Here is a 57,671-nt window from a genome sequence, read left to right as displayed (position 1 = left end):
CACCGTTATCCATCACATACGCTTCCACTTTATTGATGAGCCATTCTGGTAGAAATTGATTAAACTCTGTGTAAAGGATTACTAACATAGAAAACACTAATCCAAATCTACCAGATGTAATAGATGCGAATAAAATTTCTTTCGCTTTTAACTGATAAACTGTCTTACTACCTTCTTCCGCAGGCACCTCTTCAGCCACAACGCTTCTTTCTTTATGCAATAAAGCAATTAGTTCCTTCGCTTCATCTTCTTTAATACCAGCTAACATCACTTCTGGCTCACTACCGCCGCCTGCAACTTCTATATTTAATTTTGTAAGTCCAAGTATTTGATAAATGATGTTAGAAGATGTACTAACATTTTGCACACGTTCTTTATTTAAGTAGCTTTCTTTCTTTACAAATACACCATGCTTTATATGTAAAATATTATTCTCAATCCAGTACACTTTGAAATACCATTTCACAGCGGAGAAAATAGCCATCACGAATAAAAGAAACAACAAAACAAAATAAAATAAATACCAAGGCTCATTTTCATCAGAGCGAAATATTACAAGAAGGATAAAAGGAAATAAACCCGAAATTCGAATGCCCAATAATATCGTGATCGGATGCTGCCTCTTATACATCCTTATCACTCACTTTCGCAAGTTCTCCAATTTGTCTTTTCAGCTGTTCTGCTTCTTCTTTCGTTAAACCTGGAATACTATGAGAAGTTGCTGCTGTTGAAATGTGTAATTCTGCTAAATTATACTTTCTCATAATCGGCCCTTGCTCAATCGTTACGTGCTGCACACGGATCATCGGAATAAGTACACGTTTTACAACGAACATTCCCTTTTGAATCTCAATCTCTTCTTCATTTAATCTGTAACTATAATAGCGTTGACGTAAATTTGGAAATACAAAATAATCAAGCGGGATAAATGTAATAGCGCCTGTTACTAACAATCCGAACAGCCAACCCCACCAGTTAAAGTTAATCATAAAAAAGAAATACGCAAATACGACTGCTAGTATAACTGCCGCCCCAATTAAAGCGTGAATTCGCCACACTTTCAGCATATTAGAATGAATCTCCCTTTCTAACGGCTGCATCTCATCACTCCAATTATATGAATGTATTACTTATATATTAGTTGGTATATACATTTTTGTAAAATTATAGTTTTTTACATCGTATCAAGCATTTCTTTAAAATTCCCTTCATTAATCGAATACACTTGAAACTGGATGTAATCTATCTCATTCGTATCTGGTTTAGCAAATGGCAAAATGTTAAATCTCGCCGCCGATCTTCCTAGCATATCTACAATCATAAGAGAAACGTCAATATATTCGAAATCTACACGGAATACTACTGCTTCTTTTGTAAACTCATAATCTTTAATCGCATCATACGACTTATTCGCACTTATGAGCGTCACTTTTAATAATTGATTTAATTTTTCTGGTTTAAAATTAATCATATATACAGCTCCTTTTTTTAACAAAAAACTACGAAAATAGTGTAATCTTTTCCTTTCACGGCTTCACACATCAATTATATAAAAAATAAAGCTAGTTTTTTATAAATTTTTTGATATAATTACATACGGGAAAAGGGAAGAATTTTGTCTTCCCTTGTGTTTTTTATTTGCATCTAGTACTTTTGCTAGATGCCTTTTTTTATACTAAAAAAGCATCCTCAAAGTATGTGAGGATACCTTTTCAACAATTGTACTTACATAATCCAGCTTCATTTTCTAGTTTATATTATTTCTGAGTATACTCTAAAGTTCGTTTTCATTCATTCATTCTCTATAAGCAATTGCATTTGGCAACTGTAAGAATCCGTACTAAAAAACTCATCTAATAATTCCACTTCAATGCAATTTTTAATTGTTACATTATTTTTCTCTATATAATCTTTTAATTTCTCCATACTTTCTTCTTTATTATTCTTTTTATAGGCCAGCGTTAAATAGTTACCTTCTGGTAAGATATCTATATTTTGCTCTTTCTGTGTGTAATCATATTTACATAACACAGAAAAAGCATACTTTGGTTCAAATCTATATTTTGAATGAACCGTATATGCTATACCAATCTCCATCGTTGTTTCTAAATTTCTCTCCTGAATAATTTTATCTACCTCTGAATAATAAAGGAATTCTTTAAAATTACCCACTTCTTTGCATGGAGCAGTGACGATATAACGTTTCTCAAAATACTGTATTGTTATTTGATTATGTACTAGTACCTTTTTAGCGACTTGTACACTATTATCTAGTTTATCAATCGTATGAATGACTGCTTGCATCTCTTTTATCTTTTGCTCAGTTTCTTCTCTTTTTAATGCTAAAAATTTTAATAATTCATCCATATTCTTTTCCGTGAAAATTTTTTGCAGTTCTTTCGTACTCGTTCCTAAAGCTCTACAAACTTTAATTATATCAATATAAACAAATTGATCTACCGAATAGTATCTATAACCCGTTTTTGCATCAATATATACTGGGATAAGAATGCCTGTTTGATGATAATATCTTAAAGCTTTTATTGTAATGCCTTTCATATTAGCAACTTCACCAATAGAAAATAAATTTTCCAATTTATATTGCCCCCTTATTCTTGACTCTCCTCTAAAGGGAGACGTTATTATTTTATCGTTAAAGTTAGTGGAAGGATAATAAAAGATGGGTCGTGTAAAATATGGAAACCTTAAAAGAAAAGATTATAAATAAGTGAGTTTAAAAATCAACTTGGCAGTCTTAGAAAAGTTACTAGGTGCCATTACAATCATCGAATTTATTTAAAAAAGAGATTAAAATAGATGATACACTTTTTCTAGCTAACTAATTCAATGAAAGAAGGATATAATATGAAAATTGATAGACCAAAAATTTCGCCAAAGTTATCTTTAAAGAATTTTCACGATATTTTTTATGAAGAAGATTCAACATTAGAAATGTGTGAAATCATCGATTCCACTTTTGAAAATGAATCTTTAGATAGAGTGCGTTTATATAATGCAGTGATAAAAAATTGTAAGTTTACCAATACAGACTTTAGCAGTATTGATATTACAGATGTTTGTTTTGAGAACTGCGATTTATCAAATGTTAATTTAAGCAACTCTTCTGTTCACAGAGTCGAATTTAAAAACAGTAAATTAATTGGCGTTAATTTTACAGAATCTAGCTTAGGAAATGTTACATTTGAAAATTCAATTTTGAATTTAGCTTCACTTGGAAATTCTAAACTAGAAAAGATCATATTTAATGCAACTTCATTAAATAATGCAGATTTTTTTGACTGTAAACTAAAAAAAGTTGAATTCAATTCATGTAGCCTTGACGAAGCAAATTTTGATCAAACATCACTGAAGGGAATAGATATTAGTTCTTCTAATTTTGATACACTTACCGTTTCAGTGAACAATCTAAGAGGATGTAAAGTATCATCATATCAAGCTATTCAGTTTGCAACATTATTGGGATTAATAATTAAAGATTAGTCATAAAGAACGATTTAAAATGGAAAAAGGTATCCTCGTACTTGAAGGATACCTTTTTATTATCTCTATTTTTGACAGATTACTGTTTTGTATCATATTCTTTTCATCAATCTAGTGCACTTCAACAATTGTACCATCTTCGAATACTTTGAATACACCAGTAAATCCTGATCCAGCTGCACCTTCTATTTTATATGTCGTACGCACTCTTATTTGATAATATTTCTTTCCATTTTCTACTTGCGTATTCTCTAGCGTGTAATCATATTCTTCTTTATATTCATTTTTAATATATTCTTTAGCTTTCTCAAAAGTAAATGCATCTTGATTCTTTCCTGTCTCTACCTTTTGATTCTTCTCTGTCTCTGTTTTTTGGTTCTTTTCTGTTGCTACCTTTTGATTCTTTTCTGCCTCTACTTTTTGGTTCTTTTCTGTTGCTACCTTTTGATTCTTTTCTGCCTCTACTTTTTGACTCGTTCCTGCATCTGTTTTTTGTGCCTTCGCTGCTGCTGTTTCACTCTTTGCAGTTTTTTCCTCTTCACCAATTTTAGTAACTAATCCTACAGCTTTTTTATTATATTCTTCAAAGTTCTTGTTACCTTTCGTTTCGGAAACTAGCTTATCTAATATCTCTTTCGCTTCTGCATAATTTTTCTTACTTATGAACTCTTCACTTTTCGTCAGTTGCTCGCTATATTTCTTTTTTTGTTCTAAGATGGCTAGTAATGCTGTTCGTTCTTCCTTCGCTTGTTTTATCAGCGTATTACTTCCATTCTTCACGCTCTCTACTTTTTCAAATGACTTGATTGACTCTTCTACCTTTGTTTCCTCTTTTAACTTCACTGCTTCAATCATTGCTTTCGTTTGTTCTACAAGTACTTTTACATCTGAATCATCTTTTTTCTCATCTAGCGCTCGTTCAAATGACGATAAGGCTGTTTTATATTCTTTATTCGTTAGTGCAGTCTTTCCCTCATCCATTGCTTTTTCAAAGTTCCCATTACTACATCCAGCCAACATTAAAAATGTAAGTCCAATTACCGTTAATAACTTTCTCATTTTCTCTCCCCCTATATACTCCTAAAACAATAACATCATATGTATAAAAGTCTGTGTAGTACTTAGACTAACAGTAAAATATGTACTACATTGTGTGCGGGAAAGGAAGTACATTTCATTTACTATCATTACTTAAAACTCCTAAATAGTTGGTAGTCTTCTTCTTTTAAGACCGAAAGGAATTTTAATAATGCGGATAAAGCTCCCACTCAAAATCTTTACTACACACTCTCATACACATAGAAAAATCATTTTTAGTTTATAGTTTGTTATTTCTTCAACTTTAAATATTCTCAGTTGATTGGAAATACGAACTACAACTCGTAATCTATCGAAAACATAAGAAAACAAAACGTAACAAAAGTTACGTTTTGTAACTTATCTGTAACGCAAATGTAACATAACGTTTTTAAACATACAATAGTTTTTTTTACATTATTTTCCCTACCTACCGTTGGACTATCCCCCTTCAAACATGTAAGGAAAGAAACTTCTTTCCTTACGCGTTAAAATTAATTACATAGATAGCCCTTTTTTCAACAAAACACTATGAAAACGTGAGGACATTTATCTTCCCTTGTATTTTTATTTGCATCTAGTACTTTTGCTAGATGCTTTTTTTATGCCAAATAAAATAAAAAAGGTATCCTCAAATACTTGAAGGATACCTTTTCACTTTTATTATCTCTGCTGTTTTCTACCTAATACGAGTAATCCAAAACTCATCATTACAAGAAATGCTCCCATATATGGTTCCACAGGCATTTTCTGTCCTGTCTTCGGGAATTCTTTTTCAGGTTTTTCTGGATTTGGTGTTCCAGGCTTCTCTGGATCTGTTGTTTCCGGTTTTTCTGGACCTGGTGGTTCTTCTTCTATTGTTCTACCCCGCTATTTGCCGGCCAGTAAAACTCCCACCTCAAAATTCAGCTAGAACAAAGGGGTTAGGCGGGAGGTCAACTGTCCATAAATGCCCGATTGGTGAGGGCTAATAATCAGTGGGGAATGAACAAAATCCCCACTGATTAAAGTTTCACCTTATACCCACAACACGGACAAGTGTATTTCATGTTCCCACTCCATTACTAACTTGTTTTTTCTCCCATATATCCCGACCCACAAAGAATGTAACAGCACAAATCATAGTTATCCCCATGAAAAAATATTGGAATCTTCATATGTATTTGGAATCCCTACCGTTATGAAAACAATACTAAAAGCTAAGAGTAAATATAATAATACAGATATAATATAGCTCAATTTAAATCGTAAAATGATACCTCTAAACAATATCTCACCAAGAAGACATCCACCTAAAATAATAGGTACTCCGAAATACAATGTAAGGACTCCCATTTGCGAAATAGATTGAATTATCTTTCCAAGTATGTTCGGCGAAATCATCTCATTATTTTTTCCCATCCTATCATATAAATCAAGTGCCGTTGCTGAAATAAAGAAACTTAATATAGAAAATGAATACGGAATTAAAAATTTGCTCACTCTCATTCACCTCACTTTTTTCCTTTCATATATATTATTCACTATTTTCTATCATTTTCACATAAAAAAATAACCCTCTATGATAAATCATAGAGGGAAGAATTTCTATATAAAAACCTACACCTTATCCTGAAGTGAATCCCAAAACAGAACACATATCAAAACATCTAAACCATCTGCTCCCTATATTCAGTTTAGATGTTTTATCCCGCTATTTGCGGGCAGTAAGACCCCCACCTCAAAATTTAGCGAAAGCAAAGAAGTTAGGTGAGGAATCAACTGCCCGTAAACGCCCGATTAGTTCAACTAATAATCAGTGGGGATGAAGAACCCCCCACTGATTAAAGTTTCACTTTATTAGAAAGTAGTACCTTCTTTTTTGTAATATTCTTTTGAAATCTCTTCATAAAACGCTGCCGATGTCGAATAGAAGTAAGGTGCTAACCATAAGAAACCGATTCCGATAGTAAGAATACTTAAAATGAACCAGCCAAGGAAACCTAAGCATAGTAAAAAGTAATCCATTTTATGTCCGTTCATCATACGGCGACTTTCAGTAATTGCTTGATTCGCTGTATATTCTGGATGATCATTCAAAATAAAATACGTCATAGAATAAGAAAATGATTTAATAATACCCGGAATAATAAGAAGTAATGTCCATAGAATTACGTATACATACATTAGTAAATATGTTAAAAATGCTTTCATAAACTTACTTCCATCGCTAAACCATCTAAATACATGACCAATACTAGCATTAGTTCCACGAATTACATTTAAAACTAGGTAATAAGCACCCGTTGTTAACGGACCGATAATAAGCATTGCAATAATAGTTACTGTAAGCGAATCACTTGCTTCTTCCCAACCCCAAAACATTGAGAAAATACCTGTGGTTAGAAATTCCACAGCTCCAATAAGAATTCCAATTAATAAGGTTGCTCCTACTGCTAATCCCCATTTTCCTTTTAATGCATCAAGTGCTTCTCTTTTCAACTGACTTATCATACATAGCCTCCTAATATTATTTCTACATTAGCATACCATTTATATCAAATATTTCACGAATTTCCCTGAAATAGAAGTATACTTCCTTTTCCCTGATACATATTCATTTATGTGCGCTGTAGTACTCATATATGGATTGGACTAAAGAAAACTTAGTTCAATTGTAAACTACTCATTTCTCTATAAAAAAGCCTGCCTATCATACTAGGCAAGCCTTTTTAAACTAATCCTCACTTATTCTCTTCTTATACCAATCCTGCATTCTCTCTGCATCTTCTACTCTCGTATGCTCTAATTTATAATTCGATGATGCACTAGAAAACTTATACGTACATAAGTCTACGCGGCGCTGGAAATATGATTGTGTCTTCTCCATTGATTGGACGTGTCTTCTTCTTACAAGTCCTGTATATTTTCCAATACTACGATACACAATTGTAATTTGTTCTCCGTTTACACCGTAACCATTTGTTTTAAATGTTGCGTATCCAAGTGTAAAGATGAGGATCGCGAGCGGTAATAATGCCCACATGATGTAATACTTTTCAAAGTATATGCTGATTCCCGTCAGCGGGATTGCTAGCATGGCGAAGAAGATGAAACTATCAATGAGATAGCGCCGCAATGCTGCTTTTGGTAATGAAATAATATTTGTATTCAGTTCATATGGTACTTGTAAATGCGTGAGTAACTGTTGCACGCGATCTTTTCGAATGATAGGATGTAGCGTAACTTTTTCTTCTTTTCCTTCACTTTGAATGACTTCTACTTGCACAGCACAATAACCGAATGGTTGGCGTAATATACCTTCTTTTATCGTAATACCTTGAATGCGGTGTAACTTTAATACGAGTTCTTTTTTCTCAAGTAATCCTTGCGAAATACGGACTTCATCATTTTTTCGATTGACTGTGAAATCCCCATGTTTTAACGCATATCCAATTGTAGATATAATCCAAGAAACGACAAGTAAAATAGCTACCATGTAAATCCAGCCATATATATCATGATCCATAACATAAGACTCTACGCTATTTTTGATCCATTTCGGAATATACTCGTCCACTTGGTTATAAACGAAAAATATTAAAGAGAATAATAATCCAAATTGACCAGATGTAACAGACGCTATTAAAATCTCTTTCCACGTTAACTTGTACTCTGTCGTTTGTTTTTCCTCTGTAATAATTTCTTTTTGTACTACTTCTTCTGATGTTTCTTCTACTTTTACTACCGAGGTTGGCTCATTTAACATTGTAATAAGCTTTGTTGCCTCTTCTACCGTAATACCAGCTAAACTAACTTCCGGCTCATTTCCTCCGCCAGCTGTTTCAATTTTAATTTTCTTTAGTCCTAACACTTGGTACAGCATGCCTGAACTTGTATTAATCGTTTGAACACGTTCTTTATTTAAGTAGCTCTCCTTCTTCACAAAGAGCCCTTCTTTAATATGTAATACGTTATTTTCGACCCAATATACTTTGTAGTACCAGCCTACGATAGCTGAAACAATCGTGATTACCGCAAAACCGATAGGAACTAAATACCAAAATGGAAACTTTCCTTTTAAACTAAAAAGAAAAATAATAAATGGTATAAAATCTGTTATTTTTAATTCTAATAACATCGTGATTGGATGCTGCCTCTTATACATCCTCATCACTCACTTTCGCTAATTCTGCGATTTTCGTTTTCAACATTTCTGCCTCATACATCGTTAAACCTGGGATACTATGAGAAGTCGCCGCTGTTGAAATGTGTAATTCTGCTAATCCGTATTTCCTCATAATTGGCCCTTGTTCAATCGTAACGTGCTGCACACGAATCATCGGTACTAATACACGTTTTACGACGAAAAGACCGTGCTGAATTTCAAGTTCTTCTTCATTTAGTTGGTAGCTATAGTAACGTTGACGCAATTTCGGGAATGTAAGGTAATCAAACGGCGTATATACAATTGTTAATCCGATGAGCACATAAAAAATCCAAGCCCACCAATTAAACTTAATCATAAAGAAAAGATATGCCAAAATGACGATAATACTAATTCCTAACTCAATTAAGGAACGCGTTTTCCACACCTTGACCATGTCAGGGTGAATTTCATTTTTCAATGGATCCATGTAACCACTCCAAATCTAGTAATCTAATATATGAATACTCTCAATCTATATTTTACATAACTTTACAGAAAGTTGAAATTTAATTATCTTTCTTCTCTGGAATAAAATATCCGAACCAAAGTAACCAAATGAAACCGATTAACTTCAGCCAACTTCCATCCGCCTGAAAAGCCTCTATCATACCTGGAATTTTATACACTCCAATGAATCCAAGAAAACCGAGCCACCAGTTTTTTTGCATTTTCACTTTTATTCCTCCTTTATGACGTTTTTCACATTTCGAATCCAAATTTCTTTATACTTTAACTGGAATCCCATGAGCATGTAGTTGCTCATATTATCGATAACGAGCGCTAACGTATGAGCATTCTCTTCTGTTGCATGTTGTGACACCATACCAAGTTCTACACCTTGCTTTAATAAATCATGAAATCCATTTAAAAACTCTTCTTGTATTTCAAATAAACGTTTCTGATACTTCTCATTTCGCGCCGCAGTTACGATAAATTCATTTATGACGCGTAATATACCTTCCTGTCCTTCATACTCAGACAACATATGTAAACCATCTGCAATTAACTTTTTTGCAAAATTTTCTTTCGTATATTGATCTTTATCGAAGTAAGAAGAGAAATGATACCCAGAAAAAATTTCTTCAAATAAAAAATCTACTAACGCTTCTTTAGAAGAAAAATGATAGTAAATGGCCGGTTTTGAAATACCTACCTCTTTCGCAATCATGGAAAGGCTCATTTTCTCAATACCGTGCTCTGCCATAAGTTTAAATGACGCCTCTACAATGTTCTGCGATGTTTGTAAATTCTTTGTCATACTGTACCTCACTTGTTTTTACTTACCGGTCGGTAAGTAAATTATAAAATGAAACGAAATGATTTTCAAGTTAGTTAGCACTTTAGAAGGGGGTTATTGGTAAATGTAGAAAAACATAAAGTAAAAGCAATATATAACAATAAGGAGGATGTTCATATGGGACTTGGTGGTAAAGGCGATAGCGGCGGTGAAGCTGGACAAGCTGGTAAGAGCGGATTTCCATTCATCATTGTACTCTTTATCGTATTAATTATAGTTGGAGCTAGCTATAGTGGACTTGGCTTCTAAGAAAAGCCGTCCTACATTACACATGTAGGACGCCTTCTTTTTAATCCCTATTCAACAATCGCATACGATAACAATTCATCGTCACTTCTCCAAGTCTTTGCAGTAATTGATAGTTCGCATATGCGCCGACCGGGGCACCGATTATCGGTACGAGCTGAAGCATTTTTGCTAAATCGATATAGTCTCGGTACTCTGTTTGGAACTTTTCCCAGTCCATATGATTTTCTTCTTCTGTATCCCACGTTTCGATGGCTTTCCATATTTCTTTTCGATGATCATCACTTGAAAAGGCGAGTTGGAAAACGTGAAGGATAAAAAGGCGCTCTTCTTTGTTACTCGTATCAAATCCGTACAACGTTGCTGCATCGAATAAAAATTTAATTTTAATGCCGAGTAAAAGCGGAAAGTCAGCAAGGCCAAGGAGAATACCACCAGCTCCAGTCCCAGCCCCTTCCGCCGCTGCTATTTTTTTGTACTCATCCATTTTTTTGCGTACTTCATCGTCACGTCTTTGCAGTGACCATGTCGTCTCTTTTAATTTCGGCTTTATAAAGTTTGATCCGGCGCTGATCGTTTGCACCATCATACGAATCGTCTCTGTTAACACCTTTTGTACTTTCGCCGGAATGAGCTGTTGTACTTTCGTCTGCACTTTTTTGGAGAACCGTGTCATCATAGAAGAATCTTTCATGAATGTAGCTTTCCACTGCTCCAATTCTTTTATAACCTTCTCTTCATATGTAATCATAGGTTCATTCCTTTCAATTTAAACGCTCAATGCGCTTCGCCCCGTATTGGTAAACGAAACCGATACTAAATAATATGCTTACGATAAGTAAAATTCCTGTCATCATGAAATCTTTCGTTGCTAGTGCAAATATAACTGTAAAGATTACGCTCCCGATGATTAGAATCGCGTTTAATAAAGTAAGAAAATCTTTCTTCTTTTCATCTACCTTTACTGGATACAAATCAAGCCAAATTTTCATGCGGTGATGTTTCCATAAAGTTAATAGCTGATAGCCGATTAAGTATAGGAAGATAAAACTCACGATGAATCGTCCATATAAAAATGGAATGAAGTAAAGAATAACTCCTCCAAGAGCGAGCAAACGCACATATAATCCAAAATAGTTACCTGATCTTAAAAATGTTCTCGTATATAAGTATAAATATGTACGCTTTTCGCCGATTATCGAAAGAATGAAATCAAGCCATTTCTTGCGGGATACTCTCTCTTTTAATGCTGGTACATCAACGAACATATTCGCAATGCGGTACAGTAACATCATCTTTTTACCTTCTTCAGAAATTAAATACTCCCAGTTCAGCGGCTTCCCTTTCACCATTTGATGCATGATAGCAAGGTATAACACCATGAATAGAACAATTCCACCAATAAAAAGAACTGAAGTACGTTCTACAAGGAAATATACAAATAAACCGTTTAAGATAAAACGTATGAACCAATCCGCCTTTTGTACATTTTGATCTGTTAAAAAGGACTTTTCCCACGCTATAAATAAATTCCAAGCTTTCACAATGACAAACGCGATTACAATCCATATGTAAGCCGCTCCTGTTTGCTTCATTTGCTGGAAGTATAACGGGGCAAGCGCAGCTGCTACGATTGCGATTATGTATAACTGAATCATAAACGTAAAGAGAAAGGCCTTTGTGAAGTAAGGCTTTAGCTTCTCTTCAACTGGCAGTAAGTAAACAAGGTCTGCTTCTTTTAATAACGTTTGCATTGATCCAGCTGTTAAAACTAGTCCAATTAGCACTGCCATTACGAGCGCAGTTGGAAACGAAGGTGTTAACGTTTGTAACCATTGTTGGTAATAATACGCTCCCGCACCGATGATAAACACGAAAATAAATTTCAAATGATCGTTAAATACGTATTTACTATATGTACGAACTTCTTTTAGAAAGTGACGAAATCGTTCTTTCCATAATGCTGTACTATTCATAATCTTCTTCCTTTGTTAAGGCAATATAAATATCATCTAACGTTGCACCTGGCATATTAAACTGTGATTGCAGTTCAGATAATGTTCCCATCGCTCTTACTTCGCCTTGATGTAAAATAATGAACGAATCACAATAACGCTCTGCCGTCGCTAAAATATGTGTACTCATTAAAATACCTGCGCCGCTCTTTTTCATTTGATCCATCATTTGAAGTAGAGATTGAATTGCTAACGGATCCAGTCCAACGAAAGGTTCGTCTACTATGTAAAGAGATGGCTCCACTAAAAATGCACTCATAATCATTACCTTTTGTTTCATCCCTTTTGAGAAATGAGATGGAAACCATTTTAAACGATTTTTCATACGAAATTCTTGTAATAGTTGTCCTACACGTTCTTCGTACTGTTTTTCATCGACACCGTACGCCATCGCTGTTAATTTCAAATGCTCTTCTAGCGTTAGCTCATCATATAATACCGGTGTTTCTGGAATGAATGAAAAGCTAGAACGGTACGCTGTCATATCATCACGAATTGTTTTCCCATTAATTGTGACAGTTCCTTTTTTCGGTTCCATTAAACCGATAATATGTTTAATCGTCGTACTTTTACCAGCCCCATTTAAACCGATTAAGCCGACAAGTTCGCCTTTATTAACAGAGAACGAAACGTCTTTTAATACAGGTCGTTTCGTATATCCTCCTGTAACATTTTCTACACGCAATAACTCGCTCATACGACACCACTTTCTTCATTAGTATTCATTCTATATTCATCTTACCAAAAATTGCGCTGTACTACATAGTATCGATGTGTTCAAAAAAAATTTAAATTTGTTAGCATATATTTTTACGAAAGCGGACATCATAATTAGTGAAGAAGGAACACATTGAAAAAGCAACCACCAATTGATGAGTATAACAACATAGTGAAGTCATCATGAAATGGGGTGTCCATGTTGGACAATGAAATTTACACATAACCAGATTATTTGTTTCATTTTCGAAACGGGGTGTCTCCGAAAGAGCATATACTGTTTTAAAAAATAAACAATTTCATTTTAAAAAGATTGCAATTCATTTCACTTGAAAATGGGGTGTCTACGGCAGAAACTTTAGCCGATTTACCATGCATTTCTTAAATAAATGGGGTGTCTGCGAAACGTAAATTACGATAATGCTTTTTCAATCCCTCTTCAGAAAACAGGAAGCTGACTCAGCTTCCTGTTTTTCGTGTTTGTTCTCTTATGTAATTATGGTAAAATACGGCTAAGGATATTTGAAAGGATGAGATCAATGAATCATACAGCAGACAATTGTATTTTTTGTAAAATCATTGACGGGCAAATCCCTTGCTCAAAAGTATACGAAGATGAACATGTGCTTGCATTTTTAGATATTAGTCAAGTAACAAAAGGACATACTCTTGTTATTCCGAAAGTTCACAAACAAGACATTTTTGCGTTAACGCCAGAAATCGCATCACACATTTTTTCTGTCGTTCCAAAAATCGCAAATGCGATTAAAGCAGAGTTTAATCCAGTTGGCTTTAACCTACTTAACAATAACGGTGAAAAAGCTGGACAAACTGTGTTCCACTTCCACCTTCATTTAATTCCACGCTACGGTGAAAACGATGGTTTCGGTGCCGTTTGGAAATCACACCAAAATGAATATACAATGGAAAATTTACAAAACATCGCAAGCACAATTGCAAATAGTGTGAAATAGTGACACTATAAGAAGACGTAATACATAACAAGCCAATTCCCCGAAGTAATTACATATTGCAAGGCTTGTTTCTTCACTCCATATACCGGGGTATACTTTTCTGTGCATAGCGCACTTACAAGAAGGAAAAGTTCTCTTTTCTTTCTCTTGTTTTAAAGATATGCATACTATTTCACATCATGAATACGAACGAAAAATAAGGAGGTCTCTTTTTATGTCAAAAGCTAAATCCTTTATTACAGGTGTCCTTTGCGGCGGAGCAGTTGCTGGATTAGCAGTTCTTTTCTCTACTCCTTCTTCTGGCAAAGCCATGCGCGGCAAGTTAAAAGAAAAAGGAAATGATATTAAAAAGACTTTAGCTGATATTACAGCTGATACAAAGTTATTAAAGCGTCAAATCGTTGAAACTGCTTCAGAAGGTAAAGAAGTGTTTCAAGAATTAAAAGACGACATGCAAGACACGCTTTCTAACTGGAAACAAGATATTTCTCAAAACAAGCGCCATATTGAAAAAGAAATTTTGGACATTCAAAAGTCAATTGAGAAACTACAAGAAGCCGTTCCAGAAAAAGCGTAAACAAATTCCTGCTTAGTTTTTGCATATAACAAATATTTTTTATATAAATTGACCCTAACACGGCATATCACATAGATATGCCGTGTTTTTATGCATTTACAATATATGTTAGCCATTAACATGTAAGGACAACACATGTACTCACGACTCATAAACCGCTTCCATAGTTATGCATGATTTGTATAGAATGTCATTTTTCCAAAAAATTTTCACAATTCTCACAAAAAGACTTTATTAATTTTTATTTTACTGGCATAATAGATAGTAATGAAAAAGAATGTTAAAGTGGGTGAGTAAATGAAAAGTGGAGAAAAAGATTACTCGGTAAAAGAAGCGATGATTTTCAGCCAACGCATTGCTCAATTATCGAAAGCGTTATGGAAATGTGTAGAGAAAGATTGGCAAATGTGGATTAAGCCTTACGATTTAAATATTAATGAACATCATATTTTAACAATCGCTTATCATTTAAAAGGGGCCTCTATTTCTGAGATTGCTAAGTTTGGAGTTATGCACGTATCAACGGCGTTTAACTTCTCGAAAAAGCTTGAGGAACGCGGCTATCTTGTATTCTCGAAAAAAGAAGATGATAAACGAAATACGTACATTGAAATTACAGATAAAGGGGAAGAATTACTACTTCGCTTAATGGAGGAGTATGACCCTGAAAGTAATTCAGTGTTTAATGGGGCTCTTGCACTTCGTAATTTTTATGGGAAGTTCCCAGAAAATATCGAGCTGATTGCTATCTTGCGTAATATTTACGGACAAGACTTCATCGATATTTTTGAGAAATCATTAGAAGATATTGAGGAGAATTTTACGGAATCCGATCAGAAGTTAGTTAAGAAATAATCTATTTATTTTTTCGCACTCATGCGTAAGAATTCATTCATAAGTGGGTTAAATAAACCTTGTTTTGCTAGCGCTTCCGCAGTTTCGTTTACTTCGAGCTGATGTGGAAGCGCTTTTTCAAATTGATCTAACAGCGCATCGAACAATAAAAGGCCTTCTGCTTTCTCCGCTACATATTGTTCGTTCAATGTTTCACAAAGTTTCAGTATACGTTCAATATCTTTTTTACGAGCTTTTTTCTTTATGATTAAAGAATAAAATGGACACTTTTCTTCATCAATCATTTTAAATAATAGGTCTACGTAGTATTCAGCTTGTTCTAATCTTCTAACAACGTCCATTTTCTCCCTCACTTTCTAACACAAAGTCTTCTATTTCTGAATTTTATAACACGAACAAAATATCGTATGATACAATATATAAAGTATATGTATTTTAGCCAAAAGGAGGTCTCGCCTCATGACACTTATAACAGTTGTTTTTGTCGCATTCGCACTTCTTGTTATATTTTACACGAATTTCATGACACATACACTGTGTGAACGAAAACAAATAGCTGCGAGCCGCCAGCCCGGTGTCTTTCGGGTTATTAATGTATGTATAACAATTTTATTAATTTCTAGTTATATAGAAATTATATTTCATGGAAAGTGAGGAAGGAAAGCCCCTTCCTCACTTTTTTCCTCTATAAGCAAATTATACCTACTATAACCAATAAAATAAACAGTACAAGTAATAAAATAAGTTGAGAATTCATCCCCATCCCCTCCTCTATTCTGTATATGCGGCATACGCCCAATATGGCACACTTTCAAAATCTGACACGATATGGTTAATTTTTCTTTATCAATATGAAAACGAGTCGAAATATGATATATTAAACTTTGTACATATTGCTTATACTATAGAACAAATAACATTCATCAAAACTTTATCCTCAGCTTCGGTAAGCCCTGTTAAGCGCGCTTTAACAATATAAAAAGCAAAAGTATCAGTGAGACTTAATCGGGCTCTTATGAACTTAAGTTCATTGGTGTAGGATAAATTAAAAATACATAATAGTAGGAGTGTTTATCGAATGAAGAAAGCTATGCTTGCCTTAGCCGCAACAAGTGTAATCGCATTATCAGCATGTGGAACAGGATCATCATCAGACAAAATCGTTACATCTAAAGCTGGTGACATTACAAAAGAAGAGTTCTACAATCAAATGAAAACACAAGCTGGTAAACAAGTACTAAATAACATGGTTATGGAAAAAGTACTTATTAAGAACTACAAAGTTGAAGACAAAGATGTAGACAAAAAGTTCGATGAAATGAAAAAACAATACGGTGATCAATTCGATACACTATTAAAACAACAAGGTATTAAAGAAGAAACTATAAAAACTGGTGTGCGTGCTCAATTAGCGCAAGAAAAAGCTATCGAGAAAACGATCACTGATAAAGAACTAAAAGAAAACTACAAACCAGAAATTAAAGCAAGCCACATTCTTGTAAAAGATGAAGCTACTGCGAAAAAGGTTAAAGAAGAACTTGGACAAGGTAAATCTTTCGAAGAGTTAGCGAAACAATACTCTGAAGATACTGGTTCAAAAGAAAAAGGCGGAGATCTTGGCTACTTTACTGCTGGTAAAATGGTTAAAGAATTCGAAGATGCTGCTTATAAGCTGAAAAAAGATGAAGTAAGCGAACCTGTAAAATCACAATTCGGTTACCACATCATTAAAGTAACAGACATTAAAGAACAAAAACCATTTGATGAAGTTAAAGGCGATATCAAAAAAGATCTAGTTCAAAAGAAAGCACAAGATGCTGCATTCATGAATGATCTTATGATGAAAGAAATCAAAAAAGCTGACGTAAAAGTTGACGATAAAGATTTGAAAGATCTTTTCGACGAGAAAAAAGCTGACGAGAAAAAAGAAGAAAAGAAATAATGAAATAATGAAATAATGAAATAATGAAATAAAAAGCTCGGGCTTAGGCCTGAGCTTTTTTATATACCCTCTTCTCTCGGGAGTTATATCCAGATTCGGTAAATGAAATTATATAGTTGGTCCTCTGAATGAATTATATCAGCGATTTTTCAAATATATCGACCGCAACTTCAATTATATCAGCGATTTTCGAAATATATCGACTTACCGACAAAAAACGACAACAAGCGTGACTCCCTCTACAAAAACAAAAAAACCTTGATCCACGTAGCATGGAACCAAGGTTTATCTTATTATCATTGATTAAATGAAAAAACTATGTTAAATTAGTACAGAAACACATTTTACAAAACACAAGAAACGTATTTATCCGTATCTTAATTGTACACCAAAACACATCTTCAGTCAACCTCTATTTTTCACTTTTAAAGGAGTGCTACCGTATGAACAAAAAACTTGATCTAGAGCAAAAACGATTGGATACCGTGATCGAAACGATTACGCAGCAAATTGATAAACTGGAAAACGAAACTGGCAGACGCCGGGCAGAAGTAATCAACATCCGTAAACACTTTTGGGATGACGTTAAAGTGAACACGGATACTTTTGATGATTATCTTGAAACAGTTATCAACTTAAGGCAACAAGCTCAGTCCCTTGCTGTAACACAAATTACACATAAGCACACTTTCAATCGACTCGCTGCACTAAGACGTATGCATAAAGCCCCTTACTTCGGACGCATTGATTTTACAGAAGAAGGTGAACCTGCCGCAGAGGAAATTTATATCGGCGTCGCTACGCTTACCGATGCTAGCGGAGAAAACTTCCTCATATACGACTGGCGCGCACCTATTTCGAGCGTTTATTACGACTATCCACCAGGACCAGCTGAATACAAAACACCAGGAGGCGTAGTTCGCGGTAATGTGGAGAAAAAATTACAGTACATTATTCAAAATGGCGAGATTGATTCTATGTTCGATACGAGCCTTACAATTGGCGACGAAATTCTGCAACAGGCGCTTGGAAAAGGTACGAATAAACATATGCAAAGTATCGTCGCTACGATTCAGCGCGAGCAAAATGAAATTATTCGTCACGATGAAGGCCGACTCCTTATCGTGCAAGGAGCTGCTGGTAGTGGTAAAACGTCAGCTGCCCTGCAACGTATTGCCTATTTACTATATAAATATCGCGAATGGCTAAAAGCGGACCAAATTATTCTCTTCTCCCCTAACTCTATGTTCAACAGTTACGTATCTAACGTACTGCCAGAACTCGGCGAAGAAAATATGCAGCAAGTCACATTCCAAGAATATTTAAACCATAGACTAAGTAAATCGTTTGATGTTGAAGATCCTTATGAACAACTAGAATATATGCTAACTGAAACGAATAGCCCTGCTTATAAAACGAGAAATGCGAGCATTCGATTTAAAGCATCTACTCAATTTTTCGAGATGATTAGAGCGTACAGACAATCTCTTGAATCTTCAGGCATGCTATTTAGAGGAATGAAATTTAGAGGGAAATTGATTGCCTCTACTAAAGAAATTACAGAGCAATTTTATAATACGGATTCCTCCCTCCGCTTCCATAATAGAATCGAGAAGTTAACGGATTGGCTAAACAAACAAATAGACGCAATCGAAAAAACAGAACTAAAAAAGCCGTGGGTAGAAGAAGAAATTGAATTACTTAGTAAAGATGAATATCAAAAAGCTTATAAATACTTACAGAAAAAAGGCGAGTTTGAAGATAACTCCTTTAATGATTATGAGAAAGAAACGAAAGTACTTGGACGTATGATTGTCCGTAAAAAATTGAAGCCGCTTCGTAAAGGCCTTCAAACATTACGTTTCATCAATTTTACAGGCATATATAAACAACTCTTCACAGATGCATCATGGGTTACTGGAGAAAAGCCGAAAGAATGGGACGACATTTGCTCATTAACTGTGAACATGCTTGATGAAGGAAAATTATATTACGAGGATGCGACTCCATTTTTACTTTTAAAAGAACTAATTGAAGGCTTCCAAACGAATAGATCGATTAAACACGTACTCGTAGACGAAGCACAAGATTATTCTCCGTTTCAGTTCGAGTTTTTAAAACGCCTCTTCCCTGCCGCAAAAATGACAGTGCTCGGAGACTTTAACCAAGCAATATTTGCCCATGCGAGTGAAACAGTGAACTTCAATACACTTACTAGCTTATACGGACCAGATGAAACGAACGGCATCAACTTAACTCGTAGCTATCGTTCCACAAAACCGATTATTGAATTTACACGTGCTCTCGTACCGGAAGGAAAGAACATTAACGCATTTGAACGTGACGGTGAGAAGCCTACAGTAACGAAAGTAGCGAATGATAGCGAACTGCACGACTGTATTTCTTCCAAAGTTGCTGAACTTCAAAAACAACAGCATAATACAATCGCAATTATATGTAAATCCGCAGCTGAAAGTGCCGCTGCCTACGAAGCACTTAATCATATCGAGAATATTAAACTCGTGAAAAGTAACTCCGCCGAGTATGAGCAAGGCATTGTCGTGATCCCAGCTTACTTAGCGAAGGGTATCGAATTTGACGCTGTTATTATTTATAATGCTTCTAAAGATGTGTACAGTGATGAGAGCGTTCGTAGATTGTTTTACACTGCTTGTACGCGAGCTATGCATGAATTACAACTTTATAGCGTTGGCGAGGTTAGTCCTTTTATACTCGGGGCTGCTTCAGAGAGCTTTGAACTTATTACAACACCTTGATACGAATCAAGGTGTTTCTTTTTTATGCAGGATTTACAACTTTAAAATAGAATATATCATTTTAGAAAAAAATAAGGAGTGGAAAAATGAATCATTATTTCATTGCTATTTATGACGGTGAGTTTCCTACCGAAAAATTACATACCATTTTACAATTGAACCCCACTTTTATTGATTTAAACGTCCGCACCATTTCAATTTCATCACCAAGGCCTTTCACATTAGTAGTTGGAGAAGAAAACGATGCACTCACAACTGGACTTACAGATAAATACCACTTATTAACGAAGGAATTACAAGCACTTGAGCAGCAAGAAAAGTACTACTACGTATACGATTATAAAATTAGAAAGACCATCGAGAATCCTAACGAAAAATGCTTTCCATTAGCAAAAATCAATATAAGCGTTACGAATTTCCATCAGATGATTCAAAAAGTAAAAGATTTAAAACGCCCTGTATTTGCAGGGTATAAAATCATTTCTCATGATTCGGATATACTGACAATTGATGTACTTCTTTCTTCTCATTTATTGGATCCTAACACTTCTGAAAAAGATGCGGAAGAATACGCCTATTTACAACAACTAGCTGAATCAATCTCTCGTTCTGAATTATGTACTTTTATAAAAGCAAGTGCACTTATTTAAACACGAAAAGAGGGTTATTTATCATAACCCTCTTTTGCTATCTATTTACGTTTGTACTTAATCAAAATAGTGAATTCTTTTTACATATAACAAAAACACCTTGATCATCATCAAGGTGTCCTCTTCATTCTAAATGACATACCTTTACGTCGATATACACTTAGTACGATTCCCATTAAAAGCGCATGAAATACAGTTGGTGTTAATCCATAACTAATAAAAGGTAAGGATATAGCAGTAATCGGTAATAAACCTAAAATCATACCAACGTTATAAAGGAATTGCACTACGAAAAGAGTCATGCCTCCAATGAGAAGCAATTTACCATACCGGTCATTTATTTTATAAGATATGACCACTAACCTTATTACAAAAAGAGAAAGAATCAAGAAAAGAATCAGTGCTAGCACATATCCATAATAATAAGTCAAACTTGCAAATACAAAATCAGTATCTGGATTAGGGATGAGCTTTACATCTCCGTATGTACCAAACCAACCTGCTGACGACATTACCTCTTTTAAACGTATATACATAAATCCTGCGCCCTGTGCATCACGCTCTGGATTCAAATACCCTAAAAATCTATCCAAATAAACTCCTTTTACTGTGGGCCAGGAAAAATAGGCCCCTATAATCAATAAACAGATTGGTACAATTGTAATAATTAATGCCTTTTTCTTCCCTAACTTACTCCACCAAAGCATAACGAATACCATCGTGATATAAATAAAAATCACTGAAAAAGCTGCGCCAATTAAGAATAAATACAAAGAAAATAAATACAGAGCCACAAGATGCATTACTTTTATCCTACTATTATTGAAAAAAGAAGCCCAAGCTAGAAAAAAGAACGGCACTGCCATTAAACGGTCAATTGCAATAGGACCAACTTTTATTATCGGTTCTCCAAGCATCCCAGCATTCGGAAAGCAGTATAGCATTAACAAGATAAGTACTCCGGTTGTATAAAACAACCATCCTAATCTCTCTAACTTTCGATAATCAATCAGCATCATTCCTAACGCTGTTGCAATACCAAGAACAACAGATATCACCTTATCCATTAGTAAATCATTCATATATCCAAAAGCTATAACTGGCAAAAAACCTAGCCCCATCGCAGCCACTAATAAACCAATTAAGAACCAATCAACCTTTGGCTTATGCAGTTTGTTCAGTTCCCGGCCAAGTTTAATCGGACTCCCCATTTGCTCAACAGCCTTATCTTCAGCAACTTCTTCACTTAATCCTTTCTCTACCCACATATTCTTCGCCTGTTTTAAGTGAAAATCTAGTTCCGCTGCTACTAAGTCCTTGGCTTCTTTTGATTTAATATGGTTCGTAACTTCCCTTAAAAAATGCTCCCCTTTTTCATTCAATTTTTTCTCACTCCTGTACTAATCCTTTTAATATAAATCGTGCCTTCGTAGCATTCTTCTCAGCCTTTCGCAGCATCTTGTTTCCTTTATCATTTAATTGATAATATTTAGCTCCTTCGTAATCCCAGCTAGATTGGATAAAGCGATTCTGTTCTAGACGATGTAATAAAGTGTATAGAGATCCTTCATCACCTTCGAATTTTTGAATTCCTCTCCCACGTAGTAACTGCATCAATTCATAACCTGTTTTTTCATTCATAAGAAGTTGCAACACTGCTAAAAGGATATCTTCTTCCTTTTCGGACGATTGATTGATTTTTTCGCGCACCCGCTTTCGATGCTGATCAGAAAAACTCAAATGTTTAAAAGTTGTATTCTCCATTGATTTTCGCAAGCCTTTTAATCGATCTTCCATTTGATTATTCCTCCAATCCTTTCTTCAATAGTTCCTTAGCTCTTTTCAATCTTGTTTTTATCGTGTTTTCCTTCACTTCTATTACCGTAGCAATCTCTTTAATTGATAATTCTTCATAATAAAATAGATAAATGACTTCTCGATATTTTATCGGTAAATTCATTACTGCAGAAGCAAGCCTACTATCCTCTGCATTTTGAATAACAGTTTGTTCCACACTTTCTTTTTGACTCTCCATATACGTAAAGTCATCCTCTGTAACGATAACTCTTTTGTTATACCAACTTTTTATATAGTCCTTACAATGATTGATTGCAATCCTCCATAACCATGTTTTTAAGTTCGAATTCCCTTTATATGTATGAAGAGATTTATAGCATTTCACAAATATATCTTGCGTTAAATCCTCCGCAACCTCTTTATTATTCACATATGAATACACAAGCTGTAAGGCTTCTTGTCCATACTTGTTCATTATTTCATCGATAAGGTCCTCTTTATCTTCTATTTCAAACATCTCTACTGTTAATTCATCCACACTATTTCCTCCTTCCCATATATTAGACGACGCACTCTATGGAAAAGTTTTATACATTCATAAAAAAAAGAACGGTTAGCAATGTCCATACCGTTTTTTGAACTCTTAATTTTTCTTTACTATGAGTAAAATCAATCTTTATTTGCTCATCGCCCCCTCACTTTACACACGAATGAGTCATTTATTTTTACATATATGTCTTGTCCCTTATTTTGAAAAATAATACAATTAAAAAGTAACTTACTAACGCTATAACTAGTAGGTGTGGTAATCATCTCTTCCATTTTGAAAAAAGGGGGGAGGTGATAATATGATCGCGATGTTTGTAATTAAATTAGTGTATGGTATCCTAACCGGAGCTGGCGTTGTCATCGGTAGAAGATACGTCGGTCCGTGGCTAATTTCTGTATACAAAAAAGCGAGAACCACCCTGCTTCGTGGAAAAGGTAAGGGCGGTTCTCGGCTAAAACGTTAATGTAATTGTCTTATAACCGCACCTACTACCACCACAATAGCAAGTTAGGTTACACAAGGCAGAAGTTTCTCAGGCTTCTGTCTTTTTTATTTTATGCAAAATTCATACTACATACCCTATCATCATTGTAACACATTCTATTTATTTTTAGTCAAGATAAAAAAACCACCTAAAGGCTCCCCTTCAGGTGGTTTTCTATTTTACGCTAACGCAGCTGCTTGTTCTTGTTGATCTACAGGAATGACAGCGTCTGTTAATGCTTTTTCTAATTCTGCTGTGTATTTCATTTGCTCTTCTTTGCTCCAGCCTAGTTTCGCAGCCATGTAGTTGATTACTGCTTCTTTCCACTCGTATACCCAGTGGATGTTGAAGAATACAGCACCTCTGCGGCGTACGAAGAAGTCTACTGGTTTTGCTGTCATTTCGTAATCCATTGCGTATACCAGTGGGATTAGAACGTCAAGCGGCATGTTATATTCTTTCGCTTCGTCTTTATGTTTTTTCGCTAAGTCGAATAGTACGTCAACGTTAGAGCCGTAGAATTTCGCGAACTCTTCTGCTTGCGCTTTCGTTAAACCAGATTTCGTACCTTCGTCTGCTTTTTTCGCAACGAATGCTTGGAATCCGTGTGAACCATCTACATGTCCACCAGAGATTGGCATATGTTTCGTGTCACTCTTCGGATATGCACTATGACCTTCTTTTTGTAGTAAGTTTGTTACGTAGTCTACTACCATTTCAGCCATTTTGCGGTATCCTGTTAATTTACCACCAGCGATTGTAATTAAACCAGATTCAGAAGTCCAAATTTCATCTTTACGAGAAATTTCAGATGCATTTTTACCTTCTTCATAAATTAATGGACGTACACCAGCCCAGCTTGATTCAACATCTTTTTCCGTAATTTTCACGCTTGGGAACATGTAGTTAATCGCATTAATAATGTATGTGCGATCTTCTGTTGTCATGTGTGGTACAGCTGCATCTTTATCATAGAACGTATCTGTTGTACCTACGTATGTTTTTCCGCCACGAGGAATCGCGAACACCATACGTTTATCTGGTGTATCGAAGTAAATTGCTTGACCTAATGGGAAACGTTTTTGATCAATTACTAAGTGAACACCTTTTGATAACTGAAGTACTTTTCCTTTTTTCGAGTTATCTTTTTCACGAAGTGTATCTACCCAAGGACCAGCTGCGTTTACAATTTTCTTACCGTAAACTTCGTACACTTCTCCGTCTAGTAAATCGATTACACGTACACCGCATACTTTTCCATCTTTATATAAGAAACTGTCTACTTTTGCGTAGTTAACAGCTTTCGCACCATGCTCAATTGCTTCTTTCATTACTTCAATTGTAAGACGCGCATCGTCTGTACGATATTCTACGTAGTAACCGCCGCCTTTTAATCCTTCTTTTTTCACAAGAGGCTCTTTGTTTAATGTTTCTTCACGGTTAAACATTTTTCTGCGCTCGCTTCGTTTTACACCTGCTAAGAAGTCGTATACACGAAGACCAATTGATGTACTGAATGATCCGAACGTACCGCCTGTATGGAACGGAAGTAACATCCACTCTGGTGTTGTTACATGGGGACCGTTCTCATATACGATTGCACGCTCTTTCCCCACCTCTGCTACCATTTTCACTTCAAGTTGTTTTAAATAACGTAGACCACCGTGTACAAGTTTCGTAGAACGACTTGATGTACCTGCTGCAAAGTCCTGCATTTCAAACACAATTGTTGATAACCCGCGTGTTGCCCCATCTAATGCAATACCAGAACCAGTAATACCTCCACCAATTACGATCACATCTAACTCTTGTTTATTTACTCCGTTTAATACGTCTTTACGTTGTTTACTTGAAAATTTCATGGTAATTCCTCCCTTTGATAACGAAAAAAGAGACCACGAACTCCGCTATAGATTTCGCCTCTATAGCGTGTTGTGGTCTCTCCAAATCTCCTACCGAATTATTAACTTGTCATCATTATAACACTGTTTATGATTATTTGAAAGCTTTTGTTGCTTCAATTGCTTTTTTCCATCCAGCATATAGCTCTTCGCTTGTTTCCGCTTCCATCGTTGGTTCAAAGCGTTTGTCCATATGCCACTGTGCTTTAATTTCATCTTGGTTTTTCCAATATCCAACCGCAAGACCTGCTAAGTATGCTGCACCTAAAGCTGTCGTTTCATTGATCACTGGACGCTCTACAGGAACTTCTAAAATATCACTTTGGAACTTCATTAAGAAGTTATTCTTAACTGCTCCGCCATCAACGCGTAATGTATTTAGTTCGATACCTGAATCTGCTTCCATTGCACAAAGTACATCTTTCGTTTGGTATGCTAAAGATTCTAGCGTCGCACGAATGAAGTGCTCTTTCGTCGTACCGCGTGTTACGCCAAACATAGCGCCGCGTACTTCACTATCCCAGTAAGGTGTTCCAAGTCCTACGAATGCTGGTACAACGTATACACCATCAGTTGATTCAACGCGTGATGCGTACACTTCACTCTCACTTGCATCTTTAAACATGCGCATTCCGTCACGTAACCACTGAATTGCAGAACCTGCTACGAAAATACTTCCTTCTAATGCGTAGTTTACTTTACCATCTAAACCCCATGCAATTGTTGTTAATAGACCGTGCTCAGAAGCTACTGCTTTTTCACCTGTGTTCATTAACATGAAGCAACCAGTTCCGTAAGTATTTTTCGCCATACCTTCACCGAAACAAGCTTGTCCAAATAATGCTGCTTGCTGGTCACCAGCTACACCTGCAATCGGTATATTTTGACCGAAGAAGTGATAATCAATTGTTTCACCATATATTTCAGATGATGGACGTACTTCAGGAAGCATGCTCTTTGGTACTGTTAACATGTCTAGAAGCTCATCATCCCACTGTAAGTCGTGAATGTTAAACATTAATGTACGTGATGCATTTGAGTAGTCTGTTACGTGCGCTTTACCACCAGATAGTTTCCATACAAGCCACGTATCAATTGTTCCGAATAATAACTCGCCGTTTTCTGCTTTTTCTCTTGCACCTTCAACGTTATCTAAAATCCATTTTACTTTCGTACCAGAGAAGTATGCGTCAATTAAAAGACCTGTTTTTTCGCGAACCATTTCGCTATAACCTTTTTCTTTTAACTCATCACAAATCTCCATTGTTTGACGAGATTGCCATACGATTGCGTTATAAATTGGTTTACCAGTCGTTTTATCCCATACAACCGCTGTTTCACGTTGGTTCGTAATACCGATACCTGCGATTTGCTCTGGTTTTACATCCGCTTCACTTAAGCAAGTTGCGATAACTGCTAAAATAGATCCCCAAATTTCTTGTGCATTATGTTCTACCCAGCCTGGCTTTGGAAAATGTTGCGTAAATTCTTTTTGAGCTGAATGAACAATTTTCCCTTCTTTATTGAAAAGAATTGCGCGTGAGCTAGTTGTTCCTTGGTCTAATGAAAGAATATATTTTTTCATATCGGTTTCCCCCTATGCTACTTTTCTACTATTTGTAGTGCTTCCACTTTTTTTACTTGTCATATATGAGATTGCTAGTACAACTACAGTTGCAATAATTACATAAATAAGTGCTGAATTTTGTTTTCCTTCAAATACAACTTGATGGAATAAACCTGCAAGTGATCCACCTAAAATCGGACCAACTACCGGAATCCATGCATACTTCCAGTTTGAACCGCCTTTTCCTGCAATCGGAAGGAAGAAGTGTGCAATACGCGGACCTAAATCACGAGCCGGGTTGATTGCGTATCCTGTTGTTCCACCTAATGATAAACCAATACTTACAATTAAGAAACCTACGATAAATGGATTTAATCCATCTGCAAATTTATTTGCTCCAATTGCTAATATACCAAATACTAAAACGAATGTTCCAATCATTTCACTTAAAAGGTTTGCAAATGTGTTCGGAATTGCTGGACCTGTTGCAAATACGCCTAACTTTGTTCCTGGATCTTCTGTTTCTTTCCAATGTGGTAAGTAGTGTAAATATACGATAATTGCCCCGATAATTGCCCCAATCATTTGTGCTGCGATATAACCTGGTACGTCACTCCATGGGAACGCTCCCTTAAATGCTAGTCCTATCGTTAAAGCTGGATTCAAATGTGCCCCACTAATTGATCCAACCGCATACGCTGCAACCGCTACCGCTAAGCCCCAGCCCATTGTAATTACAATCCAACCAGAATCTTTCGCAAACGACTTCTTTAAACTTACACCAGCACAAACGCCGCCACCAAGTACGATTAACAACGCTGTCCCTATTAATTCCCCTAAAAATGCTGACATAAAATCCCTCCACAATCAATTTAAATGCGTTCAAATGTGATAGAGGTAAAATGAATGGCCATTCGTTTTTTTCAAAAGAAAAAGATCCACAGCTTACATGCTTCTATATAATATATAGAAACAATAAAATGTGGATCTCTTCTTTTCTCCGTCACGTTTATTAACTTGTCTATAATGTTAACCTCTAATGAAAGCGGTGTCAACAGAATCTTTTCACATTTTCGTCACTTTTTTTGGTAATGTTTCCATAATTCTTTTTTCGATGTCGTAATCGCTGTCGCACCAGCATTTAGAGCTCTTTCAACATCCTCCACAGTACGAATAAAACCACCTGCTAAAATTGGTACACCTGTATGCTCTTTCACTTCAGCGATTACATCCGTTAGCGCACCAGGAAGCACCTCTATATAATCCGGTTTCGTCTTTTCTAGCAAATTACAGCTCTTTTCCATCGCGCTAGAATCAATTAAAAAGATGCGTTGAATGGAGACGACACCCTTTTGCTTCGCCTTCATAATTACGCTCGCCTTTGTTGACAATAACCCGTACGGTTTATATTCTTGGCATAAAAACTCCGTCGCATGCCCATCACTTTGTAACCCATGGATCAAATCAACATGTAAAAACACCTTTTTACCGTGTTGCTTCGCGAGTGAAACAACACTCTTCAATTGACCAACATGAATATCTAAAATAACAATATATTCATACGAACTATGTAATAGCTTTTCCAAGTCTTTAATTTGCCTCACTGCTGGCAAAATCTTTTGTTCATGAAATTCCATTCTAAATGTCCCCTTCTTTATATCATCCTATCCTTTATAGTACACAATTTATATGAAAAGAACAGCTAGTGTAGGGAATTTCTTTCAAACCTTTCCTCTATTTATATATTTTCTTCAACTTATCAGAAACTGTGCCACCTATAATCATTAATATAAGAGGTAGAAAGTTCATTATATACGGTGCGTCTGCTACAATTGTAATGCTCGCTCCTGCAAACTTATTTAACATCCACACAACGATTTTTGTAACAAACAAAAATACGCCCATCATAAATAAACTATCAAAAAACACCTTCCATTTTGGATATGCCAATTGCTTACTATCTTCAATAACTTTCTGTGTCAACTCTTCATCACTCCTCAATAACTCATCAATCGTAATACCGAACAGATCGCTTAAATGAATAATAATTTCAATGCTCGGATAGTTCTTTCCTGTTTCCCATTTCGAAACAGACTGCCTACTTACATGAAGTTTTTCAGCCAAATCATTTTGCGACCAATTTCTTTTTTCCCTTTCTTCTTTTAAACGCTCGCTAAAAATCATACTGTGTTTATCACCTCTCTACGCCTAGTATGGTCAAACAAATGATGAAGAGTAAAGCTAGTTATCGTTGCATAACCTACGCAACTTATGCGTTACACCTTAACATAAAGCCATTGCGCACTTTATGTCATGCAAATTTTTTATATTTTTCTTCTATAATAATTTCCCGAAAAATAAAAAGAAGAGAAACTAAACTCTTTTCTCTTCTTCAAAAGTTTCTATTAAAGTAATACCGAATCTTTATCACTATCCTGATTACGTTTCTCACGCTCTTCTTCTAAACGTTTCATATATACTTCGCCTTCTTTTTCGATAAACTCATTATCCATCTCTTGCTCTTTTTTTGAAGTATATAAAACCATGTAACCACTTAGTACAATCCCAACAATTACAAGATAAACCCACCATGGTAAAATTTCCAAATCACTTCATTCCTTTCCTTAGACAAGCCTTATTAGTTTCACTGTATGAGGAAAGAAGTGGATTTATGCTTAAAAACTTTTTATTGTGGATGCTTTGAGAAAAATGCTTGTACATATTCCATAAATTCGATTGGCTCTTGGCGGAACGGAGCATGGTATCCTTTTTCAATAATATGAAATGTACTATTTGTAAATAACTGATGATACAGCTCACCGTTTTTCCAAGAAACGCTCTTATCATGTCGTCCCCATATAATTAAAGTCGGTACTTTAATTCTATCGGCCTCCATCGCAATGCGGCGCTCTCTCATTTTCGTAAGCTGATTGTAATGCTCTTTATCATCACGTCTATTTTTCACTTCATTTTTATTATAATCCGTAATCTCTGTTACAGTTTGAAGATCCGTTGATAGGGGCGGCACTTCATAACTTTCTTTTTGCTGGAAAGACTCGATTCCTGTAGAATCCGCCAAAACGAGATGTGTCACTGCGTCCGGATATAAATACGCTAAATTAAGGGACATCTCTCCCCCCATCGAATGACCAAGTACCGCAAACTGATCGTATCCGAGCTTCTTCATTAACTTATAATATAAATTCACTTGCGCAGGAAACGAATACTGAAAATCAACCGGCTTAGAAGAACGCCCAAATCCTAAAATATCAACTGCAATAATCGTATGATCTCTCGCAAGTTCCGGATAAATATCACTAAACCCATCTGAAGAACCACCAAATCCATGAAGCATAAGTAAAGGCGGCTTCCCCTCACCAATTTGCTTAAAGTAAATCGTCTGCCCATCAATCTGTGCCATACTCTCTTTCGTATTCAGCTTCATCATAACAGTATCTTTGACTTCTCTAACCTTCGCAATCGGCTTATCGACGAAGTTACATACTACTAACAAAACGAGCACAATACCGCTAATCATATAAAACTTAAACCGTTTCAAAATTTCCGTCTCCTTTCTCATGTTGCTATTTAAAGTTTTTACATTTTTTGGTTGTTTTATGATTGATTTTTAATTGTAACTGAATCAGTTACAATTATATTAAAAAAATATAACTCATCTCTATTACTGATGGTTACTTTGTAACTATTATAGTTACATATTAAAAGTAAGTCAATTCTTTTTAACCGTAAATAGAAAAGGGACCTCGTTGTGAGGTCCCTTCACTTTATTATTTAAATTAAAAATGATCAGCGTGTGAGTCTAGCTTGCTAATACCGCCACCGCCACCGTCACCTTTATTGAAGTTGGCTGGTGCTCCTCCCGTGTCTCCTATATTAACGTAGTCTGGTCTTGCTGGTGCCCCTCCTGTGTCTCCTATATTAACGTAGTCTGGTCTTGCTGGTGCTCCTCCCGTGTCCCCTATATTTACAGCTTGATTTGTAAAAGAACTATTGAATCCAATTGATAATACCCCTACTAATGCAGCCCCAACAATAGCTAAACGAAATTTCTTCATTATTTTAACGCTCCCTTTTCCAATATATTTTTTTGAGCCTTATTATTCATATAAAAATATTTACTTGCCTTAACATGATCATCAACTTCATAAAATTTCATTGCTAAAATTTCAGTGTATTCTTGAATACAATCCCATAATCTTTCTCTCTCAAAATAAGAAAGGCCTTTTAAAATTACATCTTCAATAATTGATATAGAAGAATTTTCATTGAGTTCTTTCAAAATTTTAAACCGATGTTGAAATTCTTTTTCGCCTAAATCAATACAAATATTTAAACCTTTTTCAACAATTGGATTCGCTAAATTATATTCTCCTAATTTGTAATGTTCACGTGCTTCTACAAACAAGGCTTTAAAATGTTCTGGGTAATTTTTTGTCACCTCAGATATATGGCGAATCGCTAATTTTGAAAGGTTTTGACTGGCATAAAGCCAAGCTAAATTATGTCGAACCATTAGCATATATTTTTTTTGATTTGCTTTTTGCAATACTTCCATAGCAGCATTAAAGTTCTCTTCCGCTAATTCATAGTGATCTATGTCTACGCAACATAGCCCAAAAGCATTTTCACATAATCCTACTTTTATTTCATAGCCTGGATATTTCAAAAATGCCGCTTTGGCTCTATTCAAGTAATCTATTGCATGAACTTGGTCATATTTTTGGTAATAAAAATTCCCCATTCGATAATTAAACTCCGCATGCTCTATCGGATCTGCAATATATTTCAATAACTTCTCAGCTTGTTCATACTGTTCTTTCGCTTCGTTATAATTTGAAATTAATGTACAATGAAATCCTTTAAAGAAGTGATAGTAATACGCTAAAAAGCCTTCTGTCGGAATTTCGAAAGATTCCACTTTATCAAAACTATCTTCTCTAACCCCAATCCAATCAACTAATGCATCGTATCTAAAGTTCAATAACGCATGATAAAGTAATACATCTTGATCCACTTCCAAACCACTAATCTTACTATCAATCTCCTCTTTCATTTCCGTAACTTGCTCTATTTGTTGCTGCAACATTACACGATACCAATCATCTAAAGAATGTTTCATTTGCTCCTTCGTTACTATATTCGTTCCCATACTTTCGCCTCTCCCTTGCCAAATTATAAATTTGGGATATTTATACAATTATCCAAATTGTATATTATCACCTCTTTTCTATGTATTGAAAAATAATTATCAGAAAATTTATAATTTAAAATCATTATACCAAATATTTCTATTTCAAAAACTTGAGAAACATTTATCAGAAAACTTTATAGACCAAATAAAAAGCAAGCAATTTCAGCTATTCGCTAAAACTACTTGCTCTTCTACTTATTATATCTAAACAGCAACGTACATTTTTACTCTTTAATAAATTCCTTCGTACTTCTCACTGTATCAATTGGACGAACTAATTTTTCAATTTCTTCACGTTTTGGCTCTAGGAATGGAGGTAAAGATAATTTTTCTCCAAGTGTTTCGTATGGCTCATCTCCCATAAACCCTGGGCCGTCTGTTGCGAATTCAAATAAAATTTGCGGTGCCACTCTTGCGTATAATGACTCGAAGAAGTGACGGTTTACATAACCAGATGAAGGGAGACCAACGCTACCTATTCTTTCAATCCATTCTTCTAATACCGCACGATCTTCTACGCGGAATGCAGCATGGTGCACTGTACCAAAACCTTGTTGTGCTTCAGGAAGAACTGTATTATGTTCTACAATGACAGATGCACCGTTTCCACCTTCGTTCACTTCAAATAAATAGAATTCTCCTTCTTGCGCAATCTCTTTAAATAATAGAACTTTTTCTAACACTTCTTTAAAGAAGCTAAAGTTCGCAATACGAATGAATACAGGTCCTAAACCAGTAATTGCATATTCTAATGGAACTGGACCGTTTTGCCACGGTGTACCTGATTCTATCCCTTTATCAAGTTCATCCGAGATTAATTGATAGTGTTGATCATCAAAATCAACGAAAGAAAGAGTTTTCTTACCAAATTGCTCTTTAATTCCTGTATGTTCCACTTCAAGACGGTCAAAGCGTTTCACCCAATATGATAATGCTGCATCAGTTGGAACGCGGAATGAAGTTTTTGAAATTTCATTTGTACCGTGTACTCCTTTTGGAACACCTGGGAAGTCAAAGAATGTCATATCTGTCCCGGCACTACCTTTATCATCTGCAAAGAATAAATGGTACGTTTGAATATCATCTTGGTTTACCGTTTTTTTAACTAAACGCATTCCTAAAACATGAGTGAAAAATTCATAGTTCTTTTCTGCACTACTCGTAATCGCTGTAACGTGGTGAATTCCTTTTAATTGGTTCATTTTATATTCCTCCAATGGTTTTCATTTATATATTAAGGTTGTATTTTTTCTTCTATTACTTCTCTTCAATCGGAGCTAAATTTGCTTCAATTTCTGCTCGCTGATCTTCTAAGAATGGTGGTAAATCAAGTTTTTCTCCTAAATGCTCCACATCTCCATCAACTGTAAATCCTGGTCCATCTGTCGCAATTTCAAATAGAATTCCGTTTGATTCACGGAAATATAAGCTTTTAAAATAGAAACGGTCGATGATTCCTGAAGAATGGAAGCCTCTTTGTTTCACCTGTTCTTCCCAATAGGCAAGCTCTGCATCGTTTTTCACACGAATTGCTAAATGATGAATACTACCGCGGCCCGGCTTTTCAGAAGGACCATCTAAATATTTCACAACGATTTCTCCAAAGGCCTCTCCTTTTATAGACTGAAAAATTGCTTCTTCATCATTTCGGCTAACCTCTGTGTAACCAAACATTTCTGTAAGTGTACTCGCCATTTTATCAAGTCTACGCACTGTCATTTCCACAGCACCCATTCCTTGAATTTGATGCTTTGCAGGAACTTCTGATTTCTCCCACGTTTCCCAATGCTTCACTTTTTCGCCGTTTGAAACGAGTAGTACGAAACGAAGTCCTTCAAAATCCTCAAATTTCAAAGCAGGACGATTTGCATATGTTGTCATTTCACTATGTTCCACACCAAATTCCTCAAATCGTTCTTTCCAGTATTGCAAACTGTCCTCTGACGGAACGAGTAATCCAATTCGAGTAATCGCATTCGTACCACGATATGTTTTTCCTACTAAAGGAATTTCAAAAAATGATAGCTCCGTACCTGGGCTTCCTGTCTTATCTCCGTAAAATAAGTGATACATTGACGGATCGTCTTGATTTACCGTCATTTTCACACGACGTAAACCAAGCACGTTTTTATAAAAGTGATTATTTTCATTTGCGTTTTTCGTAACCATTGAAATGTGATGATGCCCTTTAATTTCATACATCGGTCATTCCTCCGTTTCATTTTACTAGTCAAGTGATAACCAAAAAAATAATATGCTTCTTAGCTTTTCAATTTATTCTCATTATGTTTTTATAACTTAGTCGTAGTTTTTACTAAATAAGCTGCATTGAATTCATTCATACATTATTTTACTGTGTAAGACGAAAACAACTGAGTGTATGTTTTTCATATGACTCATTTGCTTTCGTTACTATCACTTTACAACTCAAGTGATTAAAAAGCAAGCGAAAAATCTCGAATTTGAGATATTTTTTTAGTTAAATAACATTTAGGGTGTAAAATCATTAATCTCTATGTGGGATAGCGTCACATCACTATCAAGCTAAAGACTCCAGGCTCCCCATGCCCCAAAACAAAAATTTTATCTCACCACAGTTGGTTGTTTATGAGAATTCAGTGTACTTTTGTCGTTTTGGAGAATAATGAAATTCTTAATCTGATGGCGATGAGGAGTTATATTATTTTTCTTCCTACCACAAATGAGAGATACTAACTCAGAGAAGATCTTCTGGTGCATAGCCTACTCGTTTTAAAATCACTTTCTTTCATATCAAAGTATTCTAATCCTACTACATCACCCGGCAACGTATCCGATGTAAATTGAACACGCTAAAAAGCCCCATCAATACTTTTCGCAAGAGTTTTGGCTAATGTTGTTTTCCCTGTTCCTGGTACGTCTTCTAATAAAACATGTCCATTTGCAACTAATGCAATCATCGCTAAATCAATTACTCCTTCCTTTCCTACAATAACCTTTGAAACGTTTTCTTTAATTTTTTCTAATATGTTCATATTCCTTATCTCCTTTATGTTATTTGATTTTTCTGATGTTTTATCACAATAAACATTTCCCATAAACTAGAAAATATAGATTTTGTTAGTGCTATCCCTTATTTTGAAGGGCTGTTCTTTTAAGATCTAATAACTAACGTTCTTGGACTAAAAACACGCGAGGTTCTTGGTTTGAGGACATTATAAAATCCATAAGTTGATGGATGTAGGATATCGCCAGCATTTTTGAAAAAACACGCTAAGAGTATGCAAGTACAGTTTTTCAGCTAATTCAGCAACAAACGAGGACTCTAAAGCCACTCCAGGATAGGAATGTATTAAAAAATGCATAGATCCATAAAACAAAAAAAAGGAAGTTCCCTTGTGAGAATAGGGGTTCCTCCTTGTCCTTGCTACCGATAATAAGACGTTATGTTAACCTTACATGAATATCATATACAACCAAAATTATACAACATATCACTTCCTCTAAATGGTACAATTAGGAAAAAAGGGAGGGAAGTATGAAAAATAAAATACCTCTAATAACATTCATTTTAGCTGCTTTATTTGTAGCTGGAGGTTTTGCGTTCTTCTACTGGATCAAAATATTCCCATTCAACTAAAGAGACCTAACTACCGATAACACTGATTATATGAACGAAAAGCCCCTTGAGAAAATCTGAAGGGGCTTTTCTAGGTTTCTAGATAGATTGACTCCTCATAATGAGACGTTATGTTAACCCCATATGTATAGAATATACAGTTAACTAAAAATGAAAAGTTTACATTTTTTATTGTTTCTTATAAGTGAATTATTTGCATTCCTGTTTATATAATTTAAACGAATAAATAGCTCCAATAAAGAATACAAAAGCTTCAAATAATATAAAGATTTGACGGAAATTCTCAATATCTTTACCAACTAAAGAAATAAATATAGCATTCATTAGAATCTGAATAGTAAACATACGAGAAGTAATTTTTAAATAAATAGCATTTGTTCTTTCATATGGTTTACCAATTTTTTTGTAAATAATAATAAGTGCAATTACTGAACCCAAAAATAGAAGTGCTGTAAGTCCTACAACGATATTGAAATTGCCTGTACTTTCTAACATCCATTTATTTAATAGATCAATCATTATTATCTTCCTTTCCTACATAAGAGAATATTTCGTTCTTCTTTTTCACTATAATAAAAAAAGAAAAAGGAAAACATCGAACTTTCTTACAAACATTCGTGTATTCTTACAGTTTTGTCATTTTGTAAATGTATTCAGCGCCTTGCCTTTCACTATTTTCTTTGGAAAACATAGTGAATTACGAGAAAGAACGCTACAAGATCAACTTCCGAGAACGAGAATTATGTAAATAAGCTGCCCATATGGACAGCTTATTGTATTTTTTCTGAAATGCTGGCGGTACTCCGATCTAGTCGAGGAAAGGCACCTTAGGGTGTCTTTTTTATATAGGGATCCCTCCCACCTTTTAACCAAAATATATGCTAAACAAATTTCAACTCTTATTTTTAGGCCTATTGTACAGGCTGAAGCGATTCTAAGTATCTGCCATATTAAAGTTGATATGCTCCCATTCTAGTGGTGAGATATGTTTTAATCGTTCTTCGTTAACCCCATGCGTACTTCTTAACTATTTCATTTAATTTTTAATACAAAAACAGCCTCACTAAGCTTTTAACGCTTAATGAGGCCATTCTATTTACAATCTTAATTATGGAACGTCGGTTTATAGAATGAACGATTATCAAGTGCGAAGACACGCTCTGTGTATTCGCCTGGTTTTGTACGTCCTAATGCGCGGTCCATCATGTTCATTTTTGCATCTAAGTTGTCGATGTAGTGCAGAATTTCTGCTTCTTTTACTAATGGTGGTTTTGGGCTACCCCATTCTGCTTTTCCGTGGTGAGAAAGGACGATGTGCTGCAAGATTAATACTTCTTCTGCATCAATTTGCAATTCGTCTGCTGCTTTCCCAATTTCGTTCACCATGATAGAAATGTGGCCTAGTAAATTTCCTTCTAACGTATACGTTGTAGAAATTGGACCAGATAGCTCAATTACTTTACCAAGATCATGTAAAATAACGCCTGCATATAGTAAGTCTTTATCTAACGATGGGTATAGAGCCGAGATAGCTTTTGCTAAATCTAGCATCGATACAACGTGATAAGCTAGTCCAGATACGAACTCGTGATGATTTTTCGTCGCTGCTGGATATTCTAAAAACTCATTTTGATGCTTATTTAATAAATGTCTTGTTAGACGCTGAATGTTCGGGTTTCTCATTTCAAATATGTATTGCGTAATTTTCTCAACCATATCTTCTTTTTTCACTGGTGCTTTTTCTACGAAGTCCGAAATATCTGTTACTTCATTTTCATTCGCAACTCGAATTTGTTTCACACGTAATTGAATACGTCCTTTATAGTTTAAAATATCTCCAGCTACTTTAACGATTGTTTCTGCTACATATTGTTTCTCAACTTCCGGTGATACATCCCATAGCTTCGCTTCAATATCTCCACTTGGATCTTGTAAAATTACTGTTAAAAACGGCTTTCCATTACTTGCGAGACCTTTTGTCGCTGTTTTAATTAACAAGAAAACATCGACTTGTTCACCAACTTCATATTCTGCAATTTTCTTTTTCATTCGAATTCCTCCACCAAATCAGTTACTTTTAGTATAGCACACTACAACTCATTTTCTTTACGCTTATGCGTTAATTTTATAATCCGTTCTTCTGTGAAATACGTTAACAAATGCGCATGACATGTAAAGAAGATGACTTGTCTATCTTTCGCAATTTCCTTTATTAGTTCAATCGTTCGATTCGTCCTTACCACATCAAAATGCACGAAACTATCGTCAATAATAAATGGATAATCATGCTCAAATGTTTTCGCTAATGCAAATCGTAACGATAAATACAATTGCTCCGCTGTCGCTTGGCTTAGTTCATGACTGTAAAAACGTATACCGTCGTTACGTTCAACAATGAACGGCTCCGCCTCTGACGGTGAAAAGATTTTACTATAGCGCCCGCCCGTTAAATAGACGAAATACTCTTCTGATTTTTGTAAAATACGAGGCAAATGTACCTCATGATAGTATTGCTTCGTTTTCGTTAACACCGTCTTTGCTGCCGCATAAGCAGCCCACCTTTTCACTTGTTCGCGCACTTGCGCTTTTTTCATTTCCCATTCATGCATTAAATCACCGTACGTACTGCCTTCTTCTAAATTCTCAATTTCCATACGATGTTTCGCAATGCGCTCTGTCAGTTCTTTCTCTTTTGCAAGACAGTTTCGCACGACTGTCATTTCTCGCTTTAATTTTTCCTCATAACCTTCAGCTTCATAATGTTCAGCTAATGACAAACTCGTTAAACGCTGCTCTAAAAGCTCAATTTGCGGTAATAAACGCCCCACTTGTTTCTCTGCATCTTCACATTTCTCTGCCAGTTTACCTGCTTCTAAAAACATCTCTTCATCTGTAGCCTCTGCAATATGCCACAAACTATCTCGTTCTACTAGTAGCTGTTTCAATTGCCCTTGCATGAACTCATATTCTTCTTGCCATTCCGTCAACTTCTCTTTTAGTCGCTTACAAGTCTGGCGCTTTTCTTTCTCATTTTGCATACGACTTTGTGCCTCGTGCAGCTTATTATACTCCGCGCTACCGATAACAGTTTCTAGTTTATGTTCAAAGTGCGAAATCATTTCATATAATGAAGATTTCCGCGTGCTTTGTTTCTCTACTTCACGATACAGTTGCTGCATTTTTTCAATCCGCTCAAATGCCGGCAATATGTGTGCATACGTATAAAATTCAGGGAACATATAGCGCGATTTATACGCATCGACTTGTTCTCCTGCGCGGAACGTTTCTCTCTCCCATTCCTCATACGATGAAACGACTTTATCATAAGCTCGTTCCATTTGCTGTAACTTATATGACTCGCGCTCAAATAGCTTACGGATCTCTTCATCTTTTTCTAATTGATAGCGAACGGACATCGCTTCTTCACTTTGTCTTCCGCCAGCACTTTGCTGAAGAGTAAGAAGCTCTTCTTGTAATCCGCTTGATGGATCTTTATATAAAACAAGGGCGAGAACAATCCCTACAAAAACAATGACACTAATAAATAAAAGCTGGCGGTTATCTATAAATAAGCTCGTGAATAAAACACCTGTGTTAATAAGAAGTAACAGAAGACAAACTCTTTGCCACTGCTTTTTCTTTTGCGTAGCCACTCCTACTTTTTCCTCATACTTACGCTTCATTCTATCCGCACCCATACCGATAAACGCCGCGTCTTGGAACGATTTTTCTTTCTCAGCTAATGTAGCACGCTCTTCATCAGCTAACATTTGTTTCTTGATCTGTCTTATATTTTCTTCTTGTTCTTCTAACTGCTCTTGCGCTACTTTGAAGCGATCATCGAGCTGTGCTTTTTGCGTTTCTAATTCGCGCGCTTTTTGCACTGTTTGTGTAATTAGCTCTTTCGTTGCCAAACTCATATCAAACGAAAGAACTGTTTCTTTTTCAAAAGTAGCACCAATTTGTTGCTCTAATTCTGCTATTTCTTCTTTTATATTCGCAATATTCCCCGTCATATCTCGCATTTCTTGGCGTGCATTTTCATACGACATATGCTGCATGCGAAGTTCTTCTACATAACTTTCTTTTTGTAAAAACTCTTCATCTATTTGAATCGAGGCAATTTCCGATTGCACTGTCTCTATTTTCTTATGGAGCGAATCAACTTGTAATTGAAGCGGCTCCATCTTCGCCTTTATCGCTTCATAGCGCGCCGTTCCGTTTACAGGAAATTGCCTTTTTTCATATTCTAACACTTTCTCATGCGCATGCTTTTCAATAACGAGAGGCTCAAGCGCTGCTAATATTTCATAATCTTGCTTTCGCTTTTCCGCGTTCTCCTTCTCCGCACGAACAGAGGCAAGCTTCTCTTCATCCTCTTTTAACTGCTCGACCTGTTTTTCATACGTGCCAATTTTCCCTTGCCACTCTTTCATCTTCTCTTCAAGCTTCTTCATCTCTTGCAGTGACATATTAATCTCTGGCTTACGACCACTCGGCTTAAAGCGCTGATCCATTTCTTTCTCTAGCTTTTTATCGAGCTGTAATAACGCATCGCTTCCAACTGCGCTTGCCGAAAATAAATAATTTCCGATATCCGCTTCACCAAGCTGATGAATATTTTGCAACCCATGCATATCAAAAGAAAAAACAGATTCAAATAAACTTTCATTCATCCCGCTTAATATATCGTGTAAAATTTCCTCGCCGCCCGTTTTTCCATCTTCAAAATAAACGGTCACCTCACCAGCTGCCGTCTTTGGTAATCGTTCAATTTTCAAACGGCCGTACTTCTCTGTTTGTACAGTAACTGCACCACCATACTTTCCGCCTTCTTTCGGCTCATAACGGCGCTGTCCTCTCGTCGGAAAACCGAACAGAATACTTTTCATAAATGAGCGAATTGTCGATTTCCCCGCTTCATTTTCACCGTACAACACCGTCAGCATCGACAGATCCATTTCCACATTTTCTAATTTTCCGTATCCATAAATATGGAGTTTTTCCATTCTCATTTCTTATCCCTCTCTTGCTGGAATAATTGTTCTAAAATAATATTTTCCGCTTCCTTTTGAATCTCTTTCTTCTCTTCTTCTGTAAAAGATTCAATACTATTACGCGCTACAGGAGATGTCCAAATGGTGCGCAACACGCCGTCCATATTTGTGAAAGCTTCTAACTCTTTCAGTACACTACCGACAAAATGATTTTCTTCTTTCAAACGCTCTATTTCTGCAAAAGAAACCGTCTCATTTTTCCATTTCATCGCATATACGAAATCTTTTCGCTCTTCTCCAGATGCTAAAATGTGAAAAATCTCTTCCACACGCTTTTCGTCACGCAAATAAGGAGAAAGTGGGCCCTGCCCTGTGAATACGACAGTTAAAAGCGTCCCTCCCTCTTCTCTTCGGCACTCATTCATCGCAGTAGATATGCTCGTCATAATTTCATCAACAGTTTCAAGTCCATCAATATTCACTTCTATTTCATCCCATACAACATCTGCCGTATGGAAAAATGAGCAATGCGTTCCTTGTTTCGTAAGTTCAATAAGGTACGCACCCTTTTCCCCTGTCTCTTTACGATGACGCCCTTGTATATTACCTGAATAAATAATGTACGGCTCTTCTGATAAAATTTCACGTTTATGTATATGGCCAAGAGCCCAATAGTCAAACTGCTTTTCTTTCAGCTCACGAATTTGAAACGGTGCGTAGCGATTATGCTCTGCATCTCCTTCCACACTTCCGTGAAGCATGCCAATATGAAAAGGCGCATCACTCATTCTCGTAAACTGCGCTGTCATATTATCCGTTACTGCTTGCTGCAAATAACTAAATCCGTAAATAGAAGCTAACAGTTCACCATTTTTATAAAATGATTTCTCTTCTACATAAGGCTCCGTAAACACATGAACATTTTCTGGAAACTCAATTGCAGCCCAGCTCCCCCCTAAATGGTCATGGTTACCATGAATAATAAAAACAGGGATATCGTACTGCGAAAGTCTCTTCATTTGCTCACGCACAAACACTTGCGCCCGCAAACTTCGCGTCTCCGCATCATACAAATCCCCGGCTAGTAATACGAAATCAACGCGCTCTTGAATCGCTTTATCAATAATACGTTCGAACGATTCAAACGTACTTTGCTTCATTCTCTCCCAAACAGACTGCGGTACATTCATTTCCATCCCTTTAAACGGACTATCCAAATGCAAATCAGCCGCATGTATAAACTTCACTTGTTTCACAAATAACGATCCTTTCTATATTTCAAAAGTTTCATTTTATCCCGTACTAACGGGCAATAGGCAAGGAAGGCAATCTGAAAGTTAACTGCCCTTAAATACCCGATTGGTTCCACTAATAATAAGCAGGGGATGAAAAACTCCCCTGCTTATTAAAGTGTCACTTTATTGTAACATGCAATGTCATATATTTCTTTGCATATTCTAGTGATTTATGCCAAAATAGTTATAAGATTCTGATTTTAATTTTTGGAGGGAATTTTCATGGGAGTATACGTTCTAACAGTCTTTGAAAAAGATGGTTCAAAAGCATTGGACGAATCATTTGAGGCGGCAACTGAAAAAGAAGCGAAAGCAAAAGGTGAATCTATTTTACAAGAAAAAGGATTGCACGAAAAAACACATCGCTGCACATCTTCTGCAGGTAAGCTCGTTTTATTCCAGCGCTAAAAAAAGAAGCGTCATCCGCTTCTTTTTCACTCTACTATATCTTCGTCGCACCACGTAAACTCCACATCTAGAATGCGATTACCGATACGTACGCGTTTATTCCATTTACCTGTTTGGATCTGATGTTGCAATTCTGCCTTCATCTTTTCCGTCCAGTTATGAATCGTTTCACTACCGTCGTACGGATATATGCCCGGAAACTCTTCCTGCAGAAGGTGTAAGCTCTCTGCATCAAAATGAAAATGGAAAAAGTAGTTTGCTGTAAGCGATGGTTCTTGTAAACGTAAAAAATGATCATCAATTTGCTTTCTATTTCTATAGAAAGTAAAGATATTCACTTTACCGCTCGTAATTTGGTCAATTTGAATTTCGTGCTTCTCTATAATCACGTCTTGCCCACCTCGTTATATACTACCTTTAGTATATATGTCTTTTGCAACAAAGTTAACCATTTTCGCACGAAATTCATTTCCTTCATTATATTACCTGTACCTCCAAGTACAATCAGAACAAATAAAACAAAGTTGAAGGGGAGCGATCACATGTATTTCGGAAGCAAAGGTTGGTATGTAAAAGAACTTAAAAAATTAGGTATCCGTACTTATGAAGGTAAAAAACTAGAATCTTATCGTACGCATATTTTATCTAGTTTACTTGAGAGAATGAAGAAGGCTTCGGCTTAATTGGTAAATAATTTAGTTCCATTGTTAAAGCATGGCTAAAAACTATATTTTATATTAGTACGTAAAAGAAGCTGTATCAAAATTTCGTTACAAACGAAATTTTTGAAACAGCTTCTTCTTTATTTAACAAAAATATCAAACCAATTTTGATTCTTGCACATTTCCTTATTTTCTTTGTTTTCTTCGTCTTCCTTATTTACTGATTTAATATGATAATTAACTGGTTTTATAATCTCTAATTTCCAACATTTGTTAGATGCATATAAAGTTGAATTATTTTCTATGTAATAATTCCCAAATAAATTACTTTCTTTTCCCGACTGATTTACATAAGTAATTTTAATTGGTTTTTCATAAGATTGATTTATCATTCTTATTAATTGTCCACACGATAAAGACAGCCTAGGTAATAATACAAAGGCTAATAATAGTATAAGCCCAATTGCTAGCTTTGGTGCATTATTAGCTTTATTTGAAAGCATGCTATAACATTGAGATATCACATTATAAACAAAACCCTTATTTTCTTTCCCTTTTTTCATTCCCAAATCAATTTTTGTATTAATACTAAATTTCCTTTTAATCTCCGACATTTTTGGTAACCATTTTATTACTTTTAGAATAATGAAATGGAATAGTGGTACTAATATACTCAAAGTTATTATATTGGAAATAAATATCAAATTAAATTTTTCTAATATAAGCAGTATCAGTACAGAAATAATAAGCGTAATTGGTAAATAACTTATCAGCTTAAACCATTCCTTTCCACGAAAGAAATGAAATATTGTTGTTATAATTAAAAGCGAGGGCACAGAAAAAACAGAAATTATTCTCAAAGTTTCTAACTCTCCCACAATGCCCATAGAATTAAGTACAAATAACAAAAATGCGAATACTACAATATGAAACGCAAATCCTTTTATCGTAACGAAAGAATGCTCCATTGTTTTTATCGCTACATATATATAGCATATTATTAACCCTACAAATCCCCATATCAAACAAAAGCTTACCATACTAGTAAACGTCACTTCATTAGCAAAGAACATTGTTATAGATACATTTAATATTAATGCTGTAAATACGAATATAATAAAAGCGTTCAACTTCATACCCTTTTTTTTAATTATTAGAGAAATAAATATTGAAAATATATAATAAATGCAAATAAAAAATATAGATGTAATAGTCAAGATTTGTAAATTAAAAGGCATTACATTTGAGACGATACTAAAATTCGAGATTTGAAAAATTTCATTACCACTAAAATAATATCCATACAAAAAGCTATATATAATGAGAAACCCTAAAGATGATACAAGAGTAAAACCGAAAAAGAAAAACCTCACATCAAAAAATAAACTTTGGGCATGTTCAAAGTTCTTTTCAAAAAAAGAATTAATAAAATTCACCTGTGCACATCCTTTATAAAATAATTTTCATTCCATATTTCAATAACACGCTTCTAATACTTGATTTATTTGAATATAAAATCTCAATTCAAAATCTATATATTATTATAATTTATATTATAATAAATACCCACAAAAAATCTCCTATGAAATAAACCTATAAAGATTATTTCACAAGAGATTTTTTACAAATTATTTATCTTCTTCATATAAATCTACCAATCGTCTCCCACCAACCGTACGCGTCCCAATCATCTTACGTAATTCCTGCGCGTTTTTTGGTCCCTTAGTAATTAAGCGTATTTCTTTTTCTATCACTGTAAAATCTGATTTTATTTGCATCATATCAATAACTACCACTTCATCATTTTCCTTTTTGTTCACCATAATCTCATCCTCCCCTTTTACGAAATGCTTCGATATATACCCTATACTCCGTCTCTTCACATTGCCCTTCCTATTTCATTTCCTAATCTATTCCCAATAAAATCACCACCCAAACCAAAAATGCTATAATTAACCCAATCAAACTAAGGGGGCACTTTTACTTTGCACGGAAAACACATTCAATTTCACAAGTTCGGCAACCCAAAAGATGTATTACAAGTGGAATATAAAAATATAGAACCATTAAAAGAGAATGAAGTTCTCGTTCGTATGTTAGTTAGACCAATTAATCCATCTGACTTAATTCCTGTAACTGGAGCGTATGCCCATAGAATTCCTTTACCTAACATACCTGGTTATGAAGGTGTTGGTATTGTTGAAGATGTTGGTGCGAGTGTTTCTAGAGACCTTATCGGTAAACGCGTGCTACCTTTACGCGGGGAAGGTACTTGGCAAGAATATGTGAAGACATCAGCTGATTTTGTAGTCCTTATTCCCGATTCAATTGATGATTTTACAGCTGCACAAATGTACATCAACCCATTAACAGCTTGGGTTACGTGTACAGAAACGCTAAACTTAAAACGAGATAACGTTTTATTAGTAAACGCTTGTGGATCCGCTATAGGTCATCTTTTTGCACAGTTATCACAAATTTTAAACTTTCGACTCATTGCAGTGACTAGAAATAGTAAACATACAGAGAAATTACTTCAGCTCGGTGCTGAATATGTAATAGATACTTCCACTGTTCCGCTTTATGAAACCGTTATGGAGTTAACGAACGGGATAGGCGCAGATGCTGCGATTGATTCTATTGGAGGATCCGATGGAAATGAATTAGCATTTTGTGTACGTCCAAATGGACACTTTTTAACTATCGGTCTTCTATCAGGCGTACAAGTAAACTGGGCCGAAATTGTTACGAAAGCAAAGGTGCATGCTAACATATTTCATTTACGACATTGGAATACAGACGTGTCACCGTATAAATGGCAAGAAACGTTTCATCACTTAATTCGTTTAGTTGAGGATAAAAAATTACGTTTTATGACAGTACATTCTACGTATGACTTAGCGGATGTGAAAACTGCGGTTGATGTTGTGCAGTCTGCTGAGAAAGCAAAAGGAAAAGTATTTTTGACGAGTTATAAAAAAAATCCCCTCAAAGCATAAGCTTCGAGGGGGAGCCTGTTTTTTATTTACTTATATACGTACAGCTGTACCACTTACAGCAACCATTAACATGCCATCACGAACAACTTCATAATCTACATCAATACCAACGATAGCGTTCGCACCTTTTTGTTTTGCAAGTTCTTTCATTTCATCCATCGCAATATCACGAGCTTCTTTTAATTTACTTTCGTAAGCACCAGCACGGCCACCGACAACATCACGAACTGAAGCGAATAAATCGCGGACAATGTTTGCACCCATAATAGCTTCACCATTTACAATATCAATATACTCAATAATTTCTTTACCTTGAATTCCAGACGTTGTTGTTACAATCATGACTGACACTCTCCTAATAACTTATAGTTTTTTGATTAGCTTTCTTATGTCTTTATTATGACATGGAAAAAGTATCTAATCTATTGAATTACCTTACATGAATGTGACAATTTTGTAAGAGTGACAATTCATTTTATTAACTAATCCTTGAAATTAATTTGAGAGAGGGATAAAAATAAAACGCGCCTAATACTTAATAAAGCGCTTTAATATTAGGATAAACAAACGATTCTCTATTTTCTTTCCAATCCTTTTCTACTTCTTTAAAGGTTGGTCGCCCTAATTCTTCATTATTTTCATGTTTACTAAACCATTTTTTCACATACTTATCTCCATTTTTATTTTGAATCGTACAAAGGAAACTATTACTACTATCCTTTAATATTTTTACAATCACGAAAAAACACCTCTTCCCTTTTCAATAAAGTGAAACTTTAATCAGTGGGGGTTTTGTTCATCTCCCACTGATTATCAGCCCTCACCAATCGGGCTTTTACGGGCAGCCCGCCCCCCACCTAACTTCTTTGCTTTCGCTGAATTTTGAGGTGGGAGTCTTACTGCCCGGCAAATAGCGGGATAACATAATAGAACTTGATCTTTTACTATAAGCCCTTCCTCTCTTATAGTCATACGACTCCTCGGCCGCGCCAAAGTTGTAAGATCAAAAACGATATTCACTATGTCCACATTTTTCATAATTGATATATGAAGTACATATTATTTAAAGAAATCAGAGTTATAAGCATGATGCTTATCAAATATTTTATAGATTTCTAACTTATCATCTAATTTTGCATCTACTAAAATTAATATATTGCCATCGTAAATATATTCTTCATACTTTTTAGCATGTTCTTCTGGAATTCCTAATCCTATAAATGCTCCTATTAAACTTCCAGCTCCACCGCCAATACCGGCTCCTCCAATAGCTGCTGCGATCGGTCCTGCTGCTACAATTGGACCCATTCCAGAAACGGCAAGTATACCAAGACCTGTTAATAAACCACCGAGTCCGCCTGCTACACCTCCTGCTACAAGCCCTGTCGCTGAAAAGATATCCGCTTTATGTGCAGTTTCATGATTTACTTTTTCACCTGATTTTTCTTCAAGGTGTTCAATTTCCTTTTGATCTTTTGCAATAGCTGAAATGTTATCTGCTGAGTATCCTTTATCATTTAATTCATTAATAACGAGTGCCGCATCATCAATTGTTCTAAAAACACCTACTATTTTTCTATCTACATTCATAACTATTAACCTCCTAAAGTTTTATATACATATACGCTCTTTTATTTTTATATAATGCATCTTTATCCTTCTTCATTTCTGTATACACTAATCTTCTTATTAACATAACCATTTACGAAAAAAGCGAATAGTAACAGTATTACAAGCGAACTACTTAACAAGTAAATTAAATCAAACGTAATATCAATCATCATTTCATTCATGTATACCAGGCTCCTTTTTATTTAAAGTAAAAGTATATTTTGATAGACTAATCTACTAAACATAGACATCTTACAATTCATCTTCAGTCAATCTCTTTGTAGTATATGTATACCCTTCCTAACCTTTTCTAAACGTAAAAAACTATACTTATATTTTTTCTTATTTATATGTTTAACATTTTTTAAAACGGGTATGTTTATATTGTTATGCTTACTATATGGAAAGGAATATTGCAATGAACGCCATTCACTCTACTACTATTTCTTATAATGAAACGCCTACAATAACTCAGATTCATCATTTTTACGCTTTAATGACAACATTTCAAACGAACTTGTTTATAAGTAAACACGGAACACTTACTTCTATTAAAAACTTAAGCACATTAGTATCCTTTTTCCTTACGGTAAAAAAGAGAGAGCTTGTATTATTTATTTTTGAAGGAATAGATGCAAAAAGAGCTTTAAGAACACTCTTTCCTTCTTAGAATGTTTGTTATCCTCTATTCCCTCGTTTACTACCTTTCATATATATTTTTATTTCAAAATGATTTCCTCTATTAAAAAAGAACCCCCTAATACAATAGGGGGATTTCTAGTTTGGCCTTATGAAAACTGATATAATATATATTACGTTTTTCATTCTTTACAATAGGAAACTTTTAATACTCTTGAAGGTAGGAATTTTTAATGAACTCGAAAGCAAAATTTAGTATTCGCTACAAAATTATGGCTGGTTATTTAGTTATCATTTTGTTCTTACTTATCTCTTTCATTATGCTAAACAATGAGATTTCCAGTTTACAAAAATCTCGTAATTTTATTATTGATCACGATTTTAAAGTTCTTAATTTAACGAATCAAGTGGAGAAAGAGTTGCTAACAATTGAAAATAAAGCGAAAGGGTTTATCATTTCTAATAACCCAAATTACGTGCAATCCCTTAACTCCGCGGAAAAAGATTACGAAAAACATTATCAAGATCTTTTTGCTCTATTAGAGGATAACCCCTCTCAGCAAGAAAAATTAAAACAGATTAACGAAAACATTACTAGTTGGATTAATAAAGAGATTCACCCACTCATTACAAATAATAATAGTAATAATGTACAAACAATCGACACGACTCAAATTCAGTCATTACAGTCGCAGCTAACTAACTTCCGGAGCACTGAGGAGCAACTAACGAAAAAAAGAGCTGCACAATTAGATATTGAAAATAATAAATTAGAGATTTGGTTATACAGTTTATTGTTCTTACTTTCTTGTATTTCCATTATCGTTTCACTCTATATTTCGAATTCCATTACAAAAACGATTAAAAATGTAATTCAAGCTATTAAATCCATTTCTTCTAAAGAAAAAATTACGGAAAGAATTCATGTAAATACACATGATGAAATAAAAGATCTTGCTCATACAACAAATCACCTACTAGATGAAATATCTAAAAGAGAGTGGTTACAAACTGAGCTTGCAGAATTAATTTTAATGTATCAAGGTGTATCTTCTATTGAGATGTTAGGTAAAAAAATTCTTAGTGGAATTATACAAAAAACGCAAACTTCTTGCGGTGCATTTTATGTACGTGAAGAATATGAAGAAACTGTCTACTATGTGAAAAAAGCTTCTTTCGCCGATCAAGGTGCTGATATTGGAAAACAATCTATTAAAATGGGTGAAGGTTTCATTGGACAGTCTGCCTTAGAAAAGAAAAGTTTTATTCTCAGTGACATACCCGAAGAGTTTCGTTATGTCACTAGCGGAGTATTAGAAATACGTCCTAAAAATCTACTAGTCATCCCTATCTTATTTGAGGATGAAGCGATTGCAGTAATAGAGTTAGTAAGTGTAACTGAGATTTCAGATTTACATCAAGATTTAATTCAACAAACCATTGATAATCTAGGTTTAACAATCCATAGCATTATGGGACGTATGCGAATTCAAACTCTTTTACATGAATCACAAGCAATGACAGAAGAGTTACAAGTTCAATCAGAAGAATTGCAAACGCAAGCGGAAGAACTACAAATGCAAGCAGAAGAATTACGAACAACGAATGAACAATTAGAGTCTAGAACTGAAGAGGCTGAGCAGAAGACAGCTGACTTACAAATTACCAAATCAGAATTAGAAGAAAAAGCAAGCGAGTTGTTACGCAGCTCAAAATATAAATCTGAGTTCCTAGCAAATATGTCACATGAATTACGCACACCGTTAAATAGTATTTTACTATTATCTGAAATGTTAAGAGAAAATCATGATAATCATTTATCGGATGATGAAATTGAACTAGCAACTGTCATTCATTCATCAGGGAAAGACTTACTTACTTTAATTAATGACATACTAGATTTATCTAAAGTAGAAGCAGGCAAACTAGACATCATTTTTGAAGCAACGAATATAAATGACATGGCAGCCAATATGCATCAAAACTTTTTACATATCGCTGCACAAAAAAATGTCGAATTTACTATTGAAGACAGTGACACCATTCCTGACCTGTTTTATACAGATGCAAAACGGATTGAACAAATTATTAAAAACTTATTATCCAATGCATTTAAATTCACAGAAAAAGGATCTGTCTCTTTACATTTCGATTCGATAGAAACAAGCAATTTAAGTCATGATATGCAGTCTATAAGTAAAGACTGGATTACAATTGCAGTAAAAGATACTGGTATTGGTATCGCTAAAGAACAGCATCAACTTATTTTCGAAGCCTTTCAACAGGCAGACGGCGCAACGATTCGGAAATATGGTGGTACAGGATTAGGTTTATCTATTTGTAAGGAGTTTGCTAGATTATTAGGTGGTTGGATTACGTTAGAGAGTAATGTAGGAGAAGGCAGTACTTTCACAGTATATATTCCTAACCTTCCAAATGGATTAAATGAAATCCAAGTATCCAATTTAGAAGTCGCAGCAACGATAGAAGATGTTATTCCTGCTGAAGTTATTGAGGAAACTATCGTTACTACCGAAACAAATAACGTCTTCCAAGAGAAAACCATTTTAATTGTCGATGATGATCATCGAAATATATTTGCTTTACAAAATGCATTAAAAAAACAAAATGCCAACATTATTACTGCCCAAAACGGCATAGAGTGTTTAGAAATACTAAAAAGCAATACAAATATTGACCTTATTTTAATGGATATTATGATGCCGAATATGGACGGTTATGAAACGATGGAAAATATCCGAATGAATTTAGGGTTACATGAAATACCGATTATCGCATTAACTGCTAAAGCAATGCCAAATGATAAGGAAAAATGTTTATCTGCTGGCGCTTCAGATTATATAAGTAAACCATTAAATCTACATCAACTCTATTCGGTAATGAGTGTGTGGTTAATAAAATAAGTGAGGTTTAGTTGGAGTGGAAAATAAGTATTATAATTTTGATCCATCAGTAGATACGGATGAGCGCACGAACTTAGAAATTGACTTACTATTGGAAGCGGTATTTAAACTATCAGGATTTGATTTTCGTCAATATGCTCGCACATCTATTTATAGGCGGATTTGTAATCGAATGCAGCTCTCTAATATCCCAACCATTTCAAAATTAATTGAAAAAGTAATTCACGAGGAAGGGGTTTTAGAACAGTTATTAAATGATTTCTCCATTAATGTAACTGAGATGTTCCGTAACCCTGCCTTTTTTAAAGCGCTTAGAGAGCATGTTATTCCTGAATTAAAAAACCATCCTGAAATTAGAATTTGGCATGCTGGATGCGCAACTGGTGAAGAAGTATTATCAATGTCTATCTTACTTCGCGAAGAAGGATTAAGCGAAAAGTCGGTTATTTACGCAACAGATATGAATACAAATGTGTTAGAAAAAGCAAAACAAGGCATCCTCCCGTTAAATAAAATGCAAACTTACACGAAAAACTATTTACAAGCTGGCGGTACACAAGCATTTTCTAACTATTATTCGACGGATAGTCGTTTTGCTTATTTCAATCCATCACTTTTACAAAACATTATTTTTGCACAGCATAATTTAGTAACTGATCAATCTTTTAACGAATTTCATATTATACTTTGTCGTAACGTTTTAATTTACTTTACAAGTAAACTTCAAAATCAAGTACAGCAACTATTTTATGAAAGTTTAGGCCACAATGGATTCCTATGTTTGGGGAATAAAGAAACTCTTCGTTTTTCAAATATAATGCCGCATTATACCCAATTTAATCCTAGTGAACAAATTTATCAAAAAATACAATAAAAAGCGTATGAAATCCTCTGTTTGGATTTCATACGCTTTTTATTTCGCATTCGTTTTTATCATAATGAGACACATATCATCTGATTGTGTTTTCTTCTGTTCTTCCTTATAAAACCCTTCTATCTCTTCTTCTAAATCCCCCCATTTTCTTTCTGTAAAAGCACGTAATTTCTCTTCAGACTCAAATTCATCATTTGCAATTGCTTCAAGAACACCATCTGTAAACAATAATATTTGAGCGTTCTTCTCAAAAGGTATAACTGTCTTTTTAACTTTTATTTCATCAAAAAATCCTACCGCACAACTCCCGCGATTTAGTTCAACCATATTTGTTTCATCAACTAAAACGTATCCAGAAGGATGCCCTGCATTTACATATTCAATCGTTCTCTTTTCTGTATCTACTACTAAATATATCGCTGTAAAATAATATGGAATATCGTCATTCTCATTATGTAAAAGAGTCATATATTTATTTAAGTCTTTAATGACAAGTTCTGGATCGATTAAAGATTTAATCGTTTCACGTAATACAGAAGAAATAAACATACAAACTAATGAAGCAGATATACCATGTCCCATCACATCTAATAATATAATACCGTAGCGATTTTCATCGATTTTGTACCAATAATACATATCTCCAGCTAGTTTGAATGACGGTAAGTAACTTGCTTCAATTTTTATATGATCTTCTCTTAATGGGCTACTTAATAAGTTTCTTTGTACTTGTGTAGCTAAATCTAGTTCATTCCGAAGATTTTCTTCTTGTTCTTTATGCCAATTTAATTCCGATTTCAAGCGTAATGCTACACGCATACGCGCTAATAGTTCAACTTTATTTATAGGTTTCGTAATATAATCCATTGCCCCCATATCAAGAGCTTCGGCTAATTTATTTGCATCCTCTAAAGCTGTAACAAAAATAATAGGGATATCTTTAAACTTCTCCTCTTTTTGTAATCGCCTACAAACTTCAAGTCCATCAATTTCAGGCATCATAATATCTAATAGTATTAAGTCAATTTCATTATGCCTGGAAGAATCTTTTCCAAACTGTATGTATTCGAAGAGCTCTTGTGCAGAATTGAGCGATACAAGATCATGATATCCGGCTTGTTTTAAAATTTTCTCAATTACAAATATGTTAACCGGATTATCATCAACAATTAAAATGGACACAAGTTATTTCCCCTTTTCTTATTTAAAATGTAAATCTATTATAATTTTCTATTTTTCTAGTATTACATACTCAGTTACAAAATGAAAATTTCGTACTCAAACATATTTATACAACAAAAGAACAAACCCCTAGAAATAGGAATTTGTTCTTTCACTCTATAAATTTCCACTTTTAATTTAACACCATTGCTTTATCATTTAAAAGACGATCTAATTCTTCCATATGATTTGTTTCATCTGCAATCATATCTTCTAGTTTTACAACTAACTCTGTCATATTTAATTTCGCTGCCTGTTCTTTTCGCTTTTCATAACGCTTAATTGTTTCATATTCTGATTGTCTAGCGGATTCTAACATTTCTCGAACATCTTCCACTTGTTTCACTGGTAAAGGGATCGTAGTAGGTGTACCACCTAGCGTCTTAATTTTCTCCGCTAAATATAGGGCATGTCCTTGTTCATCGCTAATTTCAGATTCAAAGAAAGGTTTTAACACTTGTCTATATATACCAGAAACTGTAGCAGCATTATGGTTATACATAATAATTGCTGAGTATTCTCCTGCTAAATCTTCATTTAATCCTTCGATTAGTTCTTTCACATCGTGTGACATTTAATATCTCCTCCTATACTTAATAAGTACCCCTTTTCTCATGTTTTAAACATCATTATTTTAAATTTTTATGTATCTAAAAATGCAGCTTGCTTCAATTTACTTATCGCTTGTCTTTTAATACGAGAAACGTGCATTTGTGAAATACCTAATCGTTCCCCTGTATCTTTTTGATTTAAATTTTCTCCAAATATATAATGAATAACACTCTTTTCTGTCTCATTTAATACGTTAAAAATATCCTCTAAAACGAGACGCCTTTCTGTCTGTTCATATCCTTGCTCTACTTCACCTACAGATTCAATTCTCGCTACCGAACTACCATCAGATGCATTTTCAACTACATCATCTAAGGAAGATACTCGATAATTATTTTTAGCATCCATAATCTCTAGAACTTCCTCTTCCGATAGTCCTAAATGATTTGCGATTTCTATAATCTTCGGCGAACGTTGCAGGTGATCTGTTAACTCCTCTATCGCAAGTTTAATTTTCCCGCCCAAATCTTTAATTCGTCTTGGAACGTGAATGCCCCAAGTTTTATCGCGTAAATACTTCTTTATTTCCCCTACTATCGTAGGTATTGCAAAAGATTCAAAAGCATTCCCTATCGAATAATCATACCTTCTTATTGCACCTAAGAGCCCTAACATACCTACTTGTATAATATCCTCATGCATCGGCCCGCCTTTTGAATAACGATATGCAATGGAATATACGAGATTTTTATAATGATCAACTAACCTTTCCTGCGCTTCATTACATTGGTTTTGTTGGAATTCTGCAATTAGCTTAATAACGTCTTCTTTAGTAAGAGTTGTAGGTTGAGATTGGATTTCCATCATTCTCCACCTGCTCTCTTTGTATATATTTTGTCATTAAAACTGTCATGCCCTCATCATGCATAATTTGTATATCATCCATTAATGTATTGATTAAATATAAACCTAAACCATTTTCCGGCAAATGTTCTACTGGTTTACTAATATCATACGGACCAACTTTCCTTTTTAAGCTGCTAAAATCAAAGCTAACCCCATTATCCGCAACCATAATTTCTAATCGATCTTCATATAAGCCAAAGACAATTGTAATTTCTCCAACGTCTTCTTTGTATGCATGTTGTACAATGTTTGTACATGCTTCACTAATAGCAATTTTCATATCTTCTATATCGTCATAAGCAAAGCCCATTCGATTCGCAACACCAGCCATTGTTAAACGAATAATAGCCACATATTCTGCCTTTGCAGGAATTTTCATTTCTATCTTTTCAAATCTCTCCATCATCCCTAGTCACCTTCTTTCTACTTTTTCAAAATCGGAATTCAAATTTAATATTTCTGTTAACCCTGTAATATCGAATAATCTTTTTAATCTTTTAGATACACCGATAAACTCTAGTTTTCCATCATTTTTCTTAACTGCTTTTAATAGCGCTATAAAAACACCTAAACCAGTACTATCCATATAATCTACGTTATGAAAATCTACTACAATATGAACCTCTTTTTCACTTGTAATAGGCATTACCTTATTTTTCAAATCTGATGCCGTATACGCATCAATCTCACCATTAAGTTGTACCGTATAACCTACATCATTTTGCAAAATATTTATTTCCAAATTCATCATTTCCGCCCCCTTATCTCAAACTTTTACTATTTAATTACCCATAAAAATTAGTTTTAAACATATTTTTTATTTTCATTATAAATAAATTTTCTACACCTTTCTCGGCTTAACACTTAAAAAATACTACCGAACGTTTAAACCTTATAAATTTGTGTATGTATAATGTATAAACATTATTTTTAGGGGGATCTATCTATGGAAGAGCACAACTTTAAAAAGGGAGATTTCGTTCAATTTTCTTATCGACACGATCATGCTACAACGTTAGTTGGTTCCATTATTAACATACTAACAAATACAATTGTAGTTGATATAGGTAATAGCGAGGACTTATCTCATATAGAGCCAAGGCAAGTCGTAAGAATAAATAATTGTGAAAAAGTAACGATGGTTTAATACATAATAAAAAGTGTAATTTCAATGAGCGGGGGCCTTCATCCCCCGCTCATTCCTATGCAGATTACATTAAAAAAGCATCCAAATTAGTTTAATTGGATGCTTTTTTATGTATATTTATCAGTTCATTCACTTTATAGTTATATATAATAAACTTAAGATTACTATTCATTATCATACTTACGCTTTCCGTAGCATTCTAGAGAAGAATGTAACGATTAAAATAAAGACGATTGCACCTAATAACGCTGGAAGAACAAAAATGCCTCCCCATTCAGGACCCCAATGACCAAATAACGCACTACCTACCCAAGATCCAATTAAACCAGCAATTACATTACCAACTATACCTAAAGGAAAGTCTTTCCCCGTAATCATTCCAGCTAACGCACCAATAAGTCCACCTACAATACACGTAATAATAAGTCCCACAATTAAACCTCCTATATTGTTTTTATATTTGATTTATCAAGCTTTGGTATGTAACCAAAGCTTGATAAACATGTATTATTCTTTATTATCCAATCCATCACTTATCTTTTGTTTCACTTTTCCGACTTTTTCTTTTATCGTTCCCTTCGTCTTCTCCCACTTCCCTTCATTTTTCAACTCTCTATCTTCTGTAACTTCACCAATTCCTTCTTTTACTTGTCCCTTTTTCTTTTCAACTTTACCCGTAATTTGTTCTTTTAGCCCGCTCTCACTCATATTTCCAATCTCCTTTTCGTAATAGATTTATAGATTTAAAGGATACAAATTTAAAGAGAATATGTGCATCTTCTTTCTTGTAGCCATTCACCGACTCTTTCTAAATCCTTAACGAATAACAAGATTTTTCCTTCATCCAGCTTTTCTTCATAAAAGTTAGCTTCTTCCTCATTAAGTCCTAACTCCTGCATCTTATTTCTTAACTGATCTCCCGTTTTTTGAAAGACATTAATAATGCTTGTCCCAAGTCCCTCCTCTTTTATTCCAATTGTATTCACGTCTGCATTATCTGCGATTCTATCTGTCCTTTCTTTCTCATGTGTTAATACGTAAATATCTTTTTGGTCTATTCCTTTCTTCACGAGATCATTCGCCGCATTCATGACCTCTTTCTCCGTAATAAATTCATATACAAAAGGTTTACTATACTTCGTTTCCATCTTTAACTTCCTCCTTTAAAATGAATTATTTGTTATATTATATGTAGTACACCTATTTTCGAAATGTTAAACATAAAATATGAAAAAATTATCTGAGTTTTGATTTTGATAGAGAAATAGCAGTGTAATTTCCCACTATTATTTTCAAATGTAAAACATCACACATTACCCCTTACAATAACTACCTAAATTAACAGAATATTGTTATAATTAAATTGAAAGAGGGGATAAAATGAAAAAAATTACTTATGTATGTGCTCTAACCGTTCTATCTTTCAGCTTAATTGGTTGTACAAGCACCTCGACTACAGATAAGGCTTCACCAGCTACACAGGAACATA

General features: G+C 34.8%; 65 protein-coding genes and 3 pseudogenes (2 of these 68 cut by a window edge). 18 read left to right on the top strand and 50 right to left on the bottom strand.

Annotated features, from left to right (window positions below; genetic code table 11):
* The 4 genes from MHH42_RS05325 to MHH42_RS05310 all read right to left on the bottom strand — a co-directional run.
* Positions 1-631: the beginning of a PH domain-containing protein gene (locus tag MHH42_RS05325; protein WP_070189561.1), read on the bottom strand. Its footprint begins 785 nt before the window's first position; 631 of the gene's 1,416 nt are visible here — the first part of the coding sequence; its start codon is at positions 629-631; its stop codon lies beyond the left edge, outside the window.
* Positions 624-1,100, bottom strand: a complete 477-nt coding sequence (locus MHH42_RS05320; protein WP_070172834.1) for a PH domain-containing protein — start codon at positions 1,098-1,100, stop codon at positions 624-626. The genes MHH42_RS05325 and MHH42_RS05320 overlap by 8 nt, the downstream gene beginning before the upstream one ends.
* Before the next feature lie 74 nt (positions 1,101-1,174).
* Positions 1,175-1,471: a protoporphyrinogen oxidase gene (locus MHH42_RS05315; protein ID WP_070172833.1), complete on the bottom strand. Its 297-nt coding sequence runs from the start codon at positions 1,469-1,471 to the stop codon at positions 1,175-1,177.
* A gap of 320 nt (positions 1,472-1,791) precedes the next feature.
* Complete coding sequence (locus tag MHH42_RS05310) at positions 1,792-2,595, bottom strand: MerR family transcriptional regulator (RefSeq protein WP_000429187.1); 804 nt, start codon at positions 2,593-2,595, stop codon at positions 1,792-1,794.
* A gap of 270 nt (positions 2,596-2,865) precedes the next feature.
* Between MHH42_RS05310 and MHH42_RS05305 the strand changes: the two genes are divergently transcribed.
* Positions 2,866-3,501, top strand: coding sequence for a pentapeptide repeat-containing protein (locus tag MHH42_RS05305; RefSeq protein ID WP_070189560.1), 636 nt, complete (start codon positions 2,866-2,868; stop codon positions 3,499-3,501).
* A 111-nt stretch (positions 3,502-3,612) separates the two neighbouring features.
* Here the strand turns inward: MHH42_RS05305 and MHH42_RS05300 are convergent, their stop codons facing one another.
* The 8 genes and pseudogenes from MHH42_RS05300 to MHH42_RS05265 form a co-directional block, all read right to left on the bottom strand.
* Entirely contained in the window at positions 3,613-4,560 is a 948-nt protein-coding gene (locus tag MHH42_RS05300) for a hypothetical protein (protein WP_070172831.1), read from the bottom strand.
* A 681-nt stretch (positions 4,561-5,241) separates the two neighbouring features.
* A pseudogene (locus MHH42_RS05295) lies at positions 5,242-5,421 on the bottom strand (LPXTG cell wall anchor domain-containing protein); the annotation flags it as partial.
* 202 nt (positions 5,422-5,623) lie between these two features.
* Positions 5,624-6,060, bottom strand: a pseudogene (locus MHH42_RS05290) (hypothetical protein).
* Between the two features lie 357 nt (positions 6,061-6,417).
* Positions 6,418-7,071, bottom strand: a complete 654-nt coding sequence (locus MHH42_RS05285; RefSeq protein ID WP_097837744.1) for a DUF975 family protein — start codon at positions 7,069-7,071, stop codon at positions 6,418-6,420.
* Between the two features lie 223 nt (positions 7,072-7,294).
* On the bottom strand, positions 7,295-8,725 hold the full coding sequence (locus MHH42_RS05280; protein ID WP_097837743.1) for a PH domain-containing protein: 1,431 nt from the start codon (positions 8,723-8,725) through the stop codon (positions 7,295-7,297).
* Complete coding sequence (locus MHH42_RS05275) at positions 8,718-9,194, bottom strand: PH domain-containing protein (protein WP_016107978.1); 477 nt, start codon at positions 9,192-9,194, stop codon at positions 8,718-8,720. Before MHH42_RS05275 ends, MHH42_RS05280 begins: the two co-directional genes overlap by 8 nt.
* Positions 9,195-9,273: 79 nt before the next feature.
* Positions 9,274-9,441 (bottom strand): hypothetical protein, encoded by a 168-nt coding sequence (locus MHH42_RS05270; RefSeq protein ID WP_000783814.1) that lies wholly within the window; start codon positions 9,439-9,441, stop codon positions 9,274-9,276.
* Between the two features lie 2 nt (positions 9,442-9,443).
* Positions 9,444-10,025: a TetR/AcrR family transcriptional regulator gene (locus MHH42_RS05265; protein WP_070172827.1), complete on the bottom strand. Its 582-nt coding sequence runs from the start codon at positions 10,023-10,025 to the stop codon at positions 9,444-9,446.
* A gap of 156 nt (positions 10,026-10,181) precedes the next feature.
* On the opposite strand from MHH42_RS05265, the gene MHH42_RS05260 reads away from it, so the two are divergent.
* Positions 10,182-10,313 (top strand): YjcZ family sporulation protein, encoded by a 132-nt coding sequence (locus MHH42_RS05260; protein WP_081339526.1) that lies wholly within the window; start codon positions 10,182-10,184, stop codon positions 10,311-10,313.
* A 40-nt stretch (positions 10,314-10,353) separates the two neighbouring features.
* Here the strand turns inward: MHH42_RS05260 and ecsC are convergent, their stop codons facing one another.
* Genes ecsC through ecsA form a run of 3 tightly spaced genes read right to left on the bottom strand, consistent with a single transcriptional unit; the run spans position 10,354 to position 13,022 of the window.
* Positions 10,354-11,061 (bottom strand): ecs operon protein EcsC, encoded by a 708-nt coding sequence (gene ecsC / locus MHH42_RS05255; protein ID WP_000634139.1) that lies wholly within the window; start codon positions 11,059-11,061, stop codon positions 10,354-10,356.
* A 13-nt stretch (positions 11,062-11,074) separates the two neighbouring features.
* A complete protein-coding gene (gene ecsB / locus MHH42_RS05250; protein WP_001089113.1) occupies positions 11,075-12,286 on the bottom strand; it encodes an ABC transporter permease EcsB in 1,212 nt (403 codons plus the stop codon).
* Positions 12,279-13,022: an ABC transporter ATP-binding protein EcsA gene (ecsA, locus tag MHH42_RS05245; RefSeq protein ID WP_001292604.1), complete on the bottom strand. Its 744-nt coding sequence runs from the start codon at positions 13,020-13,022 to the stop codon at positions 12,279-12,281. The genes ecsB and ecsA overlap by 8 nt, the downstream gene beginning before the upstream one ends.
* 559 nt (positions 13,023-13,581) lie before the next feature.
* Here ecsA and MHH42_RS05240 point away from each other — a divergent pair.
* The 3 genes from MHH42_RS05240 to MHH42_RS05230 all read left to right on the top strand — a co-directional run bounded on the left by MHH42_RS05240 (position 13,582) and on the right by MHH42_RS05230 (position 15,448).
* Complete coding sequence (locus tag MHH42_RS05240; protein ID WP_001016840.1) at positions 13,582-14,016, top strand: HIT family protein; 435 nt, start codon at positions 13,582-13,584, stop codon at positions 14,014-14,016.
* Positions 14,017-14,230: 214 nt separating this feature from the next.
* On the top strand, positions 14,231-14,593 hold the full coding sequence (locus MHH42_RS05235; protein ID WP_000030306.1) for a YtxH domain-containing protein: 363 nt from the start codon (positions 14,231-14,233) through the stop codon (positions 14,591-14,593).
* Between the two features lie 297 nt (positions 14,594-14,890).
* The gene (locus MHH42_RS05230) at positions 14,891-15,448 is read left to right on the top strand and encodes an HTH-type transcriptional regulator Hpr (protein ID WP_000834919.1); all 558 of its coding nucleotides are present in this window, start codon (positions 14,891-14,893) and stop codon (positions 15,446-15,448) included.
* A 5-nt stretch (positions 15,449-15,453) separates the two neighbouring features.
* Here MHH42_RS05230 and MHH42_RS05225 read toward each other — a convergent pair whose 3' ends face one another.
* Complete coding sequence (locus tag MHH42_RS05225) at positions 15,454-15,789, bottom strand: DUF1878 family protein (protein WP_000383648.1); 336 nt, start codon at positions 15,787-15,789, stop codon at positions 15,454-15,456.
* A gap of 118 nt (positions 15,790-15,907) precedes the next feature.
* On the opposite strand from MHH42_RS05225, the gene MHH42_RS05220 reads away from it, so the two are divergent.
* From MHH42_RS05220 to MHH42_RS05200, 4 genes are all read left to right on the top strand, one after another.
* On the top strand, positions 15,908-16,102 hold the full coding sequence (locus MHH42_RS05220; protein ID WP_000172690.1) for a hypothetical protein: 195 nt from the start codon (positions 15,908-15,910) through the stop codon (positions 16,100-16,102).
* A 424-nt stretch (positions 16,103-16,526) separates the two neighbouring features.
* Entirely contained in the window at positions 16,527-17,390 is an 864-nt protein-coding gene (gene prsA / locus MHH42_RS05210; RefSeq protein WP_087970759.1) for a peptidylprolyl isomerase PrsA, read from the top strand.
* Positions 17,391-17,833: 443 nt separating this feature from the next.
* Positions 17,834-20,167, top strand: a complete 2,334-nt coding sequence (gene helD / locus MHH42_RS05205) for an RNA polymerase recycling motor HelD (protein ID WP_340892963.1) — start codon at positions 17,834-17,836, stop codon at positions 20,165-20,167.
* 86 nt (positions 20,168-20,253) lie between these two features.
* Complete coding sequence (locus MHH42_RS05200) at positions 20,254-20,817, top strand: hypothetical protein (RefSeq protein ID WP_340892962.1); 564 nt, start codon at positions 20,254-20,256, stop codon at positions 20,815-20,817.
* Positions 20,818-20,927: 110 nt separating this feature from the next.
* Here the strand turns inward: MHH42_RS05200 and MHH42_RS05195 are convergent, their stop codons facing one another.
* The 3 genes from MHH42_RS05195 to MHH42_RS05185 are packed head-to-tail and all read right to left on the bottom strand — an operon-like array spanning position 20,928 to position 23,152.
* A complete protein-coding gene (locus MHH42_RS05195) occupies positions 20,928-22,199 on the bottom strand; it encodes an FtsW/RodA/SpoVE family cell cycle protein (RefSeq protein ID WP_097837742.1) in 1,272 nt (423 codons plus the stop codon).
* A gap of 7 nt (positions 22,200-22,206) precedes the next feature.
* Positions 22,207-22,614, bottom strand: coding sequence for a PadR family transcriptional regulator (locus MHH42_RS05190; protein WP_000390179.1), 408 nt, complete (start codon positions 22,612-22,614; stop codon positions 22,207-22,209).
* A gap of 4 nt (positions 22,615-22,618) precedes the next feature.
* Positions 22,619-23,152 carry a sigma-70 family RNA polymerase sigma factor gene (locus MHH42_RS05185; protein ID WP_016107971.1) on the bottom strand — a complete coding sequence of 178 codons (534 nt, stop codon included), beginning with the start codon at positions 23,150-23,152 and terminating at the stop codon, positions 22,619-22,621.
* A 310-nt stretch (positions 23,153-23,462) separates the two neighbouring features.
* On the opposite strand from MHH42_RS05185, the gene MHH42_RS05180 reads away from it, so the two are divergent.
* The gene (locus tag MHH42_RS05180; RefSeq protein WP_000561154.1) at positions 23,463-23,627 is read left to right on the top strand and encodes a hypothetical protein; all 165 of its coding nucleotides are present in this window, start codon (positions 23,463-23,465) and stop codon (positions 23,625-23,627) included.
* A 200-nt stretch (positions 23,628-23,827) separates the two neighbouring features.
* Here the strand turns inward: MHH42_RS05180 and glpD are convergent, their stop codons facing one another.
* From glpD to MHH42_RS05100, 16 genes and pseudogenes are all read right to left on the bottom strand, one after another.
* Positions 23,828-25,510: an aerobic glycerol-3-phosphate dehydrogenase gene (gene glpD / locus MHH42_RS05175; protein WP_000672822.1), complete on the bottom strand. Its 1,683-nt coding sequence runs from the start codon at positions 25,508-25,510 to the stop codon at positions 23,828-23,830.
* Between the two features lie 133 nt (positions 25,511-25,643).
* A complete protein-coding gene (gene glpK, locus MHH42_RS05170) occupies positions 25,644-27,134 on the bottom strand; it encodes a glycerol kinase GlpK (protein WP_000759981.1) in 1,491 nt (496 codons plus the stop codon).
* Between the two features lie 12 nt (positions 27,135-27,146).
* Positions 27,147-27,968: a glycerol uptake facilitator protein GlpF gene (glpF, locus tag MHH42_RS05165; RefSeq protein WP_001272192.1), complete on the bottom strand. Its 822-nt coding sequence runs from the start codon at positions 27,966-27,968 to the stop codon at positions 27,147-27,149.
* 224 nt (positions 27,969-28,192) lie between these two features.
* Positions 28,193-28,753: a glycerol uptake operon antiterminator GlpP gene (gene glpP, locus MHH42_RS05160; protein WP_340892961.1), complete on the bottom strand. Its 561-nt coding sequence runs from the start codon at positions 28,751-28,753 to the stop codon at positions 28,193-28,195.
* A gap of 97 nt (positions 28,754-28,850) precedes the next feature.
* Entirely contained in the window at positions 28,851-29,300 is a 450-nt protein-coding gene (locus MHH42_RS05155) for a helix-turn-helix domain-containing protein (protein WP_098637218.1), read from the bottom strand.
* 221 nt (positions 29,301-29,521) lie between these two features.
* A complete protein-coding gene (locus MHH42_RS05150) occupies positions 29,522-29,722 on the bottom strand; it encodes a sporulation YhaL family protein (RefSeq protein WP_000404439.1) in 201 nt (66 codons plus the stop codon).
* A gap of 80 nt (positions 29,723-29,802) precedes the next feature.
* Positions 29,803-30,675, bottom strand: coding sequence for an alpha/beta fold hydrolase (locus MHH42_RS05145; protein WP_142331837.1), 873 nt, complete (start codon positions 30,673-30,675; stop codon positions 29,803-29,805).
* A gap of 238 nt (positions 30,676-30,913) precedes the next feature.
* Positions 30,914-31,192 carry a Phr family secreted Rap phosphatase inhibitor gene (locus MHH42_RS05140; protein WP_098637217.1) on the bottom strand — a complete coding sequence of 93 codons (279 nt, stop codon included), beginning with the start codon at positions 31,190-31,192 and terminating at the stop codon, positions 30,914-30,916.
* Entirely contained in the window at positions 31,192-32,286 is a 1,095-nt protein-coding gene (locus tag MHH42_RS05135) for a response regulator aspartate phosphatase (RefSeq protein WP_097854870.1), read from the bottom strand. The genes MHH42_RS05140 and MHH42_RS05135 overlap by 1 nt, the downstream gene beginning before the upstream one ends.
* A gap of 266 nt (positions 32,287-32,552) precedes the next feature.
* Positions 32,553-33,530 carry a ring-cleaving dioxygenase gene (locus MHH42_RS05130; protein WP_001072582.1) on the bottom strand — a complete coding sequence of 326 codons (978 nt, stop codon included), beginning with the start codon at positions 33,528-33,530 and terminating at the stop codon, positions 32,553-32,555.
* A 55-nt stretch (positions 33,531-33,585) separates the two neighbouring features.
* The gene (locus tag MHH42_RS05125; RefSeq protein ID WP_000272968.1) at positions 33,586-34,530 is read right to left on the bottom strand and encodes a ring-cleaving dioxygenase; all 945 of its coding nucleotides are present in this window, start codon (positions 34,528-34,530) and stop codon (positions 33,586-33,588) included.
* A 545-nt stretch (positions 34,531-35,075) separates the two neighbouring features.
* A pseudogene (locus MHH42_RS05120) lies at positions 35,076-35,342 on the bottom strand (AAA family ATPase); the annotation flags it as partial.
* 794 nt (positions 35,343-36,136) lie between these two features.
* Positions 36,137-36,466 (bottom strand): hypothetical protein, encoded by a 330-nt coding sequence (locus MHH42_RS05115; RefSeq protein ID WP_000566287.1) that lies wholly within the window; start codon positions 36,464-36,466, stop codon positions 36,137-36,139.
* A 585-nt stretch (positions 36,467-37,051) separates the two neighbouring features.
* Positions 37,052-37,996, bottom strand: a complete 945-nt coding sequence (gene yhaM, locus MHH42_RS05110; RefSeq protein ID WP_000726648.1) for a 3'-5' exoribonuclease YhaM — start codon at positions 37,994-37,996, stop codon at positions 37,052-37,054.
* Between the two features lie 41 nt (positions 37,997-38,037).
* Positions 38,038-40,962, bottom strand: a complete 2,925-nt coding sequence (locus tag MHH42_RS05105; RefSeq protein ID WP_340892960.1) for an ATP-binding protein — start codon at positions 40,960-40,962, stop codon at positions 38,038-38,040.
* A complete protein-coding gene (locus MHH42_RS05100) occupies positions 40,959-42,200 on the bottom strand; it encodes a metallophosphoesterase family protein (protein ID WP_000815716.1) in 1,242 nt (413 codons plus the stop codon). Before MHH42_RS05100 ends, MHH42_RS05105 begins: the two co-directional genes overlap by 4 nt.
* 261 nt (positions 42,201-42,461) lie before the next feature.
* On the opposite strand from MHH42_RS05100, the gene MHH42_RS05095 reads away from it, so the two are divergent.
* Positions 42,462-42,647: a YhzD family protein gene (locus MHH42_RS05095; protein ID WP_000539550.1), complete on the top strand. Its 186-nt coding sequence runs from the start codon at positions 42,462-42,464 to the stop codon at positions 42,645-42,647.
* A gap of 26 nt (positions 42,648-42,673) precedes the next feature.
* Here MHH42_RS05095 and MHH42_RS05090 read toward each other — a convergent pair whose 3' ends face one another.
* The gene (locus MHH42_RS05090; protein ID WP_000582774.1) at positions 42,674-43,036 is read right to left on the bottom strand and encodes a hypothetical protein; all 363 of its coding nucleotides are present in this window, start codon (positions 43,034-43,036) and stop codon (positions 42,674-42,676) included.
* Between the two features lie 153 nt (positions 43,037-43,189).
* Here MHH42_RS05090 and MHH42_RS05085 point away from each other — a divergent pair, with 153 nt between their 5' ends.
* Positions 43,190-43,330, top strand: coding sequence for a YflJ family protein (locus MHH42_RS05085; protein ID WP_000273535.1), 141 nt, complete (start codon positions 43,190-43,192; stop codon positions 43,328-43,330).
* Between the two features lie 119 nt (positions 43,331-43,449).
* Here the strand turns inward: MHH42_RS05085 and MHH42_RS05080 are convergent, their stop codons facing one another.
* Positions 43,450-44,745: a hypothetical protein gene (locus MHH42_RS05080; RefSeq protein WP_340892959.1), complete on the bottom strand. Its 1,296-nt coding sequence runs from the start codon at positions 44,743-44,745 to the stop codon at positions 43,450-43,452.
* A gap of 192 nt (positions 44,746-44,937) precedes the next feature.
* Positions 44,938-45,132, bottom strand: a complete 195-nt coding sequence (locus MHH42_RS05075) for a hypothetical protein (RefSeq protein ID WP_070172821.1) — start codon at positions 45,130-45,132, stop codon at positions 44,938-44,940.
* A gap of 162 nt (positions 45,133-45,294) precedes the next feature.
* On the opposite strand from MHH42_RS05075, the gene MHH42_RS05070 reads away from it, so the two are divergent.
* Positions 45,295-46,308, top strand: coding sequence for a zinc-dependent alcohol dehydrogenase family protein (locus MHH42_RS05070; protein WP_097837740.1), 1,014 nt, complete (start codon positions 45,295-45,297; stop codon positions 46,306-46,308).
* A gap of 30 nt (positions 46,309-46,338) precedes the next feature.
* Here MHH42_RS05070 and MHH42_RS05065 read toward each other — a convergent pair whose 3' ends face one another.
* The 4 genes from MHH42_RS05065 to MHH42_RS05050 all read right to left on the bottom strand — a co-directional run bounded on the left by MHH42_RS05065 (position 46,339) and on the right by MHH42_RS05050 (position 48,101).
* The gene (locus MHH42_RS05065) at positions 46,339-46,650 is read right to left on the bottom strand and encodes a YbjQ family protein (protein WP_000637507.1); all 312 of its coding nucleotides are present in this window, start codon (positions 46,648-46,650) and stop codon (positions 46,339-46,341) included.
* A 193-nt stretch (positions 46,651-46,843) separates the two neighbouring features.
* Positions 46,844-47,047, bottom strand: coding sequence for a DUF4028 family protein (locus tag MHH42_RS05060; RefSeq protein WP_070172819.1), 204 nt, complete (start codon positions 47,045-47,047; stop codon positions 46,844-46,846).
* 320 nt (positions 47,048-47,367) lie between these two features.
* Positions 47,368-47,898 carry a general stress protein gene (locus MHH42_RS05055; RefSeq protein WP_070172818.1) on the bottom strand — a complete coding sequence of 177 codons (531 nt, stop codon included), beginning with the start codon at positions 47,896-47,898 and terminating at the stop codon, positions 47,368-47,370.
* 62 nt (positions 47,899-47,960) lie between these two features.
* Entirely contained in the window at positions 47,961-48,101 is a 141-nt protein-coding gene (locus MHH42_RS05050) for a hypothetical protein (RefSeq protein WP_001004563.1), read from the bottom strand.
* A gap of 236 nt (positions 48,102-48,337) precedes the next feature.
* Here MHH42_RS05050 and MHH42_RS05045 point away from each other — a divergent pair, with 236 nt between their 5' ends.
* The 3 genes from MHH42_RS05045 to MHH42_RS05035 all read left to right on the top strand — a co-directional run bounded on the left by MHH42_RS05045 (position 48,338) and on the right by MHH42_RS05035 (position 52,356).
* Positions 48,338-48,589 carry a hypothetical protein gene (locus MHH42_RS05045; protein ID WP_000991353.1) on the top strand — a complete coding sequence of 84 codons (252 nt, stop codon included), beginning with the start codon at positions 48,338-48,340 and terminating at the stop codon, positions 48,587-48,589.
* A 202-nt stretch (positions 48,590-48,791) separates the two neighbouring features.
* Positions 48,792-51,482: an ATP-binding protein gene (locus MHH42_RS05040; protein ID WP_340892958.1), complete on the top strand. Its 2,691-nt coding sequence runs from the start codon at positions 48,792-48,794 to the stop codon at positions 51,480-51,482.
* 16 nt (positions 51,483-51,498) lie between these two features.
* A complete protein-coding gene (locus MHH42_RS05035; RefSeq protein WP_097837737.1) occupies positions 51,499-52,356 on the top strand; it encodes a CheR family methyltransferase in 858 nt (285 codons plus the stop codon).
* A 39-nt stretch (positions 52,357-52,395) separates the two neighbouring features.
* Here MHH42_RS05035 and MHH42_RS05030 read toward each other — a convergent pair whose 3' ends face one another.
* From MHH42_RS05030 to rsbV, 5 genes are all read right to left on the bottom strand, one after another.
* On the bottom strand, positions 52,396-53,538 hold the full coding sequence (locus MHH42_RS05030) for a fused response regulator/phosphatase (protein ID WP_097837736.1): 1,143 nt from the start codon (positions 53,536-53,538) through the stop codon (positions 52,396-52,398).
* Positions 53,539-53,710: 172 nt separating this feature from the next.
* On the bottom strand, positions 53,711-54,151 hold the full coding sequence (locus MHH42_RS05025) for a ferritin-like domain-containing protein (RefSeq protein WP_262717159.1): 441 nt from the start codon (positions 54,149-54,151) through the stop codon (positions 53,711-53,713).
* Positions 54,152-54,219: 68 nt separating this feature from the next.
* Entirely contained in the window at positions 54,220-54,996 is a 777-nt protein-coding gene (gene sigB / locus MHH42_RS05020) for an RNA polymerase sigma factor SigB (protein ID WP_097854865.1), read from the bottom strand.
* Positions 54,959-55,441, bottom strand: a complete 483-nt coding sequence (gene rsbW, locus MHH42_RS05015) for an anti-sigma B factor RsbW (RefSeq protein WP_002059299.1) — start codon at positions 55,439-55,441, stop codon at positions 54,959-54,961. Before rsbW ends, sigB begins: the two co-directional genes overlap by 38 nt.
* A 6-nt stretch (positions 55,442-55,447) precedes the next feature.
* Entirely contained in the window at positions 55,448-55,786 is a 339-nt protein-coding gene (gene rsbV, locus MHH42_RS05010; RefSeq protein ID WP_002106052.1) for an anti sigma b factor antagonist RsbV, read from the bottom strand.
* 195 nt (positions 55,787-55,981) lie between these two features.
* Here rsbV and MHH42_RS05005 point away from each other — a divergent pair, with 195 nt between their 5' ends.
* The gene (locus MHH42_RS05005; protein ID WP_029442044.1) at positions 55,982-56,182 is read left to right on the top strand and encodes a hypothetical protein; all 201 of its coding nucleotides are present in this window, start codon (positions 55,982-55,984) and stop codon (positions 56,180-56,182) included.
* A 180-nt stretch (positions 56,183-56,362) separates the two neighbouring features.
* Here the strand turns inward: MHH42_RS05005 and MHH42_RS05000 are convergent, their stop codons facing one another.
* From MHH42_RS05000 to MHH42_RS04990, 3 genes are all read right to left on the bottom strand, one after another.
* Positions 56,363-56,614 carry a GlsB/YeaQ/YmgE family stress response membrane protein gene (locus MHH42_RS05000; RefSeq protein ID WP_000522903.1) on the bottom strand — a complete coding sequence of 84 codons (252 nt, stop codon included), beginning with the start codon at positions 56,612-56,614 and terminating at the stop codon, positions 56,363-56,365.
* Positions 56,615-56,689: 75 nt separating this feature from the next.
* Positions 56,690-56,890 carry a CsbD family protein gene (locus tag MHH42_RS04995; RefSeq protein WP_000004263.1) on the bottom strand — a complete coding sequence of 67 codons (201 nt, stop codon included), beginning with the start codon at positions 56,888-56,890 and terminating at the stop codon, positions 56,690-56,692.
* 50 nt (positions 56,891-56,940) lie between these two features.
* A complete protein-coding gene (locus MHH42_RS04990; RefSeq protein ID WP_000448810.1) occupies positions 56,941-57,330 on the bottom strand; it encodes a general stress protein in 390 nt (129 codons plus the stop codon).
* Between the two features lie 232 nt (positions 57,331-57,562).
* Here MHH42_RS04990 and MHH42_RS04985 point away from each other — a divergent pair, with 232 nt between their 5' ends.
* Positions 57,563-57,671, top strand: partial view of a hypothetical protein gene (locus MHH42_RS04985; protein WP_340892957.1) — the 5' portion only. 362 nt of this gene lie beyond the right edge of the window; 109 of the gene's 471 nt are visible here — the first part of the coding sequence; the start codon lies at positions 57,563-57,565; its stop codon lies off the right edge, out of view.

This window comes from Bacillus sp. FSL L8-0099, assembly GCF_038006385.1.
Classification (GTDB): Bacteria; Bacillota; Bacilli; order Bacillales; family Bacillaceae_G; genus Bacillus_A; species Bacillus_A toyonensis.
Note: the sequence above shows the minus strand (reverse complement) of the source record. Positions and strands in the feature narration are given on the sequence as shown.

Coding starts and splice junctions, on each gene's coding strand:
- MHH42_RS05320 (WP_070172834.1), bottom strand. CDS start 1,100: ATGCAGCCGTTAGAAAGGGAGATTCATTCTAATATGCTGAAAGTGTGG.
- MHH42_RS05315 (WP_070172833.1), bottom strand. CDS start 1,471: ATGATTAATTTTAAACCAGAAAAATTAAATCAATTATTAAAAGTGACG.
- MHH42_RS05305 (WP_070189560.1), top strand. CDS start 2,866: ATGAAAATTGATAGACCAAAAATTTCGCCAAAGTTATCTTTAAAGAAT.
- MHH42_RS05300 (WP_070172831.1), bottom strand. CDS start 4,560: ATGAGAAAGTTATTAACGGTAATTGGACTTACATTTTTAATGTTGGCT.
- MHH42_RS05285 (WP_097837744.1), bottom strand. CDS start 7,071: ATGATAAGTCAGTTGAAAAGAGAAGCACTTGATGCATTAAAAGGAAAA.
- MHH42_RS05280 (WP_097837743.1), bottom strand. CDS start 8,725: ATGTATAAGAGGCAGCATCCAATCACGATGTTATTAGAATTAAAAATA.
- MHH42_RS05275 (WP_016107978.1), bottom strand. CDS start 9,194: ATGGATCCATTGAAAAATGAAATTCACCCTGACATGGTCAAGGTGTGG.
- MHH42_RS05265 (WP_070172827.1), bottom strand. CDS start 10,025: ATGACAAAGAATTTACAAACATCGCAGAACATTGTAGAGGCGTCATTT.
- MHH42_RS05260 (WP_081339526.1), top strand. CDS start 10,182: ATGGGACTTGGTGGTAAAGGCGATAGCGGCGGTGAAGCTGGACAAGCT.
- ecsC (WP_000634139.1), bottom strand. CDS start 11,061: ATGATTACATATGAAGAGAAGGTTATAAAAGAATTGGAGCAGTGGAAA.
- ecsB (WP_001089113.1), bottom strand. CDS start 12,286: ATGAATAGTACAGCATTATGGAAAGAACGATTTCGTCACTTTCTAAAA.
- ecsA (WP_001292604.1), bottom strand. CDS start 13,022: ATGAGCGAGTTATTGCGTGTAGAAAATGTTACAGGAGGATATACGAAA.
- MHH42_RS05240 (WP_001016840.1), top strand. CDS start 13,582: ATGAATCATACAGCAGACAATTGTATTTTTTGTAAAATCATTGACGGG.
- MHH42_RS05235 (WP_000030306.1), top strand. CDS start 14,231: ATGTCAAAAGCTAAATCCTTTATTACAGGTGTCCTTTGCGGCGGAGCA.
- MHH42_RS05230 (WP_000834919.1), top strand. CDS start 14,891: ATGAAAAGTGGAGAAAAAGATTACTCGGTAAAAGAAGCGATGATTTTC.
- MHH42_RS05225 (WP_000383648.1), bottom strand. CDS start 15,789: ATGGACGTTGTTAGAAGATTAGAACAAGCTGAATACTACGTAGACCTA.
- MHH42_RS05220 (WP_000172690.1), top strand. CDS start 15,908: ATGACACTTATAACAGTTGTTTTTGTCGCATTCGCACTTCTTGTTATA.
- prsA (WP_087970759.1), top strand. CDS start 16,527: ATGAAGAAAGCTATGCTTGCCTTAGCCGCAACAAGTGTAATCGCATTA.
- helD (WP_340892963.1), top strand. CDS start 17,834: ATGAACAAAAAACTTGATCTAGAGCAAAAACGATTGGATACCGTGATC.
- MHH42_RS05200 (WP_340892962.1), top strand. CDS start 20,254: ATGAATCATTATTTCATTGCTATTTATGACGGTGAGTTTCCTACCGAA.
- MHH42_RS05190 (WP_000390179.1), bottom strand. CDS start 22,614: ATGGAAGATCGATTAAAAGGCTTGCGAAAATCAATGGAGAATACAACT.
- MHH42_RS05180 (WP_000561154.1), top strand. CDS start 23,463: ATGATCGCGATGTTTGTAATTAAATTAGTGTATGGTATCCTAACCGGA.
- glpD (WP_000672822.1), bottom strand. CDS start 25,510: ATGAAATTTTCAAGTAAACAACGTAAAGACGTATTAAACGGAGTAAAT.
- glpK (WP_000759981.1), bottom strand. CDS start 27,134: ATGAAAAAATATATTCTTTCATTAGACCAAGGAACAACTAGCTCACGC.
- glpF (WP_001272192.1), bottom strand. CDS start 27,968: ATGTCAGCATTTTTAGGGGAATTAATAGGGACAGCGTTGTTAATCGTA.
- glpP (WP_340892961.1), bottom strand. CDS start 28,753: ATGGAATTTCATGAACAAAAGATTTTGCCAGCAGTGAGGCAAATTAAA.
- MHH42_RS05155 (WP_098637218.1), bottom strand. CDS start 29,300: ATGATTTTTAGCGAGCGTTTAAAAGAAGAAAGGGAAAAAAGAAATTGG.
- MHH42_RS05140 (WP_098637217.1), bottom strand. CDS start 31,192: ATGAAGAAATTTCGTTTAGCTATTGTTGGGGCTGCATTAGTAGGGGTA.
- MHH42_RS05135 (WP_097854870.1), bottom strand. CDS start 32,286: ATGGGAACGAATATAGTAACGAAGGAGCAAATGAAACATTCTTTAGAT.
- MHH42_RS05130 (WP_001072582.1), bottom strand. CDS start 33,530: ATGAACCAATTAAAAGGAATTCACCACGTTACAGCGATTACGAGTAGT.
- MHH42_RS05125 (WP_000272968.1), bottom strand. CDS start 34,530: ATGTATGAAATTAAAGGGCATCATCACATTTCAATGGTTACGAAAAAC.
- MHH42_RS05115 (WP_000566287.1), bottom strand. CDS start 36,466: ATGATTGATCTATTAAATAAATGGATGTTAGAAAGTACAGGCAATTTC.
- yhaM (WP_000726648.1), bottom strand. CDS start 37,996: ATGAAAAAGAAAATTGCAGAATATGAAGTTGGTGAACAAGTCGATGTT.
- MHH42_RS05105 (WP_340892960.1), bottom strand. CDS start 40,962: ATGAGAATGGAAAAACTCCATATTTATGGATACGGAAAATTAGAAAAT.
- MHH42_RS05095 (WP_000539550.1), top strand. CDS start 42,462: ATGGGAGTATACGTTCTAACAGTCTTTGAAAAAGATGGTTCAAAAGCA.
- MHH42_RS05085 (WP_000273535.1), top strand. CDS start 43,190: ATGTATTTCGGAAGCAAAGGTTGGTATGTAAAAGAACTTAAAAAATTA.
- MHH42_RS05075 (WP_070172821.1), bottom strand. CDS start 45,132: ATGGTGAACAAAAAGGAAAATGATGAAGTGGTAGTTATTGATATGATG.
- MHH42_RS05065 (WP_000637507.1), bottom strand. CDS start 46,650: ATGATTGTAACAACAACGTCTGGAATTCAAGGTAAAGAAATTATTGAG.
- MHH42_RS05055 (WP_070172818.1), bottom strand. CDS start 47,898: ATGAATGTAGATAGAAAAATAGTAGGTGTTTTTAGAACAATTGATGAT.
- MHH42_RS05050 (WP_001004563.1), bottom strand. CDS start 48,101: ATGAATGAAATGATGATTGATATTACGTTTGATTTAATTTACTTGTTA.
- MHH42_RS05045 (WP_000991353.1), top strand. CDS start 48,338: ATGAACGCCATTCACTCTACTACTATTTCTTATAATGAAACGCCTACA.
- MHH42_RS05040 (WP_340892958.1), top strand. CDS start 48,792: ATGAACTCGAAAGCAAAATTTAGTATTCGCTACAAAATTATGGCTGGT.
- MHH42_RS05025 (WP_262717159.1), bottom strand. CDS start 54,151: ATGTCACACGATGTGAAAGAACTAATCGAAGGATTAAATGAAGATTTA.
- sigB (WP_097854865.1), bottom strand. CDS start 54,996: ATGATGGAAATCCAATCTCAACCTACAACTCTTACTAAAGAAGACGTT.
- rsbW (WP_002059299.1), bottom strand. CDS start 55,441: ATGATGGAGAGATTTGAAAAGATAGAAATGAAAATTCCTGCAAAGGCA.
- rsbV (WP_002106052.1), bottom strand. CDS start 55,786: ATGATGAATTTGGAAATAAATATTTTGCAAAATGATGTAGGTTATACG.
- MHH42_RS05005 (WP_029442044.1), top strand. CDS start 55,982: ATGGAAGAGCACAACTTTAAAAAGGGAGATTTCGTTCAATTTTCTTAT.
- MHH42_RS04995 (WP_000004263.1), bottom strand. CDS start 56,890: ATGAGTGAGAGCGGGCTAAAAGAACAAATTACGGGTAAAGTTGAAAAG.
- MHH42_RS04990 (WP_000448810.1), bottom strand. CDS start 57,330: ATGGAAACGAAGTATAGTAAACCTTTTGTATATGAATTTATTACGGAG.